44 protein-coding genes (2 of these 44 cut by a window edge) are annotated in these 57671 nt (G+C 41.3%); 11 read left to right on the forward strand and 33 right to left on the reverse strand.

What is annotated here, in order from left to right:
• A protein-coding gene (locus JKG61_RS10470; protein WP_202102931.1) for a lipoate--protein ligase crosses the window boundary here: on the forward strand, window positions 1–976 show its 3' portion. 11 nt of this gene lie to the left of the window's left edge; 976 of the gene's 987 nt are visible here — the last part of the coding sequence; its start codon lies beyond the left edge, outside the window; its stop codon occupies window positions 974–976.
• Between the two features lie 130 nt (window positions 977–1106).
• On the opposite strand, the gene JKG61_RS10475 is transcribed toward JKG61_RS10470, so the two are convergent.
• From JKG61_RS10475 to JKG61_RS10580, 22 genes are all read right to left on the reverse strand, one after another.
• A complete protein-coding gene (locus tag JKG61_RS10475) occupies window positions 1107–3938 on the reverse strand; it encodes a M16 family metallopeptidase (protein ID WP_202102932.1) in 2832 nt (943 codons plus the stop codon).
• Window positions 3939–3950: 12 nt separating this feature from the next.
• Complete coding sequence (locus tag JKG61_RS10480) at window positions 3951–5291, reverse strand: MutS-related protein (RefSeq protein WP_202102933.1); 1341 nt, start codon at window positions 5289–5291, stop codon at window positions 3951–3953.
• Complete coding sequence (locus tag JKG61_RS10485; RefSeq protein ID WP_202102934.1) at window positions 5279–6634, reverse strand: MutS-related protein; 1356 nt, start codon at window positions 6632–6634, stop codon at window positions 5279–5281. The genes JKG61_RS10480 and JKG61_RS10485 overlap by 13 nt, the downstream gene beginning before the upstream one ends.
• 15 nt (window positions 6635–6649) lie before the next feature.
• Window positions 6650–8941, reverse strand: a complete 2292-nt coding sequence (locus tag JKG61_RS10490) for a Gldg family protein (protein WP_202102935.1) — start codon at window positions 8939–8941, stop codon at window positions 6650–6652.
• 25 nt (window positions 8942–8966) lie between these two features.
• Window positions 8967–9896: an ABC transporter ATP-binding protein gene (locus JKG61_RS10495; protein ID WP_202102936.1), complete on the reverse strand. Its 930-nt coding sequence runs from the start codon at window positions 9894–9896 to the stop codon at window positions 8967–8969.
• A gap of 86 nt (window positions 9897–9982) precedes the next feature.
• Window positions 9983–11515, reverse strand: a complete 1533-nt coding sequence (locus JKG61_RS10500) for a PKD-like family lipoprotein (RefSeq protein WP_202102937.1) — start codon at window positions 11513–11515, stop codon at window positions 9983–9985.
• Between the two features lie 19 nt (window positions 11516–11534).
• Window positions 11535–12236, reverse strand: coding sequence for a DUF4843 domain-containing protein (locus JKG61_RS10505; RefSeq protein ID WP_202102938.1), 702 nt, complete (start codon window positions 12234–12236; stop codon window positions 11535–11537).
• A 19-nt stretch (window positions 12237–12255) separates the two neighbouring features.
• Window positions 12256–13734, reverse strand: coding sequence for a RagB/SusD family nutrient uptake outer membrane protein (locus JKG61_RS10510; protein WP_202102939.1), 1479 nt, complete (start codon window positions 13732–13734; stop codon window positions 12256–12258).
• Window positions 13735–13755: 21 nt separating this feature from the next.
• Window positions 13756–17139, reverse strand: a complete 3384-nt coding sequence (locus tag JKG61_RS10515; RefSeq protein WP_202102940.1) for a SusC/RagA family TonB-linked outer membrane protein — start codon at window positions 17137–17139, stop codon at window positions 13756–13758.
• A 149-nt stretch (window positions 17140–17288) separates the two neighbouring features.
• Complete coding sequence (locus JKG61_RS10520) at window positions 17289–18473, reverse strand: FecR family protein (protein ID WP_202102941.1); 1185 nt, start codon at window positions 18471–18473, stop codon at window positions 17289–17291.
• A 136-nt stretch (window positions 18474–18609) separates the two neighbouring features.
• On the reverse strand, window positions 18610–19209 hold the full coding sequence (locus tag JKG61_RS10525; RefSeq protein WP_202102942.1) for an RNA polymerase sigma factor: 600 nt from the start codon (window positions 19207–19209) through the stop codon (window positions 18610–18612).
• A 169-nt stretch (window positions 19210–19378) separates the two neighbouring features.
• The gene (locus JKG61_RS10530) at window positions 19379–20548 is read right to left on the reverse strand and encodes an AGE family epimerase/isomerase (protein WP_202102943.1); all 1170 of its coding nucleotides are present in this window, start codon (window positions 20546–20548) and stop codon (window positions 19379–19381) included.
• Window positions 20545–21957: an MFS transporter gene (locus tag JKG61_RS10535; RefSeq protein ID WP_202102944.1), complete on the reverse strand. Its 1413-nt coding sequence runs from the start codon at window positions 21955–21957 to the stop codon at window positions 20545–20547. The genes JKG61_RS10530 and JKG61_RS10535 overlap by 4 nt, the downstream gene beginning before the upstream one ends.
• Before the next feature lie 17 nt (window positions 21958–21974).
• Window positions 21975–23162, reverse strand: coding sequence for a glycoside hydrolase family 130 protein (locus JKG61_RS10540; RefSeq protein WP_202102945.1), 1188 nt, complete (start codon window positions 23160–23162; stop codon window positions 21975–21977).
• A gap of 12 nt (window positions 23163–23174) precedes the next feature.
• Window positions 23175–24293: a glycoside hydrolase family 26 protein gene (locus JKG61_RS10545; protein WP_202102946.1), complete on the reverse strand. Its 1119-nt coding sequence runs from the start codon at window positions 24291–24293 to the stop codon at window positions 23175–23177.
• Window positions 24294–24336: 43 nt separating this feature from the next.
• A complete protein-coding gene (locus tag JKG61_RS10550) occupies window positions 24337–25383 on the reverse strand; it encodes a hypothetical protein (RefSeq protein ID WP_202102947.1) in 1047 nt (348 codons plus the stop codon).
• A 30-nt stretch (window positions 25384–25413) separates the two neighbouring features.
• Window positions 25414–27027 carry a RagB/SusD family nutrient uptake outer membrane protein gene (locus JKG61_RS10555; RefSeq protein WP_202102948.1) on the reverse strand — a complete coding sequence of 538 codons (1614 nt, stop codon included), beginning with the start codon at window positions 27025–27027 and terminating at the stop codon, window positions 25414–25416.
• 275 nt (window positions 27028–27302) lie between these two features.
• Window positions 27303–30500, reverse strand: a complete 3198-nt coding sequence (locus tag JKG61_RS10560) for a SusC/RagA family TonB-linked outer membrane protein (RefSeq protein ID WP_237249444.1) — start codon at window positions 30498–30500, stop codon at window positions 27303–27305.
• A 362-nt stretch (window positions 30501–30862) separates the two neighbouring features.
• Complete coding sequence (locus JKG61_RS10565; RefSeq protein WP_202102949.1) at window positions 30863–31744, reverse strand: helix-turn-helix domain-containing protein; 882 nt, start codon at window positions 31742–31744, stop codon at window positions 30863–30865.
• A gap of 207 nt (window positions 31745–31951) precedes the next feature.
• The gene (gene mnmE, locus JKG61_RS10570) at window positions 31952–33331 is read right to left on the reverse strand and encodes a tRNA uridine-5-carboxymethylaminomethyl(34) synthesis GTPase MnmE (RefSeq protein WP_202102950.1); all 1380 of its coding nucleotides are present in this window, start codon (window positions 33329–33331) and stop codon (window positions 31952–31954) included.
• Between the two features lie 81 nt (window positions 33332–33412).
• The gene (locus JKG61_RS10575; protein ID WP_202102951.1) at window positions 33413–34276 is read right to left on the reverse strand and encodes an aminotransferase class IV; all 864 of its coding nucleotides are present in this window, start codon (window positions 34274–34276) and stop codon (window positions 33413–33415) included.
• Between the two features lie 35 nt (window positions 34277–34311).
• A complete protein-coding gene (locus JKG61_RS10580) occupies window positions 34312–35349 on the reverse strand; it encodes an RluA family pseudouridine synthase (RefSeq protein WP_202102952.1) in 1038 nt (345 codons plus the stop codon).
• A 91-nt stretch (window positions 35350–35440) separates the two neighbouring features.
• Between JKG61_RS10580 and JKG61_RS10585 the strand changes: the two genes are divergently transcribed.
• On the forward strand, window positions 35441–36319 hold the full coding sequence (locus JKG61_RS10585) for a 1-aminocyclopropane-1-carboxylate deaminase/D-cysteine desulfhydrase (RefSeq protein WP_202102953.1): 879 nt from the start codon (window positions 35441–35443) through the stop codon (window positions 36317–36319).
• A gap of 53 nt (window positions 36320–36372) precedes the next feature.
• On the opposite strand, the gene JKG61_RS10590 is transcribed toward JKG61_RS10585, so the two are convergent.
• Window positions 36373–36654 (reverse strand): GNAT family N-acetyltransferase, encoded by a 282-nt coding sequence (locus JKG61_RS10590; protein ID WP_202102954.1) that lies wholly within the window; start codon window positions 36652–36654, stop codon window positions 36373–36375.
• Window positions 36655–36826: 172 nt separating this feature from the next.
• Here JKG61_RS10590 and JKG61_RS10595 point away from each other — a divergent pair, with 172 nt between their 5' ends.
• Window positions 36827–38122, forward strand: coding sequence for a BamA/TamA family outer membrane protein (locus JKG61_RS10595; RefSeq protein ID WP_202102955.1), 1296 nt, complete (start codon window positions 36827–36829; stop codon window positions 38120–38122).
• Window positions 38123–38149: 27 nt separating this feature from the next.
• Window positions 38150–40225 (forward strand): TonB-dependent receptor, encoded by a 2076-nt coding sequence (locus JKG61_RS10600; RefSeq protein WP_202102956.1) that lies wholly within the window; start codon window positions 38150–38152, stop codon window positions 40223–40225.
• Window positions 40226–40256: 31 nt separating this feature from the next.
• On the opposite strand, the gene JKG61_RS10605 is transcribed toward JKG61_RS10600, so the two are convergent.
• Complete coding sequence (locus tag JKG61_RS10605; RefSeq protein ID WP_202102957.1) at window positions 40257–40565, reverse strand: hypothetical protein; 309 nt, start codon at window positions 40563–40565, stop codon at window positions 40257–40259.
• Between the two features lie 277 nt (window positions 40566–40842).
• On the opposite strand from JKG61_RS10605, the gene JKG61_RS10610 reads away from it, so the two are divergent.
• From JKG61_RS10610 to JKG61_RS10625, 4 genes are read left to right on the forward strand one after another with little or no spacing between them, the layout of a single operon-like run.
• The gene (locus JKG61_RS10610) at window positions 40843–41625 is read left to right on the forward strand and encodes an N-formylglutamate amidohydrolase (protein WP_202102958.1); all 783 of its coding nucleotides are present in this window, start codon (window positions 40843–40845) and stop codon (window positions 41623–41625) included.
• Window positions 41615–43447 carry a flavohemoglobin expression-modulating QEGLA motif protein gene (locus JKG61_RS10615; RefSeq protein ID WP_237249446.1) on the forward strand — a complete coding sequence of 611 codons (1833 nt, stop codon included), beginning with the start codon at window positions 41615–41617 and terminating at the stop codon, window positions 43445–43447. The genes JKG61_RS10610 and JKG61_RS10615 overlap by 11 nt, the downstream gene beginning before the upstream one ends.
• Window positions 43448–43457: 10 nt before the next feature.
• Window positions 43458–44462, forward strand: a complete 1005-nt coding sequence (locus tag JKG61_RS10620; protein ID WP_202102959.1) for an ATP-grasp domain-containing protein — start codon at window positions 43458–43460, stop codon at window positions 44460–44462.
• A gap of 51 nt (window positions 44463–44513) precedes the next feature.
• Window positions 44514–45347, forward strand: coding sequence for an MBL fold metallo-hydrolase (locus JKG61_RS10625; RefSeq protein ID WP_202102960.1), 834 nt, complete (start codon window positions 44514–44516; stop codon window positions 45345–45347).
• Window positions 45348–45351: 4 nt separating this feature from the next.
• Here the strand turns inward: JKG61_RS10625 and JKG61_RS10630 are convergent, their stop codons facing one another.
• Genes JKG61_RS10630 through JKG61_RS10645 form a run of 4 tightly spaced genes read right to left on the reverse strand, consistent with a single transcriptional unit; the run spans window position 45352 to window position 48660 of the window.
• Window positions 45352–46455 (reverse strand): serine hydrolase domain-containing protein, encoded by a 1104-nt coding sequence (locus JKG61_RS10630; RefSeq protein ID WP_202102961.1) that lies wholly within the window; start codon window positions 46453–46455, stop codon window positions 45352–45354.
• Between the two features lie 3 nt (window positions 46456–46458).
• Window positions 46459–46893 (reverse strand): FKBP-type peptidyl-prolyl cis-trans isomerase, encoded by a 435-nt coding sequence (locus JKG61_RS10635; RefSeq protein WP_202102962.1) that lies wholly within the window; start codon window positions 46891–46893, stop codon window positions 46459–46461.
• Window positions 46894–46896: 3 nt separating this feature from the next.
• A complete protein-coding gene (locus JKG61_RS10640) occupies window positions 46897–47895 on the reverse strand; it encodes a tetratricopeptide repeat protein (RefSeq protein ID WP_202102963.1) in 999 nt (332 codons plus the stop codon).
• Window positions 47896–47913: 18 nt separating this feature from the next.
• Window positions 47914–48660: a C40 family peptidase gene (locus tag JKG61_RS10645; protein WP_202102964.1), complete on the reverse strand. Its 747-nt coding sequence runs from the start codon at window positions 48658–48660 to the stop codon at window positions 47914–47916.
• 80 nt (window positions 48661–48740) lie between these two features.
• Between JKG61_RS10645 and JKG61_RS10650 the strand changes: the two genes are divergently transcribed.
• Window positions 48741–49208, forward strand: coding sequence for a universal stress protein (locus JKG61_RS10650; protein WP_237249447.1), 468 nt, complete (start codon window positions 48741–48743; stop codon window positions 49206–49208).
• 11 nt (window positions 49209–49219) lie between these two features.
• Here the strand turns inward: JKG61_RS10650 and JKG61_RS10655 are convergent, their stop codons facing one another.
• From JKG61_RS10655 to guaA, 3 genes are read right to left on the reverse strand one after another with little or no spacing between them, the layout of a single operon-like run.
• Window positions 49220–50401: an RsmB/NOP family class I SAM-dependent RNA methyltransferase gene (locus JKG61_RS10655; protein ID WP_202102965.1), complete on the reverse strand. Its 1182-nt coding sequence runs from the start codon at window positions 50399–50401 to the stop codon at window positions 49220–49222.
• Window positions 50402–50411: 10 nt separating this feature from the next.
• Window positions 50412–51749 (reverse strand): ABC transporter substrate-binding protein, encoded by a 1338-nt coding sequence (locus JKG61_RS10660; RefSeq protein WP_237249448.1) that lies wholly within the window; start codon window positions 51747–51749, stop codon window positions 50412–50414.
• A complete protein-coding gene (gene guaA / locus JKG61_RS10665; protein ID WP_202102966.1) occupies window positions 51679–53229 on the reverse strand; it encodes a glutamine-hydrolyzing GMP synthase in 1551 nt (516 codons plus the stop codon). Before guaA ends, JKG61_RS10660 begins: the two co-directional genes overlap by 71 nt.
• A gap of 167 nt (window positions 53230–53396) precedes the next feature.
• Here guaA and JKG61_RS10670 point away from each other — a divergent pair, with 167 nt between their 5' ends.
• On the forward strand, window positions 53397–55889 hold the full coding sequence (locus JKG61_RS10670) for a DUF5686 and carboxypeptidase regulatory-like domain-containing protein (RefSeq protein WP_202102967.1): 2493 nt from the start codon (window positions 53397–53399) through the stop codon (window positions 55887–55889).
• A gap of 9 nt (window positions 55890–55898) precedes the next feature.
• Here JKG61_RS10670 and JKG61_RS10675 read toward each other — a convergent pair whose 3' ends face one another.
• Window positions 55899–56705, reverse strand: a complete 807-nt coding sequence (locus tag JKG61_RS10675) for a S1/P1 nuclease (RefSeq protein ID WP_202102968.1) — start codon at window positions 56703–56705, stop codon at window positions 55899–55901.
• Between the two features lie 10 nt (window positions 56706–56715).
• Entirely contained in the window at window positions 56716–57177 is a 462-nt protein-coding gene (locus tag JKG61_RS10680) for a DUF4268 domain-containing protein (RefSeq protein ID WP_202102969.1), read from the reverse strand.
• A gap of 68 nt (window positions 57178–57245) precedes the next feature.
• On the opposite strand from JKG61_RS10680, the gene JKG61_RS10685 reads away from it, so the two are divergent.
• A protein-coding gene (locus tag JKG61_RS10685) for a lipocalin family protein (RefSeq protein WP_202102970.1) crosses the window boundary here: on the forward strand, window positions 57246–57671 show its 5' portion. Its footprint extends 132 nt past the window's final position; 426 of the gene's 558 nt are visible here — the first part of the coding sequence; it begins with the start codon at window positions 57246–57248; the stop codon falls past the right edge of the window.

Raw genomic sequence — 57671 nt, forward strand, 5'->3', positions numbered from 1 at the left:
CGATTCTACTTCTAATAATGCTTATTTTAATATTGCTTTAGAGGAATATTTATTATTCAGATACCCTACTGAAGTTATTTTTTTATTATATATTAATGCTCCTTCTATAATCGTTGGAAAGTTTCAGAACACGTTGGCAGAAGTTAATCTGGAGTATGTTAAGGAGAAAGCCATAAAAGTTGTCCGCCGGATGTCTGGTGGAGGTGCTGTATATCATGATTTGGGAAATTTGAATTTTTCTTTTCATACCAAATGGAATGAGAAGGAGTTTATGGATTTCACTAAGTTTACTGAGCCTGTACTCCAAGTGCTGCATCAATTTGGTATTCCCGGCCGATTGGAAGGACGAAACGATCTATTAGTGGATGGCAGAAAATTTAGTGGTAATGCAAAGCTTGCTAAAGCTGGGAAAATGATCCAACATGGAACTATACTGTTTGATTCGGATATGAGTGTATTGTCTGATGCTCTAAAAATAAATCCGTTGAAGTACCGTGATAAGGCAGTAAAGTCTAACCGGTCACGGGTAATAAATCTTAGAGAATATGTCTCCGCTGCTGTGACCATTGATCATTTGAAACAAGCATTGATTGATCAGATGATAGTTAATAACACAGAGGCCACTATCTATGAGCTTACTGAGAAGGATCGGAATAGTGTGGAAAGACTTATTAGTGAAAAGTATGGTACATGGGACTGGAACTTTGGTTTCTCTCCAAATTACAGCTTTAAAAATGCAATCAAAGTTCCTGCTGGCTATATAGAACTCCATTTAGATGTATTACAAGGGGGGATCATTGACGCGGTAAAGATCTTCGGCGACTTTTTTGCATCAAAGCCTATCGAAGATCTGGAAGAGATGTTTATTGGAATGAATCACAATGTGGACGATATCCGCTTTTTGTTAGCGTCAATTGATCTTGCTTCTTACTTTGGACCAGTGACTATAGATGAAATTATAGCATTATTTAAGTAAGCAGAGTTGTTGATGGCAACAAAGGTAGGTGTGAAGATATGAAGTGACTTATATAGTATAGAAAGAGTAAAGGGCGATATCATTTTTAATGATATCGCCCTTTATTAAACACCCCACTTGATTTTATAACCTATAACTCTGGTAATAGAATAAAGCTTTTCATTTTTGATGTGTTAAGATATTCTTTGGCATACTTTTTAAAACTTTCTGCATTAACAGCATTTATTTCATCTGTTATTTGCAGAATATTGGCTAAAGGTTTGTCTTGTTGTAGATGATATTGAATCTGGGACAACCAATAGTCATTTCGTTTGAGCCGTACCTCATGTCCTCTTGCAAACTCTGTTTTAAACTTAACTAGTTCATCGGGTTTGGCTCCATGGATAGCAAGTTTTTGAAACTCGTCGTTGACAGCCTCAATGAGAAAGTTCACTTGACTTGGTGAACAAACGAAACCGACTCTTAGATCGTAGCGTTTATGTTGACTGTTAAGATTCAAGCTAACCCAAGGAGAGTATACTTGATTTTCTTTTCCCCTTAATCGTTCCGTCATGCGGAATTTAAGAACGTCACGAAGTGCCGTCATGTTTCCGATCAATTCATCCGTGGCGGTATAGTTGCCGTCGAAAACAAGTGTTACCGTTGCTTTGTCAGTTTTTCCTTTTCGTATTGTTTTCGAAAAGGGACCCACCGCATACTGATAGTCGATGTAGTTGGTCTCTTCATTAGAATTTGTTGTAGGCAAACTCGCTAAATACTGCTCAACCAAAGGTTTGATCTTTTCCAATTCAATACTTCCTACGATTACAAATGTAAAGTTAGATGCATCGGCAAACCGCTCTTTATATATTTCCAACGAGCGTTTTGGCACGATCGAACTAACGCGACTGTCACTTGATCGGGATTTTCTAAAATGATTACCGTATTGAATACTTCGTATAGAATCTGCATATACGTTGGCAGGTCGGCTATGACGTTTTTTTGCTCTGCTTTCAGCTTCCTTGAGAACAGCAGGCATTACATCCATGTCCAGCCGCGGTTGGGTAAACTGAAGATGAATAAGCTGCATACAGGCCTCTAAGTCTTTTTTGCTGCTACTAGCACTAATACCCTCCTCGTTCTCTCCGATGTAAGGATTTACTTTCATGATCTTTCCAGTCAGCACACGTGATAGGGTTTTATGATCCATATCTGCAATCCCAGAGTGGGACAGCACACCTACGGCATCAATGGTAGACTGATAGTCTTCGTCTGAATAGAGTGAACTGCCCCCTGGGCTATAAGCCGATATCAGTAATTGATCGTTGCGGTACGTAGTAGGTTTTAAAACGACGGTTACGCCATTGCTAAGTTTCCAAATGGTAATGCCTATTGTATCATTTTGTGTCTGAGAAATGACTTGTCCTGCTTTAGGAAGGGTCTCCATGAGTTTTCTAGATATTTTTTTCTCCTTCTCAAGGGTAAGTACTTCGCCATTAACTTCCGCTTCCCAGTTTTCGATGTCAGAAATGGTTGGTAATGATTCTTCTTCTAATGTAGGCGCAAGTACGAAAATGTCTTTATTATCAGTTGTGTAAAACCTATCAATTGATTCTTTGAAGTCATCCAACGTAAGCGAAGTTACGTGTTGCGTGTAAAAATTATGGTAGAAAGATGCACTGGGATAAGGTATTTCTTTTAAAAATGCATTAACATATACATTAATATAGCTTTGTGAGCTTACTTTATCACGCTCGCCATACTGATACTCCTGTCGTTCTATAAATGATGCCTTAGCCCTATCCAGTTCCACTTCGTTGAATCCCAACTCTTTCACCTTACGGATTTCTCGAAATAAGCTTTTGTAGCCTTTCTCATATTCTCCAGGATTGAAAGTTACCGTTAGACTTGCGGATCCTAGTCCGGTAAATATCGATTCTATTGCAGCCCCCGCAGAAAGAAACGGTAGTTCGCTTCCGCTTCTAAGATCATTGATCCTATTGGCAAGCATAGTATTAAAAAGGCTATTTACCATTGATCGGTGCAGATCACCTTCCGTATGTATTCCTTTTTTTGTGTTGAACTTCCGCAATATCTGAATGGTAGTATTGGGTATCTCATCGTCTAAAATCATTTGATAGTGTTCTTCTTCTCTTTTAGGGATAGAGATTTCCTTAAGTTCTGGTGCATTACTTGGATTCTTCAGATCTGCAAATCGCTTTTTGATCTCTTGTTCCATCATTTTAGGATCAAGATCACCTACTACAATGATAGCTTGAAGATTGGGTCTATACCATGTGTCGTAAAACTGTTGTAAATCTGAAGCTTTAACTTGTTTAATGACCGATTCTATTCCTATTGGTGATCTTTCTGAATATGGTGCACCGTTCAGCATAGTAGGTAGAGATTGTTGGCGTATCCGTTGATCTAAACCCTGACGCTGTCTCATTTCGGCGAGGATCACTCCCCTTTCGGAGTTTACAGCCTGTTCGGTGATCAATACGCCCTGAGCCCAGTCCTTAAGAATCATTAAACCAGAGTCCAATAGTCCTTTATTATAAGAAGGTATGGGTAATTGGTAAACGGTTTCATTATAACTGGTATAGGCATTTAGGTCTGCACCAAACTTGACTCCGGATAATTCTAAAAAATTAATAAGCTTATCTTCCGGAAAGTTTTTTGTGCCTCTAAAAGCCATATGTTCTACGAAATGAGCGATTCCTCTTTGATTTTCAGATTCTTGTACAGACCCGATCTTATTGACAAGATATAGCATGGCGCGTTGTTCTGGCATCTTGTTATGACGTATTATATAAGTCAGACCATTGTCCAATACTCCACTGATCACTGCGCTGTCCGATACAATTGTCTTTTGATCCAAGTCTGCTTGATTGACTTTCTTGCCATTGCACGACACAATACAGAGCAATGCTAGAGCTATAATGCTCAGTTGTGGTAAATATTTATAGAGTGATTTATTCATAGTAGATAGTTTTCAAATTGTATTCTTATTTTCAAATAGTTCTAGGATTCCTTCCTCTCTAATGATCATCATACCATGGCGGTCGTCAGAGATTCCATCCTTGCTCTTGTAGGTATAGGTCGCACTACTTCCCGCCATAATGGTAGGCATATAGCGATATTGGATCTTACTGCTTTTCTCTTTTAATGCCATGCCAACTTCCACGATGTGGGTAGATATGACAAATAGACAATTAGCATATTCAGTCAGGTGTTCTGTAATTTGTAATGTCGCATCATATGCATCTTTTACATTAGTTCCTTTGAATAGCTCGTCAAAGATGACCAGCAACCTCTTACCAGAAGCGATCTCTTCTGCAATAGATTTGACACGCATTACCTCTGCATAAAAGTGGCTGTACCCTTTTTGAATATCGTCAGGGAGATTGATAGAGGTGAATATTCCGTCAAATATGCAGAATTTCATTTCGGAAGCCGGAACAGGAAAGCCCAGTTGTCCAAGGTATAAACATATGCCTATCGTTTTCATCCAAGTTGATTTGCCCGCCATATTGGCTCCTGTCAAAAACAATAGGTTTTCTTGACTATGCAGGGATAATGTATTTCCTATGGCATTTGGTATCGTGGGATGGAATGCCTCTATGAGCTCTAGGGATACTTTGTTCTCGTCGCTTAATGTGGGAAAAGTAAAATTTTTCTCATAAGCTACTTCCGCTACAGCAATATAAAGGTCCAACTCGTGACATACATCTATCAGTTGTAGAATATTGGCATGTTGATCGGTACGTAAAAAACGTTCGTGATTAAATTGTGACTTTAAAGTAGACGTTATCGGAGAATGTTGCATCAATGGTACGATCTCCCAAAAATTGGAAAATAGCTTACACATCTCTTCAATATAGGGTGATTCTATGTTTTCTAACGTACTTTTAAACCACGTTTTAAGCAATAAAAGTGTTTTTATACTATTCTCTACTTGCTGCTTAATATATGTAGACTCTTCCTGTGCTCCAATCCAAGCCTGCGTTTGTCTTTTGGCAAACTGCGCGAATAGAGACATAGGACTGGTTGAAGGGTAGCTTTTAATAAACAGCTCAAATTCTTTAAAATCGGATGAATCTACTGGAAAAACAAGTGCTTTGCCCACAAGAGACTGTATACGTTCTTGTCTTTTTTTGATGGCGAATCTTTCCTTCAATGGATGGATAAGATAAGACTCTAAGAGCAATTCTCCTCCTTTTGTCTTGGTACGACGAAACAATGTGTATAGTGATCCGGTAGAATATTTACCTAATATCTGTAGGTCGTCAGTTGTTTGTTTGTCCGTTGCAAAATTACTAATTATTTGATCCATGTCTCTCCTCCTTTTTTACCGTTCGCTAAGATGTCTAAGATATTTTCGTTCTGAATGATCAGCATCCCATGCCTATCAGCTGTTACACCTTCTTCCAATAGGTAAGGATAGGTAGGTGTATTGTCTTCCATTACAGTAGGCATATAGGCATAGAAGATGTTGGAAGCTGTTTTTTTTAGCTGGTCGGAGGCTTCTATTATATGTGTGGATACAACAAAAAAGCTATTCTTGAGGGTAGCATAAAGGCTTGTAATAGCTACTGTAGCCTCATATGCATCTTTAACATTAGTACCACGAAATAATTCGTCAAAGATTACAAACAGTCGCTTTCCAGCTGCCACTTCCTTAGATACCTGTTTTACGCGTAGTACCTCCGCATAAAAATGGCTATGACCTAGCTGTAGATTGTCGGCTAGGTTGATGGTACTAAATATTCCATCAAAAAGAGTAAATTCCATCGATTTAGCAGGTATTGGCAGACCGATGTGAGCTAAGAATATATTAATACCAAGGGATTTCATAAAAGTGGACTTACCGGCCATGTTGGCTCCCGTAAGAAACAGTACTCTTTTTGAATCATCCATTTTTAGGTCATTTCCAATAGCAGCCGGTATCAAAGGGTGGTAAAACCCTTTGATATCGACGAGCATGTCATTTTGATGAATGAGTTTAGCAAAAGAGAAGTTGTGGTCCAAGGCTACTCTCGCTAATGCGATATATGTATCTAGATGATATACATATGTTAATATCTCGTTTATAGCATTAATATTTGTAAAACGTATATAGCGATCGAGATATACGAGCTGATCAAAGTTGTACTTACCCTTAGCCATAAGTGTTAAGGCTTCTTTAAAGGTAGGTTCCGTAAGAATTTTCTCTATTTTATTTTGCTGATCACGAAAGAGACCGTCAGGGAAATTAGGAGCTAGTTTGGGAATAAATTCCAGGAGACTAGCTAAGGTTTTCCCTAACATATGCAATGATTTTTGTTTGCTTTTTATGACTGTATCTGCCCCTAATAATTGGTTGACCTTACGTTCTAAACTTATTGTGCTATTATCCAACAGAGTTCGGTGATCTCTGTCTTCCAAGTAAGGTGTAAAAGCGTCAAAAGCTGCACTATCCATCGGAAACTCGGCACCTAGTTCATAAAAGAACTTAATAATATTAGTACGCTGTTCTATTTCCAAGGCACCAGTCTTCGGGTATTCAAACATTTGTGCCAGTAAGGAAGCTCCTCCCTGAGTATATGTACGATTGAACAGTGCATAAATGGATTGCATACCACTTTTTCCGAAGATCTGCAGATCATTTAGCGTCTGTTTATCAGTGTTTAATATCATATTTACAGTTTTTATTTACCTTCCTTTTCTGCGTATCCAGATCATAACTCCCACCAATGCCAGAAGTAACGGGAACCCGATTTTTAGCGTATTCTTCAATACACCCCAGGTGTTGCTATGTTTTATTTTAACATCTATTGCTGGGGCAATTCGCATATCTATGGGCACCTCTCCGTCAGAAAGCCATTGGAAAGCTGAGACTATAAGAAAATAATTGGCCGCTCGTACTTTGGGTCTTCTTATTCCGAGTTCTCCATTACTAAGCCAATCCGCATCACCAGTTACCAGTATTTTTTGCTGCTTATCGTTAATAGTTCTTGTAAGTGCCATTACGGTTGAATACTCATCTTCATTTTCGCCATGCTCAATATCCATCGTGGGGAGATTGTCTTTATTGTCAAATTTGTTCATCTCTTGCCAAACTCCGGTGGGCTCTGTTCGAAATAAAGTTGTAGCCTCAAAGCCCTTACTTGGATCAAATTGAAGTGCAGCTGCTGATGGCATGGTGAGTACATACTTCGATTTTTTCATTTCGTCCAGATGGTAGGAAAATTTAGCTGCTTCCTCGGTAGGTTTGAGTAATATGAGATCATTTTGTATTTCTTCATCAGCATGTGCTAAAGTTCCAGGCAAGAAGGTAACTCCGATATCTTCAGTGATTGCATTCATCTGTTGGATAACATCTGGCTCACCGGCAATAACCATGTTGCCTCCTCTATCGATATACCTTTTTAGGTTTTGAAGTTCGGTTGGCGAGTAAGGGCGACGAGGCTCTGCAACGACCAATATGCGTATATCATTGGGGACTTCCCGCGCTAGAGATACACTGTCAAATTCAAAACCTTGATTGATTAAAGAGTGTCTAAAGGTTTTTTCTTCGATAATCATATTGTAACCTACATCTTGATTGGATGCACTCTCCCTTTCGCCATGTCCCCTCACAAAACCAACTTTAGGCAGATCCATCACTAGCCTTTTAAACGCTGCCGTAATTTCTGCTTCGCTGGGATGTACTTGCATATCATTAAAAATGCGTAAGAAAGTACGTTCCCCGTTCTCTCTTTCCAGTAAGTGGACGAATCTGAAGTTTTCGCCGCTTAAATCAACTTCATCTGCGATTTCATCATACCTTTTGATGGGAAAATCCCAGTTATTAAGCAAACGGAGAGAATCTAGACGTTCGTCATCATTAAGTTCGGGAAATCGGGTTTCTAAATAAGGATAGTCACCACGATGATAATAATAGTGGTGTTTTACTTGTATATCAGGTTTAAAACGCAAGTATTTTTCAAAGCGCTCGACTTCCCGCTTGTAAAATTTGGGTAATGCATATGAATAGTTTTTTTCCAGCATATTGACATAGGTATGTATCGTAAGGGGGCCAGTCATCTTCTCTACTACTTTTTGACTTCCTTCGCGTAGTGTATTTATCTTAGCATAGGTAGCATCATAATAAGTTTTAAATTTTGGCATAGAGCTGAAATACCCCAAAATGCAGACTACTACTATCGTCGCTCCATATTTTAGCATAGTAGATACTAAAGGAGATTTTTTCCTTTCTAGCTGAATTTTGATAATACTAAAGGTTAAAAAAAGAGCGATCACAATCAGAAAATAAAGTACGTCTTCTGAAGTGATCAAACCAGATATAAAAGTATTGCTCCGGCCGCCGATAGCTATCCAATAAGTGATATCCCGAAGTAAAGGTATTTCTTGCCACCAACCTTTCATCAGGTTGAGCAACGCTAATATTCCTAGGGTACCGATAGCTGCAACCACCGTATAGGAAGTTACTGAAGACATAAATAGGCCTATAGCAGCGTATGCGCAAATCAATAAAAACAAACCCAGAAGGCCGGTAAGCACAGTTGCATAATCAAAGTTTTCTATGGAAATAGCACCATGAAGACAGAATATTCCCAAAATACCGATCAGGGTTAATGCGAATACAATAAGTGCCAGGTACTTGCCAAATACTATTTGATAACTATTTATTGGTGAGGAGTATAATAGCTTGATTGATCCGCTGTTGTACTCACGGCTTACCACGCCCATAGTTAATAAGGGAATGTAAAGGTAAAGATAGGTTTGGATACTTATTAAGAAGCCTCGAGGCGAGCTATTAAACACAGCGTAGGTAACATTGTTTAAGTCTTGTCCCAGTATTTGCCTTCTAGCGAAAAGATCAAAAAAGCCAGTGTAGACAATTGCTGTCTGTAATGCGAAAATTACCAGTATCAGCCAAGCAACCGGGGAATAGAAAAGCACTTGTAACTCTGCTTTTGCAATTTTAAGTGTAGTTTTCATGTAAGTTCGTATTATTTAGTTTGAGTTAAGCTCTTTTCTTAGATAACTCCGCGAAAATATTTTCTAGTGAATTTTTTTGTTCTGTAATCTGTAATAGCTGCCATCCCTTTTCTACAGAGAGCTGCACGATCGTGCTAATTACTTGTTTAGGGTCACCGGCATATTGAAGTACATAATCTATTCCTCCCAGGTGTTGTACATCCACTATAGCTGAGATGATAGAAAGCTCTTCTTTTGAAGGAAGCTGTCCAAAGCTTACAATTATACACTGAGGCGTTATATAGGAATCGAATTCTTGAATCGGACCAGAGAAGATCATCTGCCCATCGTTAATCATCCAAATATAATCGCAAAGGGCTTGTACTTCCTGTAAAATGTGCGTTGAGAGGATGACAGTTCGTTCTTTGGCGATATCTTTAATGAGCTTCCGGACCTCTAGTATCTGATTGGGGTCCAGACCATTGGTGGGCTCATCAAATATCACAAATTCTGGTTTATGGATTATGGCTTGCGCTATTCCTACGCGTTGCTTATACCCACCCGATAAATTTTTTATTAGTCTTTTCTTGAAGTGCGTTAAAGAACAACGTTCCATAACCTCTTCCACAGCGCCAGGAATAACATCTTTGGGCATAAGTCTTAGTTCTGCGGCATAGGTCAAAAACTCCTCTACTGTCAATTCCGCTTGTACAGGAGGGATCTGTGGTAAGAAACCTATCTTCTTTTTCGCATTTACGGCATCTTGTTGTAGGTTTATTCCTTTGATAAAAACCTCCCCCTCTGTTTGTTTGAGCACACCACACATGATGTTCATAATCGTAGACTTGCCTGCTCCATTGGCGCCAAGAAGACCATAGATACCTTTACGTGTTACATCAATGTTAATATCTCGAATTGCCCACTGGACGGAATAACGATGTGACAATTTCTCAATTCTTACAATAGATTTATTCATAGTGTTTTGTTAAAATTTGAAAATAAGAGATCAATAACCAGATCTTAGAAGATCTGGCTACATTACTGTTTATATGGTTTTGTGGATTACCGCATGAAACCGCCTTTGGTAATTATATCGGCTATCTTACCTAAGCCTGTCATCCTAAATAGCTCCTTGTCGGCGTTGCCAGTCAGTGCATTGTCTGAGATTGAGAATAGTATTACCGTTCCATCTTCTAAGCCGACACTCATTTGTAAGGAGTCATCGGATTCTGCTAGAGCCGTAATACGACTATCAAACTTTTCAAAGAGCTTGACGGCATTACCAGTAATAATATCGTAGTAATACAGCGCTTTGTTGTCGGCGCCAGCGGTAAAGAAAATGAAATCCTTGTTTTTTACAGCGAGGTACTTAGTGTTTTCATTGACCAAATGTGATCCGGTAAACAATTTACGTTGTTTTGGAGTAAAACTTATGACGCGGTTGACCGATCGCATACCGAATGACTGTAAAAAAATATCGGATTCTCCTGGTTTGCGCATGAGCACTATGCCGTCTACGGTAATTCCATTGCCGTAATTAGGAAGTTCGTTGAAGCCGCCGCCCCATACATATTCCCAGTCCTTCATATTATTTAAGTTGACATGATCAGGTGGGTAGGGAGCTGAGGCTTGTGGACTGGGGATCGTGTCTATATCAATGTATCCTCCGGTCGAATTAGGGGTGCTCAGGTTTATATAAAGGAGACGGTTATTTAGCTTATCGTACATAAAACTCATATAGGTTCGCATCGCATGTGCGTCCCAAAGATCAGTGATGTGCATCCCTTTTTCAATTTGCATGGGTATATTTAGCCAAGGCATAGAAAACGGTATAGGGTTGCTGGAAAATAAGCGCGGAAAAACCTGTCCTTCGGTATTGACCAAGATATGGGCATTGGGATAGCAACCTATGTTTATAGCTTCTAGATTGTTTGGAGAACCACCAGCAAAGGCTTCCCGTGTGACGAGTGCCTTCTGCATACTATAAGAATCAAGTTCTATCGGCCCTTGCCCGCCTTGCTGTACAACAACCAAGCTCCAAACACCGGCATTAGGGTAATTCTTAAGTTTAATAGGTTTGCTTCCTAAAGACTCTCCATTGTGTTTAGTACTGTAGATATCTCTGTAAGTAATATAGGTCTTATTAATGTTGTCGTAGCGTATGTGGCCCAGCTCAGACTGTCCGTTTTCCTCGTACAATATGGCCCATCCATTTTGGTAAGGAGAAGCCAGTCTAAGTGTGGTATTGGCCGCAAACACCCTCACACCTGTGGACTTATCGATCATAGTGTAGGTCAATAAGTGGGTTCCTGGAAGCTTTCCTGTATATACGAGATTAGAGTCCCTGCTCACCAAATCACCACTTACGTACCATTCGTGATCATAGTCATCGGCACTACCTCCATTTTGTCCATAGGTCCGGAGTGGGGTAATCTCAGTAACTTCATCTACAATTCCATCAAAAATAGTAGATTCAAACTTGATGCTGACAGGCTTGGCTTGTATATAGTCATAGTTTCCAGTATCTTTAAGACAGGCTGTCTGTAGTAAAAGAATACCAAGGACAATGGCTTTGTATTTCAAAATATATTTCATAACACTTTATTTATAAAATTTATCCAACCAATGGTACGGTGGCTAACATATCAGTACCATCTTCCATTAACAAAGGGGTTCCCTTATCTTTTAACTCTATTAAATGATATTTGAATTGCAGCATAATAATGCGTTGTTGTCCCTCTTCGTATATAGATAGATCTCCTACACCCGTAGCGTCCATAAAAGCTCTAAATTTCTTTTCGCTGTAAACTCCTAAATAGAACCTGTCCATATTGGCGTCCCACCATGTTGGTTTTGTCACTTTGTCCGAGATTTTGAAAGCATATCTCTTATAATTGGATTGACCAGGTTTAACGTCTGCGGTCTCTTTGATTTCTATAGTAAGCTTATAGGTGTTGTCTCGAAGTTTGGCGTGATTTTTAAATATAATATGCGCTGTGTCCTGTGCTATCCCTCTTCTGAACAGCAGATTATCATGCAGTGCATATATATCTGTCGGAGCGTCTGTATCCGTATCCACAACAACTATAGAATAGGAAAGGTCTTTCTCAGGCATTTTGCCTACCAGCTTTACAGGAAGAGCTACCTTTACTTCCGATTGACCTGGATAAAAGAAAAAAGAGAAATCTAGCGTATCTATTATATTTCGCGTAAACTGTACATAATGGCTATCATTATATGTCTGTATTTCAGCTTTTTCACAACTGCCGAGTATTCCCAAAGCTATTATCAAGGTGGTAATTTTAATCTGTTTCATACGATTGTACTTATGGGTATTAAAAAATTAGTTCACCATCTGGAATAGCCAATGTAAATCTACTGTCTATTGGTATGGTTTGCGAGCCGAGTTGTATAGGTCGATTTAGACGCTTGTGTGCAAAAATAGTCTGTCCTTCCGTTAAAAACTCTCGTCTATATTCGTTTATTAATTCGGTATAGAATGCTCCCTCATCCGTCTCGGAGTATGTGGTCATTCTACCTCTAGCGAGGCGAATCTGGTTGAGAATAGCCAGCGCCTCGTTCACTTTTCCATTTTTAAAAAGAGCCTCGCTATAGATGTAGTAAACCTCACTGAGACGTAATATGGGGACCATAGTGTTTTGTTGAGGGCGAAATTGGCCTGTAGAACTCGATGCAGTCCATTTTTCAGATATAAAATCGGTAGATACCACGGCGTCTTGTTTCAAAAGATTACTTCTATAATCTCTTTCATTTGCAGGAAACCAAGAAGAGACCTCTTTATTTATTCTGTAGCGTATGGTAGACTCTTTGTCTTTGTACTCCTGAATATTTCTGACCAAATCTGTATTGTAGCTCGCAAAGAGTACATCGTCAGCAAATTTGATATATTTGTTTACTCCCGTAGCATTTGTCGAGGTCGTGAATTCAAACCACCTCTTAGTACCATGAGGACCAAACTCTTTGTACACATATCCTGCTTCTTGTTCTGCTTCTTCTAGCTTTCCACTATACAAATAAACCCGGGATAAATACCCTGATATAGCTACGTGGTTCAGGCGCATCATTCGAAATGAGAAAAAACGCCTCTCATCTTCATTATTACCCGATAGACGGGAAGACAATTTACCACTTAAGCTTGATCTATTCAATATCGTATCATTTGTAGCAACTAGTTCCTTAGCCTGTTTAAGATCTTTTTCTATTAGCCTGAATACTTCCTCCATAGGTTTGGGGGCCGTGAAATAGGCAGGATAAGTATCTACATAAGGTATCGCATTGTTTGTTGAGTTCGTGCTTGGTGAAGTCGCAAACAGCCTTAATATCTCAAAATGTAATACGCCACGTAAAGCTAATGCTTCTCCCAAGATAAGGTCACGTTCCGTTTTACCAAATCTGAAAATACTAGTGTCTTTCTTTTCTATTTCTTTAATAAGTTTGTTGCTATTAGCAATTGCACGATAAGCATTTCCCCAAATGTTAGTACCTATATTGATAACAGCTTGCTCGTTATGATTAAATGTGGTCGCCGCTAATCGATATTCTGAAGATATGTCTGTACCGATATAGTCTTGTGCCAGCGCAGAATTGAGCCCCCAAGACAGATTTCGGCCATAGAGGTCTCCCTCAGAGATATATTGATAAATACCATTAAGTGCGTTCCGAAACCCAGTTCCCTCCGAAAAAAGGGCCGCATCAGTCAGTTGATCAGAGGGCTTCACATCGAGCCACTTGCTGCAATTGGAAAACAGTGCGATGCATAAAATTATGCTATAAAGATTAATTTTATTTTTCATGATGATCCTTTTATTATGCTTCTAAAAGACAACTTTCACTGATAGGTCATAGTTACGGGCAAATGGATAGGTAGTTCCCCGCTCTTGACGAATTGTAGACCAAGTCCCTAAACTGTTCGAAGACAATTGTAATCTTAACCGGGTTAACTTATACTTTTGAAGTACTTGAATAGGTAAATCGTAACCAATACTTAGCGAATTGAATTTTACAAAATCATTGTTTTGTACGAATCGAGATGTGGGTCTGGTGGTATATGCTCGATCTCGGATATCTTTCAATGAAGTTATGTCTCCTATCTGATTCCATCGGTCGAGCAGAACTCTCCGATCTGCATTTTTATTGTATATGTCTACATTTTCCACTTTTGTAACAAGTGTTCTATTATACTCCTGTGCTCCATACTGATATAAAAACGATGCAAAAACCGTAAATCCCTTGTAGGCTAAATTGAATCCAAATGCGCCTTGTCCTTTAGGTGAGGTATCCCCAACAATAACTTGATCTGAAGCATCCCAATCGTATGTAATAGTGCCATCGGGTCGCACGAAGATCTCCTTTCCGTCCATAGGGTTTATTCCTAATGATTGCATAGCAAAAATGGAAGTAAGTGATCCTCCCTCTATATACTTGGTATGCGGTGTAGAATATCGATCTAGGTAATGAGGACTATTGGCGCGATTGAATCCATATTCATCATACTGCGCATTTACCAAGTCATTATATTTCTTCAGAGAACTTGATATTTGTAGAAGCTCATTTTTATTGCTGGCGAAGTTACCGTATACCGAGAAATTGAAGTCTTTTCTAGTGATTATATTCCCCCTGAGGAAAATCTCGTACCCACTGTTTCTCACTTTCCCTATATTGTCTTTATAGGAACTAAAACCCGAAGATAATGGTAAGTCCACATCATTTACCAGGTTGTTTGTTAGTTTGTTATACCAGTTGAAATTGACGTTAAGTTTATCATTCCACAATCCTAAATCCATAATTATATCGTGGGTTTTTGTTTTTTCCCAAGTTAATGTTGGCGATTCCATCCCTACTAGAAGTGCTCCGTTGCCTGTAGCGTACCAGTTTTGCTGAAATACATACATTCCCCTTGCGGCGTATGGTGGAAAATTCGTTTTTCCTAATTCACCAGTCGTGGTAGTGAGGCGAAGGCGGTTGATGACAGAGTTGCTTTTTAGCCAACTGTACTTGTGCAGGTTGATTCCAGCTCCTAATGACCAGAATGGCGCTACCCTGTTTTCAGATCCAAACTCTGAAGATCCGTCCAGTCTTCCCGATAGGTCGAGCAAATAGATATCTTTTAACGAATAATTGAGAGCTATAAACGAACCGATTAATCGAGTATGATTGTCGTTGTAGTTTGGCTTACGTACTATCTTGTTGGCAAAATTGGGTGAATTCTGTTCGCCAGAAGGAAAACCGGAGTATAATTCTACTGAGCTCTTCGTTTTATTTTCACGCGCATTGAATCCGCCGGAGAAATTGAAGTTGTGACTACCGATTTTGTTGTCATAACGGACAAAGAGATTGGTATTGTAGCCAATAGTCTCAATTTTCTTTAGATTTAGTTCCCCTATGTTCTCGAAATTTGTACTTGCAGAAATGAAGTACTTACCTGAAGATGGATCTGTAAACTGATCCGACCAACTGTCTTGCTTAGTCAGTGCTAAGTCCGCTTTCAACTGAAAATTTGGAAGGAAGTTCCATATGATGGCGGTGTTGTTATTCACATTATTATAGCCATTCTTGCTAAAGCTATGAGTATTAAAAACCTCGTAAATGGGGTTATATATATTCATAGTAAGAAGGTCACCGCTATGCCATATGGGCGTGTTTTTTACAGGAAAGCCATCCGCACCAAAGATCTCATCGTAAGGCAGTTTAGTCGTATAAGCTGAAAAACTTCCATAAGGGGAATCTTCGGCATCTACGATGTCGTAAGTGAAATCGTTACGTATCTGAAAATTATTTTGACGATAATCAATACCTAAGCCTCCTCCTTTTCGTTCACGTGATGAGCCTTTCATTACACCGTTCTGCTTATCGTATTTAAGGAGAAAATTGAATCTCAGATCTTGAGAACCACCGTCGATATTAAGAGTATGTTTATGGTTAAATTCGTTACGGACAGGCTGTGCTATCCAATCTGTATTCACTCCTTTAGTCAGTTGATTTTCCTTTAATAGAAGTTCACGTACAATAGATCCCCTTGTCGAAAATGACATATCTGGTGTTAAAGCGAAAACTCCCGCTAGTTTTTCGGCCTCAAGTTTCTCCTTGGCGTTCATTAGATTATAGTCCGAGAGATCGGCTAAAGCTAATGAACTGACCATGTTATAATCCAGACGTAGTTTTCCAGGTTCGGGGGCTATGGTTTCAATGACGACAACACCATTGGCTGACCTCGAGCCATATACAGCGGTAGCAGCAGCGTCTTTTAATATAGTAATGCTTTTAATACGTGTTAGGTCATAATCATATACGCGCTCCGCGCTCACTTCATAACCGTCCATTATAAATATGGGTAGGTTGGGGTTGTTAGTTAAAGCTGCTTCTGATATATCGACTTGATCGAGGGACTTAACCCCAATTCCTGATCGGCCTCTAATATAGAATTCAGGTAACGTATTAGGATCAGAACCCATAATATTGTTAACTTCTAAGCGAAAAGAGGGATCAAAAACCTGCAGAACGTCAACTACATTCCGATTGCCGACTTTTAATAGCTCCTCTTGACTCACTCTAATGGAATTTCCGGTAAAGCTTTCTTTCTTTATGACATTATAACCCGTTACGACCACATCATCGACTTCTTTGGACACGGGTTTCATTTTGATCAATATCTCCGAACGGGTTGCCGTCGCCTTTGTCGTGGCGTATCCAAGAAAGTTGATTTCTAAAAGAGTGCCCTCGGCTATACCATTCAGCGCGAAATGACCGTTTCGGTCCGTATTCGTGTGTTTTTTTGTTCTTTTACCTTCGGCATCCAACACCACTACGCTCGCACCAATTAAAGGGTGGCCGGAATCGTCAACAACTTTTCCTTGAATTTGAAGCTGCATTTGATGGGCTGTTCCCTGATCTGTTTGTGCCACGTTTTTTTTCTTGGATAACAAAATTGTTTTACCTTGAATCTGGGCTCTAATAGGTTGATCATAAAATACTTCATCTAAGAACCGGATGATGGGCATGTTCTCGACGTCGATAGTGATCGGATGAGCATCCTTCAATATACTCCCCGCACCGAAGACTGTGTAATCGGTTTGTTTCCGGATTTCACTCAATACATGTTGTAATGAACTGTTTTTAAAACGTCCGGTAATAGTTTGCGCATTCCCAGTTGCATAAGTATGCAGTATACCTGTGACTAAAAAAAATACAATTAAGCGCATTATTCTCCATAAATAAGTAAAATTCATTAATTTTGAATTAGTTTGGATAGTTAATATTCTTACAATTGACCCAAGCTATTTAAGGGGGGTGTAGCAGCACCCTTCTTTTTTTTTAGACGCTAGCCTAACGTCTCGCAATGACATACTTTTTATTTATGACCTCCTTTTTTACCGCGTATAATGAGGGTTCGATTAGCTTCCATCTCATATTCTATATTGGAGCTCTGTAACGCCTCTAGAACTATTCCTAAATTATTATTCCTATAAGCATCTCCAAAAAAGCTTTCTTTAGGGATCTCTCCCTCATATATTACCTTGATATCATACCAGCGTGCCAAGTCATTCATTACTTCTTTAAAGGATTTATTGTCAAATACAAATTTGCCACTGCGCCAGGCTATCGCATCTGCCGAATTTACGATGTCTAAATGCATTCTATTATCTGCTATCATGACCTGTTCACCTGGTTTCATCCGAATGCTCTTGTTATTTTTCTCGTGGTAAAGTATTATTTCTCCCGTAAGTAAAGTAGTTGTGATAAAGCTGTTTTCTTGATAACTGTTAATATTGAAAGAGGTACCCAAAACCTGAACTTGTTGTTCCCTGCTGTGTACTACAAAAGGTCTGTCTGCTTTTGCAACATCGAAGAAGGCTTCGCCATCCAAACTGACAACCCTCTTATCACCGCTGAACTTATGTGGATATGTTAGCGTGGAGGCCGCGTTTAACCAGACGGTTGTACCGTCCGAGAGTGTTAGTTTGTATGTTGTTCCTTTTGGTACACGTAATTTGATTTCAGATAGATCATTGGCTATGACCACATCACTTATCGAAGAACCATCCGAATATTGTAATCCTTTAGTACCCACGATGACTCCTTCTTCGCTTGGTTTGAGTGTTATCTTTTTCCCGCTTGGAAGAATGACAAAAGGCTGATCATTGCTGGCAAAGATATCTTTCGCTGATATTTCTGTATTAGTATCTGCCACAGGATCAAAATTTAGGTACATGTAATAACTAAAACCCGCAACGAGTAGTAATGCGGCTGCGTACCCAACTTTAATGAGGTTTTTTAGAGAATATGTTCTAGTTTTATGTTTGATATCCGCATTGACAAGCACGAATCTGGTAATATCACTAGAACGATCCGGAATATAGGAGAATGTGGTTAAATCTTTTTTTAATTTCTGTTCGTCACTTAATTGATCAAGAAGAGCTTGGTTTTCGGTGCTATTTTTAGCCCAAATATCAAGTTCCTTCAACTCCTCTTCATTAAGCTGATCTTTGAGGTACCTGAGCAACAATAATTGAATATGCTGACTGTTTAAATCCATTTATAATTTGACTAGTAATCGACCGCAATTAGTAATAGCATGTCTTCATATTACCAAACGATAAGGCAGGTCAAAATCTTTGGATAAAAATGAAAAAAATGAGATAATAATCGTAACTACTTTATTTATAGATTGTTTAATTTTGTAAGAAAAGAATAATAAATAATGTTAGAATGTCTTTTTTGCCCTTGAAAAGAGAACGTATGGTTTTCGTAGCTTCGTGTTTATGAATAAATACAGCGTTGGTAGATATCTTTAATTTTTCAGAGATCTCTTTTGTATTCAGCCCTTCGAAATAGGACAAAGTAAAAACGAGACGTTGCTTAGGAGGTAACTTATTTACTTCTTTGTATATGTGCGAAAGTAATTCCGCATAAATCATATTGTTTTCTATTCGATCGGCGCTGGGAATCTGAATTGTTAGTTCATCTATGCGTTCAAATTGTCTTCTTTTGGGAGATCGCAAAAAATCCAGACAGGCATTTTTTACCATTACAAATAAATATGATTTTAGGTTGACATCAATTGGAAGATCTTTTCTCCGATTCCAAAGTTTCAGAAAACAATCGTCTATAATTTCCTCGGAATACTCTAGATTGCCAATTATAGTTTGCGCAAAATAGGTCATTTCACGTTGATGACGTTTTATAAAACGTTCTAACGCTTGTGACTTGCCATTACGGAAATCATAAAGAATATCTTTATCGTTGTTTAATTCGGTTAGTTTATTTTCCATAATCAGGAATACTAGACCTAATTAAAGAATTTTATATGGTATTGTCAAACATTATAGTCGAAATATGATATCATTGTTTAAGCCTGTACGATCTGAGTCTTTTCGCAGTTACTGTATAGCTGAGAGGTTGTTCTTAATCGGCATGAGATTATTATCACCTATTTTTGGTTTATTCATACTCCATCAGATTTTCTAACATCTCCATACACATTCGGCCATTATGGTACGGACACTTCCAAAAGCCGCCCTTATTTTCACTCTCATTTATGCTTCCGTTGGGCAATCTACTCCAGTACCATTCGCCTTTTTTCCAATCTATAAGATGTTGCTTTATATAGTTCCAGTTATTATAGGCATACTCGATATACGCCTGTTTCTTGGTAATTTTTCCCGCATACATATATCCCACTACAGTTTCAGCTTGTACCCACCAGTGCTTTTCTGTATCTATTTCTCCCTCTTTGACTTCATATATCATACTACCGTCGGCCTGTAGTCCAGCGACGCTAGAGGTAGCAATATCGTCCAAAATAGACTTTAGACGTTCAATATTTAAGTATCCAACTTGATTAGCAGCTAGCCAGAGCAACCATACCGCTTCGATATTATGCCCAAAAGATATGGTTTCGTTGCTGACATTCCAGTCATCATCAAAAAAGAGACCTAAATGGCCTGTGCTAGGATTGTATATTTTATCAACAAACAGGGTTATAAGTTCTTTTTGAGCCTCCATAAGTCTCTCGTTGGTCCATACTTTTAGGAGATTGGTATAGGGTTCTAACACATGTAAATGTGTATTCATAGTCTTGGCCATATTCTCATCTTTCTCGCTGAGCCGCATGTCATCGATTATTTTCCAATCCCTGGTAAAGGCTTCCCGGTATCCACCCTTTAGAGAATCTCTAGTCTTTTCTATACACTCAAACAAGGCAATTGCCTGGTCTAATATAAATGGTTCACCGGTGACTTTATAGAATTCGGAGAAAGCATACAGCATAAAGCCCTGAGCATACGTCTGCTTTTTGTTTTGTATTACAACGCCTTTATAATCTACTGACCAGTAAACACCACCATATTGACGATCAACAAAGTATTCGTCGATATAATTATAAGCACGCCATGCCATTTTTAGATATAAGGGATTTCCCAGTATCCGGTAAGCTGCTGCAAATGTCCATAGTATGCGAGCGTTAAGTACTGCTCCTTTTTCTGCATAAGTGTTCACATTATTAGCGGTATCAATAGCCCCATAGAAACCTCCATTCTGATCATCAATCATATGTGACATCCAGAATCCCAGGATGTTTTCTTCTAATACTTCTTGAAATTCTCTTATCATTGCAATCTACTTTCTCTCATTTTTTCTAAAAGCAATGTGATTTTTGCTATTTTCTGTTCTCCAAGTGGGTAGCCTATGATGATCAGAACAGAAAGTGCTGCTCCCCCAGCGGGCAATAAACTCAAGAACATCTTTATCCCTGTTAAAGCTTCCGTACTTTGCGTTTGATTGGCCTGAAAACCGTAGTACGCAAGTAACCATCCTGTTATCGCCGTTCCTAATGCCCAGCCTAACTTTTGACTCATAGAGGATGAGCTAAAAATTAATCCAGTAGCCCGGTTGCCGGTTCTATATTCAGAATAATCGGCACAATCTGCATACATCGACCATAAAAGAGGAAAAACCGCCCCTGCACAAATGCTGATCAACGCTTGGAATATAAATATCCAGATCAATTGATAACTCTGCAGTGTAAAGAAGAGAAGCGATATAACAGCAGCTAATGACATGCTAAGTATATAAGTGTTTTTTTTTCCTATTCTGTTACTGATAGGTCCGGCGATTACAACACCCACTATATTAGCTATTTGCCCAAGAGCCAAATACAAGCCACTCCAAACAAATGGAATGTTAAAAAGCGTAATAGTATGCATTTTTTCCTCCTGTACATAATATTTGAAGTAATATAGAGCGGCGCCATCCCTGATAGAGTTAAATAACAGTGCAGCCACACCAGCTCCTAATAATATCCACCAAGGTTTATTTCTTAGGAGGTCTCGGATATCCTGTTTTAGCGTAGATCTAGCGGTGGAGGGCAGAGGTATAACCCGCTCGCGCGTCCAGGCAAAGCATAGGAGGAACAATATCGTTGAAAACAGCGCAATGACCGTTGCTGCCATAAACCAACCGTGTTCTAGACCTCTGGCGTCAGAGGGATTCTTACTAAAGTAGTTTATCAATGGATTGAATAACAAGAGGGTAAAAAAGCTCCCGATGTAAGCAAAAGCCATCCTATAGGTTGCTAAAATATTCCTTTGTTTAGGTAGTGGACTTATTACACCTAACAGCGATGCATAGGGTACATTGATTGCTGAATACACCATCATCATTAAGGAATAAGTAAGATATGCATAGGTAATCTTGCCCCAATCTGAGAAGGCGGGCGTATAGAATGTAAACATACCCAATACACCGAACGGTAGGGCTACATATAACAGATAGGGTCTGAACCGACCCCACTTTGAATAGGTTCTGTCCGCTATAACACCGACTATCGGATCGAACAAGGAGTCCCAGACCCTAGTGATGAGAAACATAGTTCCTACAACTTTTGCCTCCAGACCAAATACATCAGTATAGAAGAACATCAGGTACATGCCAAATAGTTTCCAGAACATAGAGCTTGCAGCATCTCCAAGACCGTAGCCTATTTTCTCTTTAAGTGTTAGATTTTCATTTTTTAAGTCCATTCTATATCCATCGTTATTTATCCGAGGTTTTTAGTGATTATCTTGTTCAGCGTCTGTACCGATTTAAACGTACGTAAGTCGTCTTTGGCTGTAGAAAAACAATAATCTAATAGTCTCTCTACAGATGATACTGCAACGTGCATCCGGGTATCACTAGATGCATAGTATATATATACTGTACCGTCTTCATCTTTGATCCATCCATTGCAAAATAGGACATTGGACACATCCCCTACTCGTTCCGACCCTTTTGGAGCCATGATATGTCCAGCGGGTTCTGCCAGAACCTGATCAGGATGTTCGAGATCGGTTACAAACATGTACAAGACGTAACGTAATCCGGCAGCACAGCCACGTACACCATGCGCCAAGTGTAACCAGCCTCTATCGGTCTTTATTGGAGCTGGTCCTTGTCCATTTTTTTGTTCCTTTATCGTGTGATAGTATCTATGATTGATAATTTTTTCTTCAGTAATTTCGGCACGCTCCATACTATCCACCAAAGCCCAACCGATGCCTCCCCCCTTACCTGCATCAATAAAACCGTCTTGAGGTCGCGTATATAGTGCATATTTACCATCTACAAACTCCGGATGCAATACAACATTTCTCTGTTGGTTGTTGGAGATGAGATCAGGAAGTCGCTCCCATTGGATGAGGTCTTTAGTTCTTACGATTCCAGCACGTGCAATAGCAGCAGTGAGGTCCCCGCTAGGCGCGTCAGGATCTTTTCTCTCAGTACAAAATAAACCATATATCCAACCATCCTCATGCAACGTCAAACGCATATCGTATATATTGGTATCTAGGTCATCGAGTTCTGGTATATTCATTGGATAATCCCAGAATTCAAAGTTATCAACTCCATTAGGGCTTTCTGCAATAGCGAAAAACGACTTCCTATCATTGCCTTCCACCCTTACTACTAGCAGGTATTTCCCCCGCCATTTAATCGCCCCAGCATTGAAAGTACCATTGATACCGAATCTTTCCATCAAAAATGGATTGCTTGCTATATCAAAATCATAACGCCAATGAAGCGGCGTATGCTCAGCCGTTATGATTGGGGCATGATAACGTTCATATATCCCATTGCCCAAGACTTCAGGTATATTGACTTTCGTAATTAACTGCGTGTGATTTTCTATCAACTGTTTTTTTCGCTTTTCAAAGTCGATTTCAATTTGTGTGTCTCCACTTCTCATATACTAAAAAATTTATTTATCCTGATGTTCTTTACGATTGTAAATTTTCTTAGACTCTATTCCCTTTTGAAATAATGTTCTTGGATCATTATAAAACTTAACAAAGTCCTGCTCAGAACTGTGTCCTTCAAAAGGTACGTAATAATGCATCTTGTTCTCCTTTGCCATAAAACCGTGATTTCTCCAAAATAAAACCCAAGCTACATCAAATCCTTCTAGACTTGGGAGTATCGCTTTTGTCCACCACTCTGGGTCAGGTATACATTCATAGCCGGTCTCACCTATCGCCAATATTTTCCCTTTATCTTGTGCTATAGGTTGTAGTATGGATAAAAAACTTCTCAATTTTGTGACAAATTGCTGTCTAGTTTCGTGGGAACCTTGCTGATAGGTATCTATACTTATCACATCGACAACATCATCTCCTGGATATCTCTCATAAAATTCTGTTGAGGAATATATTTCGGCGACGTTGTATACCATTAAAATATGGGTAAGTTGTTTTGTGTTTCGTAAATAATCGACTGTAAACCGCCACAATTCAATATATTCTTGGGAGGTACAGACATTTTTACACCACCAGAACCAATTGCCTGTCAGCTCATGATACGGCCTAAATAATATGGGAATCAGTTCTCCGTTTTCTGTTTTGAGCTCCAATAAGAAATCAGAAAGACAGTCAAGCCAAGTTTTAAATTTTGCGTGATTGGAAGCGCCAGGGAGTATACTGCTCACAGTATATGAAGTCGTATCCCAAGAGCTCCCACCTGTAAGCGGATTGTTTGCATGCCAACTAAGGCTGATGACGGTTCCCATTTCGTACGCTTTTATGATATAATCTCGCATTAGTTCAAAAGGTACGCCGTCAAGATTACTATTTTTACCCGTCTCGATATGACCCAGATCCCATCCGAAAAATGCCGGATATTCTCCAACCACATCTTTAATGTCACTATTGCCTTCAATGTATTGCCAGTGAACACCGTATGCGAGGTCATCTTGATGTCCTATCAGCGTATTATTTTTACTCAATATCTTAAGATTTTCAAACAAGGCTTTAGCCCGATTATCAGATCGAGATGAATCAGTTGTAAGTTGACCAAAGACAACAGAAGATGATAAAAATGCCAAACAAAGTATGACAATTAGATATTTAAAACCGTCCATAAGCAAATTAATAGAACCCGATATCATCTATGTAAAAATTAGAGGGATTACCGCTAAACTCCTGCAGTGTGACAGTATTGATCGTATTTGGACTGCCGAGATTATATAGTGGGATTTCAAAATCCTGCCATGTGCCTTCTTTCAAAAAAACCTCGTAGCCTTTGCCGGATACCCCATTTAAGTAAACTTTGACTTTTTTGCCTGATGTCCCTTCTAGTCCAAATAGGGAGAATTTAATACCCGTAAATCCTGCGGCATCCACATCTGGAGCATTTTTTCCATACTTAGCTCCTCCCCATGTACCCGCGGCCGTAAATTTGATAGCTAGGGAACCGGTTCTCGCTTCTTCATTGACCACTGCGGTTGTGCCTCCCCAAGGTCCAGACCACCATCCGGAGGCTATAGCTTCCGCAAACAGTAAATATTTAAATCCAAATGTTTTCTCCGAAACTACTACGCCACTTGGGGTTACTATCTTGATCTTATCTACAGGAGCTCCCTGAGGAACTTTAACAACAATTTTATTTTTGTCTTTTTCAACAATTTCGGCCTGCAATGCGCCAAAAAAGACCCCCTCAACACCAACGAAATAGTCTCCTAAAAGTGTAATGGCATCCCCACTCCCTCCCCAGACCGGCATAAAAGTATCAAAAAGTGGTGCCGGCTGAAGGATTTTAAACTGATGTGTAACAGTTCCGAAAGGTGTTGAAACAGTGATTGGATTATTTACTGGATCAGGTAGATCGGTAGGGATTTTAACTGTTATTGTGTTTTTGTCTGCATAGATCAATGAGTCAGCAGCTTTTACCCCATTAAAATCGACAGTTCCAACCGGAGCTAGATTATCTCCTTTTATCAATATCCATTCCCCATAATTTGCGGATTGTAAATCAATTTGTCTGTCCTGTAAGTAACTAATACTTGTGATTTTAGGAGGTATTTGATCGGTTGCTTTGCTTTCCTTTTTGCATGCATTGCACATACATGCAATTACAGCTGTTACTAATGGTAGGTAAAGCCAATTGTATTTCTTTTTATTTTCTGCCCTTTTCATATTTATTCTGTTTAAGCATTTTCAATATAGTTACCAACCAGGGTTATTTTCTTTGATCATTGTATTAGAATTGATTTCATCTAACGGGATTGGCATCAATAGATTTTTTTGCGTACGTATTTTTGAAATATTGTTCTGACCTAAAGAAATTTTATTCATAACATCGAGGTAGATACCCCACCGCAATAGATCGAATTTCCGGACTCCCTCAAGTGCAAATTCACGAGCCCTTTCTGCCAGAACAAAGCTTCTAAACTCCTGTTGGTTCATGCCTGCAGGTGCGGCGGTAGCTTTGGCTCTCTCGACTACTTTGTTGAGTTTCCTATAAGCTTCCACAGTCGGGCCATGGTGAACTTCATTAGCCGCTTCTGCATATATAAGATAGATTTCTGCATAACGTAAAAGTGGTAAGTACGCATCGCTATTCGCCAAATCTGGATTTGTTACGGATGCGTACTTTATCGTATAAGCCTTATCACTGGTAGTCCCATTGTTATTGTAAGTTATACCATTAAGATTTTTATACTTTGAAGCTTCCCAGCTTGGGTAGAATACGTACACACCATTAAGGGCTTGGTAGTTATGAGTTATTCCCTTTAGGACTCGATGGTCATTCTCTTCATAGTCTTTATAGTGATTATTAGATAGCCATACTGCACCGGTACCGAATGTTGATCTAGCATTAAAATAGTTGTGAAGGTTGTTTACAAAAGCTGATCCCGCCAAAGACTGCAATTGCCACATATTTTCTTTCGTGTTTCGGGAAGCCATCGACCATATATTCTCCCAATTATCAAATAGCTCATACTCTTCGTCATTGATTAGCTCTAAAGCCTTATCAGCCGCTAATTGGAAGTATTTATTACTATCTACACCCTCGAATCCTGCAACGACCTTTTTAGGATAGGTATAGTACCCGTTATCCTGTCCGCCACGTACGGTTACTGAACCGTTGGCTAAACCCGCTGATGCTATGGTAAGGTACACTTTGGCTAAAAATCCCTTAGCCACCCCTCTATTAACCCTTCCTGGCTCTCCGGCTTTAGCGTGTCCTACCGGAAACAGCATCTGTTCTGCTTTCTTCAGGTCCTCTACAATAAGTTCATAATTGTCTACAATTTTTGCTCTTGGTACATTCTGATTCGAATTGGCCGATAGAGACTCTGTTCGAATGGGTACACCTCCATACATCTGCACGAGCTGGAAATAAGCCCACGCTCTTAGAAAATAAGCTTCTCCTAATATTCTACCCTTCACTTCGTGATCTATATCTGTGTTGATCAATGTCACATTCTCTAATACAGTATTGGCTCTGGAGATTATTTTAAAACACCCATTCCAAGGGCCGTCAACTCCCCAATATCCCATGGGATTACCAGCACCGGATGTACCTAAAAACCAATCCGCGCCTGAAACATGGTCATCGTCCAGAATATTTAGGTTCCAAAAAGGCTGCATATACATATCCCAACTGTACAATTCAGCATACACGCCATTAATAGCGGTACGTGCATCACTTTCATTGAGATAAAAATTGTTAGGAGTCAAGAAAGAGAATGGTTTTTCTGTCAATTGCTTTTCACAGGAAGCTAAGATAGCACACGATGATAGGAACACAATTGCTTTTATATATTTAAGTTTCATATGTGTATAATTTGATTTTCAGTTGTCATATGGAATACTCATGGGTGTTTGTGCTTTGCTAACCATGAGTATTTCATATGTATATAATTATTTATGAGTGTCTATTTTCATTTGTATAAATGAGCTCGTTTCACTCGTTTGTTTTTTAATGACCATATGGAATATCCAAACTATATTATGAACAATTAGTTGCAATTAGTGTGCATGCTGCTTCGCGGTCAATCGTGATTGTGCAGTCTGCACTACATGGATATTTCATACCTTCGAATTTTTATTTAGAATTTACATTGGATGTTGAAATTGATGGTTCGCGAATTGGGGTATCCACCCAGATCAACGCCAAACAACGCTGGATTGTCACCATAGCTATTCACTTCCGGATCAAATCCGCTATATTTGGTAAAGGTGTATAGGTTATTTATACCTGCAGATATACGTATACTATTAACCATCTTGGATATCGAGTCAAATGTGTAGCCTACAGTAATGTTTTTGATCCTTACAAAACTTGCCTTCTCTACGAACCTTCTAGAGAAAAGTAAATTTCTCCAGTATTGACGCATAATTTTTGGACCGGTAGCATCGGTATTGTCTGCACCTTCTTGCCAAGCCCCTTCATACATTTGTTCGGTGATATTTTTAGTGGATCCTAGATTAGAATTAAAACGGGTATTCATATTGATCACATCATTCCCTTGTACTCCATTAACAAATACGCTGAAATCTAATTTTTTGAAGCGTACATTATTCACAAAGCCAAAAGTATAGTTTGGGTTGACATCACCGATTACAACTTTATCGCTATTGGTTATCGAAGTTGGGTCCGAGTCAAAATTTTTGTACTTAACTTCACCTATCATCCGCAAGATAATATCTGCCGCTTCGTTGGTATATTGTGGATCATTCCTGACCTCTGCTTCATTATCATAATATCCATCTTCAACATAACCGTATAAGGCTCCTATAGGCAGTCCCGCACGTTGAATAAATGGAGCATCTCCTGTGGATATGTTATTTGCATATTGTTCTGATACGTCCGAGCCTAAACTTAAGATCTTGTTTCTATTAAGAGAGAGATTGAAAGTACTGGTCCATTCTATGTTTTTCTTGCGAACTGGTACACCGCCCAAAGAGATCTCCAACCCTTTGTTTTCTACCGATCCAGAGTTTCTCAATTGCCTGGTAAAACCAGAGGAAGCGGGAGTAGTCACATATTGTAACAGATTTTCTGTTTTCTTTTGATAAGCCTCCAAGGTTAGAGTCAGTCGCCTATCCAATAGTTCAGCATCTATTCCAGCATTGTATGTTGTTGTTGTTTCCCATTTCAATCTATCGTTTGCAGGCCCCGCCCACGCATCATCAGCTAGGCCTGTCTGTATAGCTCCATTAAACGGATAGTTGTATACTGCCAGTTTGGAGAGCGAAGAGTACGCCCCTATACCTTGATTACCAGTCTGTCCCATGCTGATACGTAACTTGAGATCATCTATAAGTTTAACATCACGTAGGAAACGCTCATTACTGATTTTCCACGCTAAAGCAGCAGAAGCAAAACCAGCCCATTTGTTGGCCTTTCCAAATTTGCTTGATCCATCTTGCCTATAGGATGCTGTTACTAAATATCTATCATCAAATGAGTAGTTTATTCTACCTAAGAAAGATAGGAGTGTAGATTGGGACCGGCTCCCTTTAAGAGGCATTACTTCCTCAGCCGCCTCCATATTTTCATTGTTTAAAAGATCATTAGGAAAGACTCGTGCTTCGGCCCGGTTCCAGTTTGAATTCGTTCGCTCGAAAGTCGATGCCCCTACTATATTTACCTGATGAGCATTTATTTTTTTGTCAAAAGTTGCCATTGTTTCGGAAACCATGTTTTGCCAGACATTATCGGCTTTCAAGCCTCTACCCTTCGCGCTAAAGCCTTCGTAAACACTCCGAGGGTAATATTGATCCCGTTTTCCGGACGAATAGTGAAAGCCAATGTTTTGACGTAGTTTTAGATTGTTATACACCTCAGCTTCTAAAAAACTAGAAGAAAATATGTTTAGACTTTTAACGGTATTCAATACGTCTTTAGCGTATATGACGGGATTGGTAATAAAACTTTCATCTCCTCCCTCACTATACGGTAATATATCTGTCCTTGTGGTTGGAAAGGTGATAACAGACCTTATTACCCCCGCACTAGCCGCATCCGATTTATCGGTTCCCGTCTTTACGCCGTCCGTATTTGAAAGGGTTATGGAATTATTGGTGCCCAGTTTTATTTTTTTACTTAGATTTCTCTGTAGGTTGAGATTGAGATTGTATCTATCATAAGCGGAGTTTATAATAGTCCCCTGCTGATCTAAATAATTAAAGGAAAGATAATGGTTTCCAGAAGGATTCCCTCCGGATAAACTCATTGAATAGTTTTGATATAAACCTGTTCTGAATATTTTATCCTGCCAGTCTATACCTTCACCTATATAGTCTTCCGGACCTTTCGCGTAGTATGTTTCTCCGGGTTTTTGAGGATTAGGTTTATCTTTTCCGGGATATGGAAGTTCATAATCACTACCACCATAACGATTGGCATTGCTATAAGCCAAATTCTGGTAAGTGGCATAATCGAATGCATGTAGTGGACGTAGCTTCTTACCCACTGAAGCAAATCCAGAATTTAAATTCAGTTCTATCCTATCTTTACCCGCAGTTCCTCTTTTCGTCGTTATAATTACCACTCCGTTAGCACCTCTAGAACCATAAATAGCTGTCGCAGATGCGTCTTTAAGTACAGTTACCGATTCGATATCATTCGGGTTTAAAAATGAAAGTGCGTTCAATGTCTGCATTTCATCCTCACCTATAGATTGTGGTGTGGCATCCGTGTTGGAATTGCTCAATGCAACGCCATCTACAACATATAAAGGTTCTGTCCCTCCTAAAAAAGAATTAGATCCTCGTATTCTGATACTTATTCCTGCTCCAGGTGCTCCATCATTCTGCGTCACGTTGACCCCTGCCAATCTCCCTTGCATTCCTTCGAGTATATTCGTAGGAATAGTCTTATTGAGTTCTGTCGATGATAAGGTTTGAATAGCTCCCGTCAGATCTCTCTTTTTAACAGTTCCATAACCCACCACCACAACGTCTTCTAGGTCTACTAGATCGGTTCTTAAAACAACATCTACAGTGTTTTTTTTATCCACATTAACAAGCAAAGATAAATATCCAATAGAAGAGAATGAAAGTTGCTTAACACCGTTGGGCAGAAAAATCCTGTATAAACCTTCTGGAGTAGTGGAGGTTGTGGTAGTACCGGCTTTAACGGTTACTCCTGACAAGGGCTCTCCTTTCTCATTGTAAACATGCCCCGTAATCGATGTGTTCTGGGCTGCTGCACCCTGTAGTAAGATAAAAGTAATGGAAAGTGTACAGAAAATCTCTAACACCATCCTGCGCTTAAATCGGCTTAAATTTAGATTACTCATATTTCATAATTTATTAGCTTATAATATCGTGGAGCAGATACAATATGTAGATTGCTCCGGTACACATAGAGGGCTAGCTCCGCTCTATTTATGTGTTTATCAAAGTTAAAAAGAGAGGAAGCTATTGGCTAATACATTTTTATCCAATCACAGTACTATTTAAACACAATTACATCATGTTGCTAATTTAGCACGTACTATTTTAACTGATTGCAAAGAGGCGCATATCATATAATGACTTCGCGAGCTCGTTAATTTCCATGCTGGTTAATCGGAAAAAGTTAATGACAGATGAAAGACAAACCGATCCACAAGATTGTGGATCATGAAATAATTTAAATACCTATTAATATTAAGATATGCTAAAAATAGAATTTGGAGCCTATATACTGATCTCTGAATTCGGTAGGCGTCTGTCCCCTTTTCTTTTTGAAAGTCCGATTGAAGTTTGATAAGTTATTGAAACCACATAACCACGCTATTTCGGATACGGAGTGTGATGTATCAATCAACATACGGCTAGCTTGACCAAGCCGTATGGCATTCAATGTGTCGACAAAACTGTTGCCGGTTCTTTTTTTGATGAATCTGCAAAATGAAACATCCGACATTCCTACATGTTGACTTACATCTTTGAGTTTGACATCTTCTGCATAATTTTCATTTAGGTATTTTATCGCCTTGTTTATGCGCCTACTCGTATGAGTTTCTTTGTCTGAACCAAATGACCTGCTGGATAGCACTCTCATATTAGTGTCTAAGGATAGCTGATATAGGAGTTTGAATAATTTTATCACCGAATTAAAACCGTCCCTTGCCTGAGTTAGTTCATAGATCGTATTTCTTACTTCCTGAATTTTGTCCTTTGTAAACGCTATACCGTAATACCCTCGTTCCAACATCTGTTGTATGGATCTAAATTGATCTTTACGTAAAATCTGCTCGTTAAAAAGATCAGCATGAAACTGAATGGTTATTTCCTTTATGTTTTCAGACTGACATTTATGGGTAAACCACCCATGAGCCAGATGTGGATTAGCGATCAAAGCGAGTTCTAGCGTTCCGATCTCTTCTATACTATCGCCAACGATACGCTGTGCATATTCCGCATTCTCAATAAAATTAATTTCAAACTCTGTATGTACATGAAGTGGGAAATCAAAGAGTTTCTTCTCTCGAGAAAAAACCATAAAACAATCTTTTTCTGATAAGGGGGTTGTTTCATAAAATACAGAAGGGTTCATAGGAAATTGGTTACAATTAATAAATTTTCTACATGAAGTTAGGTAATTTGTATTAGAAATCAAGGATTCCCTTTTGGATCTAAACACCTCAGGCCGTGAAATACAGCATAGTTGTAATTCACGGCCTGAGGTGTAATAGCGTAAAACTAATTAAATGTCGTTTTAAGACTGCTTTTAATACATGTTATAATCTTTAACTTCGGAATCCTACTTTCCGATGCAGAATTTGGAGAAAATGTTTTCCAGCAAATCATCAGTAGTTACCGTACCTGTGATCTCTCCCAAATGGTGTAGCGATTGGCGGATATCCATCGCCAAAAAGTCGGATGTTACGGGATTGTCAATACCATATAGTACGCGTTCTAGCGCAGCCTGTGTAAGTTGTAGCGCCTCTACGTGTCTGATATTCGTGACCATGACATCATCTGTGTTGATATTCGAAAGGTTGACCTGGTTTAGCAATTCTTCCTTCAGTTCATCTATTCCCACTTGCTTTTTTGCAGAGATATACAAGGGGTTCAGTACACTATATTCCGCTCTATCGCCCTCTGCCAGCAAATCACTCTTATTGATTATCGTTACAAAAGGAATATTCAGATCTTTCACTTCACTTATCTGCTGCTGTACCACCGCGATATTATCTTGGGTGGGGTCAAACAAGTAGATAATCAATCGTGCCTGTTTCATTTTCTCCCGTGTACGCTCCACCCCTTTTGCTTCGATGACATCTTCTGTATCCCGTAAGCCCGCGGTGTCAATAAATCGAAAGGTCACCCCATGGATATTGATTTCATCCTCGATAGTATCCCGTGTCGTACCTGCTATATCCGATACAATAGCACGTTCTTCATTTAGTAGGGCGTTCAATAATGTTGATTTACCGACATTAGGTTTACCGGCGATAACCACCGGAACCCCATTTTTGAGTACATTTCCTTGTTCAAAGGATTGGATAAGCTTGCCGATTACCGTATATATCTGTTGTATAAGCGACCTCAGCTGATCTCGGTTTGCAAATTCCACATCCTCCTCTCCGAAGTCTAGCTCCAGTTCTATCAAAGAAGCAAAATGCACCAAATCTTCCCGCAATTGTTTCAGCTGATTCGAAAAACCACCCCGCATCTGTTGCATGGCCACTTGGTGTGAAGCGGCGGAATTGGATGCGATTAGATCCGCTACAGCTTCCGCTTGCGAAAGATCCAACCCTCCATTGAGAAATGCCCGCAGGGTAAATTCACCGGCACGTGCGGCTCTCGCCCCTTTCTTTATCAGCAGGCTGATAATCTGTTCGATGATATATTTTGAGTTATGCGTCGATATTTCTACGGAGTTTTCCTTCGTATACGAGTTTGGCGCCACAAATAGCGAGACCAATACTTCGTCTAGGATTTCTTCCCCTTCACGTATAGTCCCAAAATGTATGGTATGTGAGTTCTGGGCAGTCAGATCCTTGCCTTTGAACACCCCATTGACGATGTTTATCGCTTCGTTTCCTGATACACGTATTACAGCGATAGCACCTTGTGCGCCAGGAGATGTAGCCAACGCTACGATAGTATCTTGAGATATTAATCCGTTTGTAGACATGGGACAAACCTACATAAATTCGCCTTTACAATCAATATAATTACGTCGAAATATAAAAGCGGATTTGTAGCTCTCCTCATCCTATAGACCGCCCTCTTTGTCATAAGTCCAGGTTGCCAGTCTATCCTGCAGTATCCGGGATATTTTGTTAAAGTAACGCTTCTGCTTGTATCCCATAACCCACTGTATTCCTTGTATAGCATTGGTGCAGAATATCTCGTCCGCTTTTTTCATGATTTCGGGACTGATCTGTGCTTCGATGACCGGTATACCCTCTGCTTTCGCGATATCCATCACAACGCGACGCATCACCCCGGCGATACAACCTTGATTCAACGCAGGGGTATATAGCGCTTTCTCAAAGTACACAAAGATATTCGATGTCAACGCTTCACAGAGAAAGCCTTCTTGGTTGAGAATGAGTACATCATCGTAATCAAACTTCTTCTTATACAGCCCAGCGAGCACATATATCAACGCATTGTTTGATTTCAGGTCTGAGAGATCGCCAAAGGGTTTTTTATTCTCGGTATATAGGTCGATAATAAGACCGTTTTTCTTGTCTCTTTGTGGTTCTTCCAAACGTTGCACCTGAAAGATATAGCTCGGGCGGTTGCTATCGGGTGTATAGAGCCCATCGCCTTCCCTGAATACCGCAAGGCGTACACGCACACGCTGTCCGAGCATGTTGTTCTTACGGATTAATTCATCCGTAGCTCCTTTAAAGAAATACGTATCGAACTTGCCTGGAGATTCCAACTGTAGCCGTTGCATGCTTTGTTGTAACCGCTCGATGTGAAAATCCAGAAAGCGGATTTCACCGTCTTTATAGAGCATCGTCTCAAAAATGCCATCGCCGTAGCGGAATGCCCGGTTATTGGCCGAAAATATAGTATGGTCTTCCGGTAGCAAAGTACCGTTGTAGTTCATGTAATGTGTAGGCATAAAAATGCATTAAAGCGTAATTGTTTGTCGGCCCCCTATTGCTGTGTTTTTTCAACAGCATAACCTCTCCACTTTTCTAATACTAAACGAAAATCCTCGGGCAATGGTACTTCAAAATTCATTTCTTTTTTTGTTTTCGGGTGTTTAAAACCGAGTGATCTGGCGTGAAGTGCCTGTCTAGGTATTATCTGAAAACAATTGTCCACAAACTGTTTGTATTTTGAAAATGCCGTCCCTTTTAGTATTCGGTTACCCCCATAACTCACATCATTGAAAATAGGATGGCCTATAGATTTCATATGTGTGCGTATTTGGTGCGTACGTCCTGTTTCCAACTGGCATTCAATCAATGTGACTAAGCCTAAGCGCTCTATTACCTTATAGTGTGTAACCGACCATTTTCCCTTTTCGGGATCATCGTACATATTCATTATCCGACGGTCTTTCATATCGCGGCCGATATAGCCAGAGATGGTACCATCCTCTGGGAGATCTCCCCACACGAGGGCCACATAGCGACGTTCTATGCTGTGTTCAAAGAATTGTTTGGCCAGATAGGTCATGGCCCATTCATTCTTAGCGATGACCAATAGTCCAGAGGTATCTTTATCTATACGGTGTACCAGCCCTGGTCGACCTGTATTACCCGGTAGTGTAGGTAGCTGATTGAGGTGAAATGTCAGCGCATTCACCAGCGTACCTGTATAGTTGTTGAACCCAGGGTGTACTACCATGCCAGGCTCTTTATTGACCATAAGAAGGTCATCATCCTCATAAGTAATAATAAGCGGGATATCCTCGGGATAGACCTCAGTATCGCGTGGAGGGTCGGGTAAGACCATGGTAATGACATCGAGTGGCTTTACTTTATAGCTGGCTTTGATGACTTTATCATTGACAAAGACAGAACCTGCATCAATCGCATTTTGTATGCGGTTGCGTGAAGTGTTTTCTACTCTATTCATTAAAAACTTGTCAATACGAAGCAAGGCTTGCCCTTTATCGGCAACTATCCGTATATGTTCATACAATTCCTGCTCGTCTTGTTCCTGTATATCTAAGTCTTCGTTCATAGCACAAAAGTAAGTGAAATACACCAAAAAGTACTAACTTTGACGCACTCTTACTTCAATATACTGAATATTAACAACGTCTTTTTTATCTATGCTCCTCTTTAGCCCTGAACAATTACTTTCGCACCCTTTGTATCAGCAGAAATCAGTTCAAGTCTATATAAAACGTGATGATATGATTCACCCGTTCATATCGGGCAATAAATGGCGTAAGCTGAAATATAATCTATTAAAAGCAAAGGAATTAGGCAAAGATACATTAATTACTTTTGGAGGCGCTTGGTCCAACCATATCCTCGCTGTGGCCTGTGTCGCTGCATCAGCTGGTTTTTGTGCTAAGGCTTTCATACGGGGCGAGGAGATTTCGAATCCCGTGCTGGATATGTGCCGCCTGTTTGGTATGGAGCTTCTATTCGTGTCCCGGGAGGATTACAAAGACAAGGAAAAACTCTTTAATGGAATCGAAGAAGCCGATAGAAGCTTTATGATTGATGAGGGCGGCTCGGGAACAGAAGGTGCACGTGGCTGTTCGGAACTAGTCGGTGAGCTCGAGCAGCAGTATGATCATATCTTTGTGGCTGCCGGCACCGGTACTACAGCGGCAGGTATCGCAATGGGAATAGCGCAAGAAGATAAAAAAAGCTTGTTGCATGTGATACCCGTATTGAAAGGGGGAGGTTTTATAGCCGATGAGATGCTGCAGCTGGGTGCCAACCTACAGCAGAGTAGACTCCATCCGGACTACCATTTTGGTGGTTATGCAAAGGTCAAACCCCAACTGATACAGTTTGTACAGAGTTTTGTACGCCAGACGGGCATCATGATAGAACCGACCTATACCGGTAAAGCTCTGTTTGCACTACATGATTTATTGGAAAAGGACACGTTCGAAAAAGGCAGCCGGATATTGTTTATTCATACCGGAGGGCTTACCGGCTTGCTGGGACAGCTAAAGCATTTTCAAGATTAGCGTGCCTGCTCCCCTAGCCCGAGAGACCTTAAGGAGCAATAGCAAGCGATGATTTAAGCGAGCACGTCCCTTATGTCGATGTTCTTTTCAAACATGGCTTTCGCAAAAGGACATAACGGAATTATCTTCAGATTATTATCCCTAGCGTGCTCGACTACCTTTTGCAATAGAATTTTGCCAATACTCTTTCCTTTTTGTTCGGGATCGACTTCAGTATGGTCCACAATGATCTTGTCCGTACCGGCTATCGAATAACTCATTTCCCCTATTTTCTTATTTTCCTCGTAGGCAACAAAGGCTCCTTTGCTTCCTGTCTCTTCTTGTTTAATTAACATAATATTTTTTATTTAAGATGTTTTGATACAAATTATAATAATCCTTACTCGGTAATATACGTAGAAAAAGAGAACAAATGAATTTGAAAAACGTTTTTTGTGATCGTCAAAAGGCCTGAAAGCCAAAACTTATCTTTATTTTCGTGCTTACTAATATGGAAAGAAAACCTCTATGAGAAACCTGTACATCCTTTTGTTTTTACCCTTGTTGGCGTTAAATACCTATGCACAGGACTTGGAGCAGCAAGCAGACAGTTTAATCCTGAAAAGGATTAAAAGCGAACCATTGCCTCCAGACAGTCTCTACGATGTAGTCAATCTTTTTCAGGATATCAACCCCTTTAAGAAGAGAAAGAAAGACGGTACTCCCGAGAAGCGGTCAGGTATCTCCTATCTACCCAATTTCAATTACAATCCAAGTATCGGTTTTCAGGTTGGTGTCAAGGCCGTGGGCGGATTGCATTTTGGCGAGAAAAAGAATACCAGTATGTCAGTGTTTGCTACTGCTTTGAACTATACGACCAGGGGGATTGTATTTGGTTATCTTTTTCATGATGTATATACACGAGAAAACAAATGGAACCTAAAAGGGAGTATCCATATCGCTAAAATGGTGGGACTTGATTATGGTATGGGGATCGGACACCCATTATCCAATCCTACAGGAGAAGAGTCTATCATCAGTAATCCGGACCGCGACCGTTTTGTCAATAAATATACCGTCTACGGATTCAACGAACGTATTTATAAAAAGTTGAGCCCTGGACTATTTGTTGGTGCGGGTGCCTATTTCGAGTTAAAGCGCAATGTCAGTACACTGACGGAGGTCTCCCCTTCGCCCAATGAGATTTACAGCAAGTGGAACGGCTTCGATCCTGTCCGCAACAATAATAACGGGTTGATGTTCAATCTACAGTATATGACCCGGGACAATCCCAATAGCGCCTATAAAGGCATCTATTCCGATGTGGTCTTGCGGACGAACCAGACTTGGATGGGAAGTTCGCAGAATGCCATACAACTCCTTACCGATTTTCGTAAGTATTTTCAGCTTTTCCCAGAGCGTGGCCGTCCTAACCACGTATTGGCCTTATGGTATTACGGATCATACAATCTCAGTGGCAAGCTACCCTATCTTGATTTGCCGGGGACGGGCAAAGATCCCTATGCAAAAAGCGGTAGAGGTTATACCAACGGATATTTCAAAGGACGCTCTTATGCATATGGTGAGGTCGAGTACCGCTTTCCAATACTGCGTAATCAGTTTTTGAGCGGTGTGGTCTTTGGAAATATTCAGACTGTAGACGACCAGATGGGCACCAAGCTGTTTAAGTACTGGCAACCTTCAGGCGGTGGAGGTTTGCGGGTGCTTTTCAATAAAATGACCCGTACCAATCTGTGTATAGATTACGCCATTGGTAAATTTGGACAGAAAGGCCTGTTTTTGGGATTGAATGAAGCATTCTAAGGGAAAAAGCCCTATCTTTAACAGCAGATGAGATATTTGACCACCAACCTAACCCTCCTCCTGGCCTTGTTGGGAGTGACTGCCTCTGCACAAGTTTCTAAAGACAGTACCAATATTGCTTTGCAGCCTATAGATGTGAAGGTGTACTTTGCCAAACAGTCTTCTTTGGGCGTTACATCAGCTACTCAGAGTCTATCAGCAGAGGTTATCTCCCGACAGAGCCCTACTTCTTTGCTGGCCGCAGTTAATACTGTTCCGGGGATACGTATGGAAGAACGTTCGCCGGGTTCTTATCGCTTGGCCATGCGGGGAAGTTTAATCCGCTCACCGTTTGGAATTCGTAATACCAAAGTATATGTAGACGAGTTTCCGTTGACAGATGCCGGTGGCAATACCTATCTCAATCTACTTGCTCCGGTGGGTATACAGACGATACAGCTGGTCAAAGGACCCGATGGCTCGCTGTTCGGGGCTAATTCTGGTGGAGTCGTGCAGATCAGCCCTAAGGGGTTTGAAATGCTAGAGAACAGACGCGAAGTTGAACTTACGGCAGGTGCCTACGGTCTGTTCCAACAGTCACTATCCCTACAGCAGAAGGTGACTCCCAATTATCAGTTCTCTTTTGACCAGTCATTTTTACGTTCCGATGGTTATCGGGACAATGCAGGCTTGAACAAGAAAACTGTTCAGACAGCCCATCAATGGCAATACGCACCTATAGCGCAGCTACGTGCTTTTATATTATATACCGACTTGGGGTACGAAACGCCAGGCGGACTTACCCTAGCGCAGTATGAAGCGGATCCGAGAGCCTCACGCCCAGCAGGTGGCCCCAATCCGGGGGCGAAGGAGCAGCAGGCCGCTATCTATAACAAAACGGGATTCGGAGGAGTCTCACATCGTTTACAGCTCGGCAAGTATCTATCGCACCAAATTTCTTTGTTTGGTTCCTACACGGATTTCAAGAACCCTTTTATAACGAATTACGAAGAGCGCATCGAGAAAAACTGGGCACTGCGTACTTACCTGTCGCTGGACAATCCACAGGCGGCACTGCCTTGGCAGATGCAGTTGGGATTTGAAGGGATAAAAGGAAGCAGTGCTATCGACAATTACGACAATAACAAAGGAGTGGCAGCTGCTGTACAGGCACGGGATGGCATGACCAACAGTCAGTGGAACGTATTCTATAGGGCACAGATTGAGCTGATGAAAAACTGGAACCTGGAAGGTGCTCTCGGACTGAATGGTAATCACATCGACTACACCCGCAAATACCCAGTGGTAATGCCCACAGATGGCCGTATTTCCTTTGATAAGCAATGGATGCCCCGCATAGCGAGTTCGTATACGCTCCATGAGATAATGTCTTGGAGGGTTTCTGTAGCCAAAGGTTATTCTACGCCTACCCTTGCGGAGGTACGTTCTTCTGACAATAGTATAAATATAGACCTGCAAGCTGAATCAGGTACAAATTACGAGGTAGGATATAAAATACGGAATAAGAACAACAACCTAATTTTGGATATTGCTGCTTATACCTACCGTATGGAGAATGGTATCGTGCGTAGCCTGAATGAAGCTGGCGCAGAGTATTATCAGAATGCCGGAGAGATGAAACAGAAAGGAATTGAACTATCCGTGTGGGGTGCGATTCCCGTTTCGCCACAATCGACCCTGTTACGTGGAATGAGCGTACATACAGCTGTAAGTTATAATGACTATCATTTTGGTCAGTACCTGGTAGCTGATAAAGACTATTCGGGTAATAGAATGACGGCAGTGCCCCAATGGGTATGGACTAATAACGTTAAAATCAATTTTCCTTATCAGCTTGATTTAAACCTGTATCACAACTTTACTTCCTCCATGCCTTTGGATGATGCCAATAGTATATATGCGAAGAAGTTTCATTTGGTGCAAGCCAAGCTCAGTTATACGGCACCTCGCTTTTGTGGGGTATCTGTACAAGTATATGCGGGGGGTGACAATCTACTGAATCAGCGGTACAGTTTAGGTAATGATATCAACGCTTTTGGTGGCCGCTACTTTAATGCGGCAGCCACACGTAATTTTTATGGGGGACTTAAGTTGATTTTTTAGTGCCGGATTCCCGTGTCATCTTAAATAGTTTTCAGAGTTTGTCACTGAAGAGCACAATCAGGATAACGTAGATTAGCTGAGAGAAGAAAGAGATTTTGTCTAAGGAAGCTTGAGGCAAACCATAGGAATCGAGTGCTAAGCCTAGTCCATAGTTGAGTAGCATACCAAAGACGGTACCTATCAAGAAAAAAAGCAGTGCCATCTTCTTACTTTGATGCATTTGGACTTTTGTTTTTTCAAAATCGACAATCTGTTGCATCATACGGCTTTCGAAATCGTCAAAAGGCAATTCCAATTTACTGTTCTTGAGCAGGTCGTATAGTTTATCGTTATGTTCCATAGTATTCTTCTTTCATTAATCTACGGAGTGTCCCGTAGAGGTGTTTTCCCTGAGTTCGCGATACGGATTGCCCTGAATTTCATAATAAAGTAAATCGATAATGTAATAGCTGTAAATAGCCCTACAAACATTATGGATAGCATTTCTTCTTTTCCCATGTCTTTTTTTATTGTTCTTTCCCCATTAGTCGCCTCCGAAAAGAAAATGGTTACAGTTTTCTGAAAAAACTTTTTAGTTCCCCTACTGTTCTAATTCAAAAGAGCTAAATCTTACGCCTATGTCTCTACAGATAAATTACCATATACATACCATAGATAGCCCATTTTGGTCGTTTGCACTGCACGATGGCCATCTGATCGACGATAACCTGCTTCCCTATTTATTGCTGTCGGAAAAGCAACGTCTCCGCGAGGAAGACCCTTATACAGCTCTGATTGCCGAACTGCCTGTCAATCAGTTTGTGATAGGTACATCGCGCTTCCAGCTGGATATAAACCGCGCCGTTGAAGAATCCGTTTACCTCCGTCCCGAGCAGGCCTGGGGTCTAGAGGTATGGAAGACGAGTTTCCCACAGACCTTCCTCGAGCAGCTTTATAAAAAGCATCAATATATCTATCGGCTTATTGAGCAACATATACAGTCCTCTATTCAAAACTACGGCTTCTTTGTGGTACTGGATATACATAGTTACAATGCCAATCGCGAGTCCCCTACTGCTACGATAGATGAGGAGGCTAATCCACAAATTAATCTAGGCACGTATTATAACGACCTGAAGTGGCGGGAACTAACGGATAGCTTCATCCATACCATTACTTCTCAAACGCTGTATGGCTTACCTATTGATATACGGGAGAATGTCCGCTTTAAGGGTGGTTACCTGACGCAGTTTCTAAATAAGCGGTTTGGGGACAAAGGCTGTGTATTTTCTATCGAGTTTCGCAAGGATTTCATGAACGAGTGGACGGGCGAACCGGACGTAAAGCGTATAGCTGCATGCAAACAGCTACTTATTAACACTGTACAGGGTTTAAAAGAGTATTTTGCGTATGAGGGATGATAAGCGACTTAACTTTATTTTGGGTGCCATTAAGGCGAAAGAACCCTTTCATGTACAGGTGCCCAATGTGGGCAAATTGGTGTTCCGAAAGATTGTCCCCTTTATATTTATCTATAGGACTAACATAGCTGGAAAAGATAAAATGTTGTCTAATCTAGCAAAGTCCCAGCTGGCTAGCGTTATTATTCAGGAACATGATACGGAGGTGGAAGCACTACTTCGAAAGCTAGCCCTCTGTATCCAAGAGCAGTTTGGCTCCTGTCTCTTGGTGGAGGTGTGGAATGCAGCCAACGAGCAGGCGCCCGATGTAGAGATTCAACTCGGTCAGAAAGGCATCCTTCCGTTGGCCGAGTATATGCTCAAAAACCTAAAGACAGAAGCCTCAGATATCGTAACCGATATCAAAAAGCTAAAAGAGGTTCCTTGTAATCCATCTTTCGAACGGCTATTTACCTTAAAGGAGTCCATGGACAAGAGTATCTACACGTTAGGACTGTCGGTGCAGCCAAGCTATCGCTTGAGTAGCGGTGATTACCTGCCTATTCTGCTGCGGCATTATAGTGAGTCGTTGGGCAAAATTTTGCTACGTGTCTTTTTTGAGTATGTACGGCTTTTTACCGATCAGAATCCGACTAAATTCCGCCTCAATCTTAAGAAGGAAATAACCGAGAATGTGTTTGCTATCGATAAGGCGCTCACAGCCGAGAGCATGCGTTTTGATTTCTTACTCTTAGTCACCCCTATCAACGTCCCTGAGGCTTGGGAGAGCTTCAAGAAAGCGCGATTCCGTAAGACTCCGGTATTTCAGTATAGGCCGATGCCTATAGATCCCGATATCGTGAAGCGTAACCTCTACAATCTGCGGATCGAAGATATCTATGATCCGACAATTGCTTACCTATTTCGGGACAAGCGACGGGAGCTGGACGAGATGATGAGTATGCTTGCCGATCGTAATACAGAAGATTTTATGCATGGTAGCTTACAGGTTTTTGGTAATGTGAGCGACGAACTGCTACAAGTAGCTCAGTCTATCCTTACGGTGATAGCGCACAATTCAGCGACACAGACAGTAGCACCGGAGCGAAAACTCAATGCAAAGGAGTTTGCCCAACTCGCACGTGAGGAGATTGCTTATCTGAGTGAGCAGTCGGAAGATTTCAAGACGACTGTGCGTGTACGGTCGGATATATCGGGGGTAATGGTCAACCGTGGAGTACTCAATATTGGCGAAGATTACCAGATTTCTCCCGAACGGGCACGGGCTTTGGTACAACATGAGGTTGGTACCCACATCGTCACTTACTTTAACGGCAAAGCGCAGCCACTGCAGCTGTTCAGTCTTGGGGTTCCAGGTTATGAGCAATTGCAGGAAGGGCTGGCCGTATTTGCCGAATACCTGATCGGTGGCTTATCCAACCAACGCTTGCGCATATTGGCGGCACGTGTTATAGCCGTTCGTAATATGCTTATGGGACATAGCTTTATCGATACCTTCTTTTTATTAATGGAAGATTATCGTTTTGGCGAAGAGACCGCTTTCAATATCACGATGCGGGTATATCGTGGTGGCGGACTAACAAAGGACGCCTTATACCTACAGGGGCTAATGGAGCTTATCGATTATATCAAGCAAGGACAAAATCTCAGCCTATTGATGGTGGGTAAGATTCGGGAAGATTATATCCCTGTTATTCAGGATTTGATCCAACGGGGTTATATGTATGCACCATTGGTCAGACCCCGGTATCTGAGTGAGGCCTATCTGCCGAGATTGGATTCCGTAAGAAACGAAGGAAGTATTTTTAAAATGATACAATAGCAAGAACGATATGAATATAGCATTTTTGATTAATCAGACCCATAAAGAAGAAGATGGTTTTACAACGACACTGTTGGCCTATGAGGCTCTGCGGCGTGGACATACCATTATCTATATTGGCTTGGCGGATTTTGTCTATATCGATGACCGACATGTGGAGGCACATGCTCGTATTATTACAGCAGATACGGCAATTGGAAGTAAAGAAGAGCTGTTGGGCAGCTTAAGGCGTGTCGAAAAGCAGCGGTACAATATGGCAGATGTCGATGTGCTCTGGCTCCGCTTTGACCCTGTTATGGATATGTACAATAGGCCTTGGGCAGCGGCTATGGGATTACAGTTTGCACAGCTTATCAAGTATATGGGGCGTTTGGTTATCAATGATCCCGACTATCTGGTGCAGGCGAGCAATAAACTCTATTTGGAGAATTTCCCAAAGGCAGTACGGCCCAAAACGCTGGTCACTCGCTTTGTATCGGATATACAGGCTTTCATGGAGACACAGGGCGATAAGATAATATTAAAACCTGTGAAGGGTTCTGGGGGCAAGAATGTGTTTTTGATTTCGGCAGGCGCTCCGCAGAACCTCAAGCAGACCGTGGAAGTGATTGCGCGGGATGGTTATGTCATTGCACAGGAATACCTACCTGAGGCAACGAAAGGTGATCTTCGGTTTTTCCTGTTAGAAGGTGAGCCTATTGTTATCGATGGGGAGTATGCGGCTGTACAGCGTGTACAAAAAGAAGGGGAAATCCGTAGCAATATTCATCAAGGGGCGACAGCTGTAAAGGCACAGGTAGATGATCATGTATTGCGTCTGGTGGAACAGGTCAGTGGCAAGATAAAGGAGGATGGGATGTATCTTGTGGGCTTAGATATTGTAGGTGACAAAATTATGGAAATCAATGTGTATAGCCCCGGAGCATTGGGATTAGCGAGTCAACTGACAGGAGTCGATTTTGTGGGACATGTTATCCAACAGCTGGAGATGAAGGTAAAAGGATTTTATCGTTAGTGAATTCCCCTCATTTTATGTAGGTTTGTTTCTAACCAAAGAATCAAGAAAATGAAGCTTTACAGCATAGATACCGGATATTTTAAATTGGACGGAGGGGCCATGTTTGGTGTTGTCCCCAAGTCGATATGGCAACGTACGAATCCTGCTGATTCCAATAATCTCTGTACCTGGGGCAATCGTCTGCTCCTTATTGAAGATGGAAAAAGATTAACATTGGTAGATACGGCATTGGGTGATAAACAGGATGATAAGTTTTTTGGATATTACCACTTACATGGTGACGATACCTTGGACAAGTCACTTGCTAAACATGGATTTCACCGGGATGATATCACCGATGTTTTCTTGACACACTTACATTTTGACCATTGTGGAGGTGCTATTGCCCGCGAAGGTGATCAATTGGTGCCGGCCTTCAAGAATGCACATTTTTGGTCCAACGAAAAACACTGGAATTGGGCGGTAAACCCGAATCCACGGGAGAAAGCGTCCTTCTTAAAAGAGAATATACTGCCTATCCAAGAGAGTGGACAGTTGAAGTTTCTGAAAGAAGGTGAAGCTTATGATACCCATATCGATGTACGCTATGCTTTTGGACATACGGAAGCGATGATGCTGCCACAGATTACGTACAAAGGGAAAACCATTCTCTACATGGCCGACCTGTTGCCCTCTGTCGGACATATCCCACTCCCCTATGTGATGAGCTATGACGTGCGTCCACTGACAACGATGGACGAGCGTCAGTCTTACTGGCAGGAAATTGTAGAAAAAGAGTATATCCTATTCTTTGAACACGACCCAACTAATGAGTGCTGTACGCTGCAACACACCGAAAAAGGGATTCGGGTAAAGGATATTTTTAAATTTTCAGAAATCTAGGCATTTATCGCCACTCGTTTGCATATACCTTGCTTAGCCACTGGAATAGCGATTCCTCGGTATTCAATGGCTTGGCTTGGTAGATTTTTAATAGATCATCATAAGCCTCGTTGATAATAAGGTCGTCCCTATTGGTGAATAGACAGACAGTTCGCTGCTCTTGAGGTTGGAACAAGACCGCATTGTGAAAACCTGTGCTCTCTCCCGAATGGAATACCGCTTGAATTTTGTCTTTCTTATCCATTTTCACAAATAAGCCCATGCTGTAATAGATCCCGTCTCGTAAAGGTACTCTGTGGCGGATTACAGTTTCCCAAAATACCTTGTCCCATAGCGGATTATTAGTGTTCATCCAACCTATATATTCCTGTGCAGAAATATATACTCCTCCATCCCCTTTGGTGGCACTGGTATTACTTTGGTCCGCAAATAGGAAACCTGTTGCGGTAGGATGATAACCATATGCCCGATTAGGAATAATACATTCTGAAGTATAGATCTGTGCCTGCTTCAAGCCTGTAGGTTCAAAAATATGGGTGGAGACAAACGTAGCGTAATCCGTTTTGGAAACACGCTCTACGATGACCGCTAATAGACAGTATCCGGTATTGCTATAGCGAAATGTGCTTCCTGCCGGAAAGTATACCGAATCTATAGGTGCCACAAGTTGTAGTACATCGGTATCGCTCAGTTGGTGTTGCAATCCCTCAGGAATCACTGCCTCATAATCCCAGATACCGGAGGTATGTTGTAGCAGCTGGTCGATTGTGATGGATGCGGTGGCCTCTTGTAATTCGGGCAATATCTTGCGGATCGGGGTGTCAAAATGGAGCGCTCCTTTTTTAATTAATAAATAGGTCGCCATAGCGGTAAACTGCTTGCTGACCGAGGCCATTCGAAATGCGGTCCTCGCTTCTATGGCTGTTTTTTTTTCTAGCTCGGCCCGACCGAAAGGTGAAAACTCGACTTGACCCTGGCACGCTGTAAAAGCAATACCACCCGGTTCGTCGGTATTTGGGTAATGGGCTGCGATGACTGATTGGAGCTGTTGTGCTGAACTGCTGTACATACCGACAAGAAAACTAATTAAAAAGAAACCGTATCGCATAACTTATAGGATTGAAATCAATTCAATATCAAATATCAATGTACAATTTCCGCCACTTTCTTTGGTTAAGGGTTCAAAACCATAAGCTAAGCTCGGGTGTATATAAAGCCGCCATGTACTGCCTACGGGCATCTGAACTAAAGCCTGTTGCCAGCCACGGATTAGCTCGGGTATATGGAGAGATTCGGGACGTTTTCTTTTGTAGGAACTATCGAATACGTCTCCATTTAGTAACTGACCTTTATAATGACAGAGCACTTTGGCTTTAGGGCCAGGTTTGACCCCCTCACCTTGCTTTAAGACTTCGTATTGCAACGTGTCACTTAGACTGATGATGCCCGCTTTCTCTTTATTTTCCTTTAAAAAGAGCTCCCCTTCTTTGAGATTTTTAGCTGCTGCATCCTTGATGCGTTTGAGATAAGCATTAGGGTTTGCCATATGTTATTCGTCTTCTAATTCCTCGTATTTTTCAAAATCGATAGTGGCACCTGCCTTGTCCCCTAGTTTTTCCTTGAGCTCGCCCCGGTACTGATAGAGATCCGAATAGTGCGGATTCAAACGGATGGCTTCGTCGTAGTCGGCAATTGCTTCCTGCCAGGCTCCAGTATGCTCGAAAGCGTCGGCACGCATCACGTAGCAGTAAAAATCCGTAGGATTGTGCGCTATAACCTCTGTATAGTCAGCGATAGCTGACGGCCAGTCCTCGATGCGCTCATAGTATGCGGCGCGTTCTTCCAATACCTCAGTGCTGTCCAGTGTGAGTTTTAGGGCGCTCTCGAAGTCCTGCAACGCGGCATTATTCTCGTGTATCGCCACATGGAGTTTAGCGCGGTACAGGTAAGCATTGTGCAGCTGCACATTACGGCTCAATGCTAGCTGTAGTTGCTCTAAAGCACTATCATAACGCAACATGCGCAGGTATACAGCGGCCATAGAAACGTGTATTTCCGGATTATCATCTAGCGCTAAGGCGCTTTGGTAGTCCGCAATAGCAAGCTCGTAATCAAAATGTTGAACCCATAACATTGCACGATTGATATAAGGCTGTGCTTGGTTGCTGCTTTGTTGTAGCTCCCGATTCAGCTCTTCGAGTTCGGGGGCGAGCAGCATGCTACCTTTATTCTCTTGCCATTCTAGGAATATGTGGTAGTTGAAGTCCGATTTTTTGGCAACCTGATAGTCGTAAAAGGCGCCTTCTTCATCTCCTAGAGCTTGATTCAATAGGCTTCTACAGGCATAGAAGAAGGGATATTGGGGGTACTGCTCGATCGCAGAGCTGTAAATTTCTAACGCTTGCGTGTTGTCTCCGACATCGATTAAAGCACGAGCCTCTGTGGCTATTTGTAGAAGATAATTATCTTCTACTGTTGTTTTTTGAACAGTGCTATATGGAAAAAGCTGTGAGCTGGGAAGATAAAGATAGGGATTTTTCTCTTTCAAAATATGGGATTCGGGGATTTAAAAATAGCGCTTTACAATGCGTAGCTTGTGGGTGTATTTATTCTGCTGGGCGTTGAATATGCCTTCGGTGTCCATTTTATCAATACGTACCCGGCCTGCAGCATGTATAATCGTCTCATTGTCAATCATGACGCCTACATGGGTGATGCGTCCAGCTTCATTGTCAAAAAAAGCCAGATCCCCAGCCTTGATTTCGGGAAGAAAATTAACGGTGTCGCCAGATTCAGCCTGTTGCCACGCATCTCTTCTCAGCGCTATCCCAAAATGACGGTATACAACCTGACTAAAGCCTGAGCAGTCTATGCCATACGGCGAACGGCCTCCCCATAGATAAGGGCTATTGTTATAGTGTTGGATTAATTTTGGAAATTCGATATCAAAATCATCTAGGGTACCTTCACGTACTGTACCTTCTATGGTATAAAGTTCACTTCCGATTTGGAGGCTGTTGCTGGGCACAGGTGTGCCGTGAAGAAGCTGTACCGTATGTGTTGTTGAATGAGCCTTGCCACCTGCTAGGTCGATAATGTGTTTGGTAGGCTGCAGTGTAGCGAGTTGCCCCGACTGATGCCTTTGAATCCAGCCCTCATAAGAGGTGTCCAAAAGACGGATACGGTCGAAGTCTACGCCTTCTTCTAGAATTTCGAAAGCCTCCCCAAATAAAACCTGGGTGACCATTTCGCTACGGTGCGATGCCTCGGCCCGAAGAGGAAGTATACTAAGATTGCAAGCTGATAAAACCATTTCGCTTTTATTTTTTAAAACAATAATTATATATTCTTGTTCTTAAACTAACGAAGATACTTCTAAAAAACTAAATTATTATGGGATATTCCAAATTTCAGAGGATACTATTGGCATTAGATGATAGTCCCTGTTCAGATAAAGTAATGGAGTATGCGCACAGCATACTGGAAGGGCAAGAAGCCACCTTGGCGCTGGTAACAGTAATCCCTCCCACCTCTCCGGCCTCTTACGGTGCAGACCCCTTGTTAGGGCAACAGCCTATAGTCGTGGCAGAGGTCGCGGAGATACAGCAGCAGGCCGCACAGGAATACTTGGATAGATTGGCGGCCGACTTTACCTCGGTCAAAGAGATATTTACATTCACCCGCGTGGGCAATATCCGCGAGGAGATATTGACTGTGGCTCACGAGTGGGCTGCAGACTTGTTGATACTAGGGACCAATGGAAAAACTGGATTCGAACATTTTATTTCGGGCAGCGTTTCGGAATCGGTTATCCGCAAGGCACAATGCCCTGTTTTGGTAATCCCTAGTAAGTGTGATTAAGCTTGTATTGATTACACTTTGAGGAGGCGGGCTGCAAACATACTGTCCGCCTTACTCTCGTATCCCTTGATAACCTCCATCTTTTCCACATGCATGCCAAAGGTATTGACTATATAGTTGATTACCGCTTCATTTTCAGCTTCATATACTGAGCAGGTAATATAAATAAGAGGCTTGCCAGTCTTGAGAAAAGGAATCGTCTGAGCTACAATCTGCTTTTGTAAATCGGTAAAATACTGTAGTCTGTCGGCATCGAATGATTGCATCATTTCGGGGGTACGGCCCCAGGTACCTGAGCCAGAACAAGGAGCATCGACAATGATACCATCAAAACGCTCATCCTGTAAAGCCCTTTTTACATTATCTGCGTCGGTGAGATCTACGACTTTCTTGCGGTAGGTCTGTGTGATATTTGCTTGTATAAAGCGTTCGTCTAGATTGCGTAGGATGGAAAGACGAATGTCTGATACCAGTAGCTTGGTGGTGGGGTATCTGTCTAGGAACAATAAAGACTTGCCTCCCGAAGCAGCACAGGCGTCCCACCAGCTTTCGTTAGCGCCGGATTTCATAAAATTTAGGGTGTACTGTGATGAGCGGTCCTGCACTTCATATAATCCGTTCAATCCTCTTATATGCTGTAGTTTACTGCCGTTAGGAAGGGCGATAGTCTGTTCCGAAACGGAGTTTATAACAGCGCCTTCCCGCTGTAGGATTTGCTGTACTTTTTCCTCCTGCCCCCTTTTTATCCGAATGAATAAGTCGGGCTGTATAAAATGACTTTGCAGAAATAGGATTCTATCTATGGCAGTGGAAAGTCCATCATCCAAAGGAAAAAGCTTCTCTATATCAAAGTCCGTCAGTTGGCTTGCTATTTCTACTTTTTCGGATAGGGATTGTTGTATGGATCGAGCCAACTCCGGATGTTGTAGGCTGACCAGATCCGAATGCTGTTCGCATAAGTATTCAGCAACTACAAGTCGCATTATAGGATTTTCCTGTGGATAGGCATTGCCTAAGCGGAAATAGTTATAACAAAAACGAGAGGTCATCTTTCTATCAGATGACCCCATTTGTTTGTTTTCTTTGAAAAAGCGAGTCAGGTATCTCGCTAAGGGCTCCTTTTTATCATATCCAGTAAGGGCACGTTCAAAATTCCTCAGCTGCTGTGAGACTCGTCTTTCATTAACTTCCATTATTGTTTTTTTATTGCAGCTGAAATGAGCCTCCGCGGTATGAGCGGTAGGCTACGGATTCATTTGCATATCCCCAAGCTTCGTTGTATCTGAATTTATAAGAACTGAACAAGCCATTGTAGGATTCTTTTGTTAATTTTTCTTTTAGTCTGTCTGCTCCGTACTTGTTAATCAGTCCACCGAAGTAAAGTGCCGAGTCATAACCTTTGTACGATTGGTCAGATGGCTGTATACCATAGGTGTCTGCATAAGTGTCTTTAAATACTTTTACAGCAGCAGACCATGTTTTTAGATTACTCTCTGTGGTGATGGTCGGATTTAAATCTGCAAATCCCGCATACATACTAAAATCATAACGTTCCCATAGCGGATGACCAAAGAGGCTGAAGTTGTACGTGTTTTCGCCGTATTTCTTGATCAGATTAGTCAACAGATTTTTCAGCTGGTTCTTATCTGTTGTGCCTGTGACAATGATATTAGTACCTGTCAATGAGAGATTCTCATCAAGCTGGCTTATCGAGGATACAGAAAGAATTCGGGCATTGTTTTTGGCCTGCTTGATAGCCGTAGACATACCGTTTAAAAACTGCTTGCCATCGGAGTCGGTTGTGTTGAAAATAATAATAACATCACCAGCGCTATACTCGCGAGCGGCGCGGGCTGCAATCGCATTACTGTGAGCCTTGATAGGAGGAGTCAAAGAAACAAGATTTGGCAGATTAAACTCTGTTGGCATTGAAGCTGCTAACGGGTTAATCTGTAATTTTTCTTTGTCTTTCAGGTTAGTACCGAAAGCTTTTATTTCCTGTGGATATACCGGACCGATGACAATGGATGCTTCTTCAACAGTCGAAGAGAGTGCCAGGCTACCGCTGTAGCTAGCATTGTCACGAGAATCCAGAACATTCAGATTGAAGTCTGCTCCTTTTTTTGCCAACTCTTCCAACCCCAGTTGAAAGCCTTGATAATAATCCAGTGCTAAAGCAGCACGCTTGATGTCTTTCTCAGCGAGAGCGTTTTCAGAAATCTGGTCGAGCTGAAAAGGAAGTACCAAGGAAATGTTACGTCCTATAAAGCGTTTGGCCATGTTTTCTTTGGCCGATTCGCCGGTCTCGCTACTACCGTCAGGTATTTTGTTCGTCTCTCCTGGCTTGGAGCTGTTGTTGCCCACATTGCCCTTATAATCCGGGGCACGCAAAACACCCACTTTAGGAGTACACGAGGACACTCCTAAAGCTAATGCAACAGCTATCAATAAGCCTGAATTTTTCAATTTTTTACTCCCACTCAATGGTCGCCGGTGGTTTTGAACTGATGTCGTAAACAACTCTGTTGATTCCTTTAACATGATTGATTATTTCATTCGATATCTTAGCTAGTAATTCATAAGGCAAATGAATCCAATCTGCAGTCATTCCATCGAGTGAACCTACAGCGCGTAATGCGACAACGTGCTCATATGTGCGTTCGTCTCCCATCACACCGACGGATTGAACAGGTAAGAAAATTGTTCCAGCCTGCCATACCTTATCATACCAACCCGATTCTTTTAAGTTACGTATATAGATGTCATCTGCTTCCTGCAAAATCCGTACCTTTTCTTCATTTATATCACCTAAAATTCGAATTCCTAGTCCAGGACCAGGGAAAGGGTGTCTATTCAGGATGTTAGGATCTACGTCTAGCGTTTTTCCTACACGACGTACTTCGTCTTTGAATAATGTCTTTAAAGGCTCTACAACTTTTAATTTCATATAGTCAGGCAGTCCACCTACGTTGTGGTGTGACTTAATCGTTGCCGATGGGCCTTTTACAGAGATAGACTCGATGATGTCCGGGTATATCGTTCCTTGACCTAACCATTTTGCTTCACTTCCTTCAGGAAGTTCTTTTTGTATGTCTTTGGACGCTTGGTCGAATACATCGATAAATGCTCCTCCGATGACTTTACGCTTTTGCTCCGGCTCAGTTACGCCAGCTAGCTTGGTATAAAACAGTTCTTTGGCATTAACACCTTTGATGTTAAGTCCCATGTTTTTGTAGGAATCCAATACTTGCTCGAACTCCCCTTTACGTAACAAACCGTGGTCTACAAAGAAACAGTGTAAACGGTCGCCGATAGCACGCTGTAATAATACAGCCGCTACAGTAGAGTCTACTCCACCGGATAACGCCATAATAACGTGATCGTTGCCCAAGTCGGCTTTTAGTTCTGCTACTGTGCTCTCCACGAAAGATTCAGAAGTCCAATCCTGTGCACATCCACAGATGTCGATAACGAAGTTTTTGACTAACATCTGTCCGTCTGTACTATGTGTTACCTCCGGGTGGAACTGTATGCCATAGGTATTGGTGCCTGCTACCTGATAAGCCGCTACACGTACCTTATCTGTACTCGCTATAATATTAAAGCCTGCTGGAACCTCTTTGATGGTGTCTCCGTGAGACATCCATACCTGCGACTGTGCAGGGATTCCTTTTAATAAAGCATTGTCATTGTCTACAAATTGTAGGTTGGCTCTGCCGTACTCGCGTATCTCTGAAGGTAAGACCTCACCACCATATTGTTGTGCCAGATACTGCGCACCATAACAAACACCTAATAGCGGGAATCGTTCTTGGATACTTTTGTAGTCGATCTGTGGAGCGTCTTCTTGGCGGACGGAATAAGGACTGCCTGAAAAGATAACCCCTTTCACGGTATCATCTAAGTCAGGAACTTTATTAAAAGGATGGATCTCACAATATACACTCAGTTCGCGAACCCGACGCGCGATTAATTGGGTGTATTGAGAACCAAAATCAAGGATTATTATTTTTTCAGACATAGCGCAAAGGTACGATTAACGGATGAAAACATACAAAAAAAATATTACAGTTTATACCTGCAGTCCTTAGGTAAAAGCTAAGCTTCCATTTAACATATCAATAACATCTGAAGAAATCGAATTTATTACCTTTAACTGTTTTTGTCAATTCACTACAAATAAGCAATATGTATCGCTTTATCAGGTTTTTACTACTTTTTCTTTTGACTCTATTGTATAGTTTAGGTTGGACTCAGGTACGTGGTCGGATTACGGATAGCCATGGTGATGCATTGGGAGCAGTGACAGTCAGTATACAGGGTACTTATATCGCTACCTCGACAAATGCCGAGGGCTTTTACGAAATTAAGAAGCTTCCCTCCTCTTCTGTTAGTATGGTTGTTCAGCGTCTTGGTTTCGAGACGAAAAAGATTTTGCTGGTGGATATACAGCAGCCACACAGGTTGGATGTCGTACTACAGGAGGAAGCTTATGATATTGAGGAGGTAGTGGTCCGCTCAACAGTAAACCCAGCCGACAATCTGATTAAAAAAGCGATTGCGACTAGAAATAAAAATGCGGAGTCAAGGGATAAGTTCGAAGCTGATTTCTATTCGAAAGGTTCATTGACGGCGATTAATCTGCCTAAAAAGATCCTTGGCGCCAAGTTGCAGGATGATAATCAGTTGCTCGATAGTACAGGTTCTGGAATGCTATATCTATCGGAGACGGTGTCTCATATCGTAGTGGATAAGCCGAACAAGATGAAGGAAACGATTGTGGCGTCCAAGATCAGCGGCGAAAATCAAGGCTTTAGTTTCAACCGCGCCGAAGGTACAGCCTTTGACTTATATAATAATTATATCAGCCTAGGTACAACGAAGATAATTAGTCCTATCGCCGATCAGGCTTTTTCTTATTACAGGTACAAACTGCTGGCTTCGTGGAAAGAGGAAGGCCAGTTTATTTATAAAATACAGGTCGAGGCCAAACGTAAATCGGAGCCGGTGGTGGAGGGAGTTGTATATATCGTAGAAGATAGCTGGGAGGTATACGGTCTGGATTTTGTCCTACTGGGAACGAGTATCAATCAGCCTGTGCTGGATACGCTGTTTTTGCGTCAGCAATATACGTATAACAATAGTGACAGGCTGTGGTCTAAACAGTTGCAGACATTGGATTTTACGGCAGGGATCATGGGACTACGTTTTAAGGGGCATTTTACACATAGCTTTACCAATTATAAGTATGTGGATCAATTTGATAAAGGAACCTTTGGCCGGGTAAGTAGTGAATTTAATGCGGACGCGAACCAGAAAGATACCGATTATTGGGAGCAGATGCGGAAGGTGCCACTGATTGCGGATGAAGTGAAGGATTACTATCGTAGGGATAGCCTGCTGTTGGTAACGAGTTCGCCAGCTTATATCGATTCGATAGATTGCCTGCGTAGCCGCTTTCGTATACAGGATGTGTTGCTTGGCTACCGTTATCAAAGTACACCAAACAAGTTGATGATACGTTATAGTTCTCCCCTGTCGTTATCGCGGACTTTATTTAATACGGTGCAGGGATGGAACTTTAAAGCGGGGCTATCGGCAACAAAGGGAGATAGCGACATAGGACGTTATTACCAGGCGGGTGTACTCTTTAACTATGGACTGGCGGACAAGAAGCTCTATACGACGGGAAATGTGCTACTGCGTTTCAATACGACTACGTATGCCACGTTGGGGCTGATGGGAGGAAGTGCACTGAAGCAGTTTAATCCAGACAATCCGATACCAGCAGAATTTAATACCGTATACAGCTTGTTTTGGGGAGATAACTTTATGAAGCTGTACCGCGATGACTTTGTGAAAGCCACTTATAAACAGTATGTACACCCCAGTCTGGAACTGGCTACTTCTTTGGGGTATTTTAAACGTAGCAATGTATTTAATGGAACGGATTATACGTTCTTCTCTTCGAATAGACCGTATACGCCCAATAACCCGTTGGATATTGGCAATACGGGAGTGCCCGCATTCGTGAACCATGACCTGTGGAAGGCGGACCTGAAGGCGATTATATATTTTAATACACAGATTGATAAGAAACCTAATCGCATCGATTATAATCACGATACGCGTTTTCCTGTGCTACAGCTTGGTTACAGCAGTGCATTTGGTACTTCTTATAAAGGCTATAGTTTTCAAGAGGTTACCTTGGGACTGAAGCAGGATGTGGTTTTCGGCAATAAAGGGGTATTGGGCTATGCGCTATCTGCAGGTACCTTCTTAAATGCGGATGGTATTGCCTTTACAGATTTCAAGCATTTTAACGGCAACCGCACGCATATCGGTACGTCGAGCCGTTACCTTAGCAATTTTTTGTTACTGCCCTATTATACCCACAGTACGAACAAGGCTTATCTTGAGCTACATAGTGAACACAATTTTAAGGGCTATCTGCTCAACAAGATACCAGGGGTCAATAGATTACAGCTACAGACGATTGTCGGGTATCACCTGCTGAGTACGGATAAAAGAAAACCCTACCAAGAATTCTCGGTAGGGCTTGATAATATCGGTTGGGGTAAGTACCGCCTATTTCGTGTGGATTATGTCCGCTCGCTGCACGGGACAGGTTCTCCAGATGCCGTCGTCGTGGGTGTAAAGCTTCTTAATCGGCAACGCTAAGAGCGGTAACTAACCGTAAATCTCGTTCAACTCGTACGCTAGACGGATGCCTGCTTTAAGTAAGCATTCTTCCATGATGTACTTGTAGTCGTAGATGTATTTGTAGCTTAGATTGGCGTTGTACTCGACATCCTTATATATCCTGTTGGCCAGTTCGTGCGATTCATAAAGTGCCTGCTCGAAAGAACATTGATACTGATGGTAGTGCTTGCTGTCGAAGATATCGAGTACCCGTGCATATTCGGTATAGCTGTATTTTTCGTTGTCTACCAAATCCGAATCCCAAACGCGGTGGATATTGGTCTTGCGACCGAAGAAAGAAACTTCTATTCTATTGCCACCGAGGTCTTCGGCTCTACTGACGTGCATCGGTTGGTGTGCATCACCAAAGAGATGTACAAGGTAGTAGAGGTTCTGCTGCTGCTGTAAGGGAGTAAGGTTTTTATTGCCCTTTGTTTCGTTTTTGATACGAAGGTAAGCTTTGTAAAGGTTGTCTTCTGGCGATGCTTTCAATGCAGCGGTGAAAGCCTCGAAACTCAGGTTGCCCTGGGTATTTACAAAGTGCCATGAGCCTGTTTTATTGAGGGCTGGATCTGGGTCTGACTTGATGAAATCGGCCCAGTTGGACCAGTAAGCAACGGTCTGCTTGCCAATAATCTTTGCGATGTTTTTCTTGGCTTTCTTGCTGAGATGTTGCTCGGCAATTTCGGAAATGACACGGTGACCTGTCATGCCCCAGGCAAATACGTGTTGCTGTTGTCCAACAGATAATAACACCAATAGTAAAGCGACTAAGCGTAGTGTTCTTGTTTTCATCTATCTATAGTTATTTAAAAATATCAAATGCATATTTGGCGGTGGACCAAAACTCGTCCAACGCGATGATTCGTGGTTTGAGGAATGAAATAAGCTTGGGCCAGTCTTCTTTTTTGAAGACACTCACCTTGTCAAGTGTGCAGACTATACGTGCAGTTTCCTTTCCATAGTCATCGTAATACTCGGGATACCATCCCCACTCCTCGCCTAATGTATCCTGCAGGATAGGGCGCAACTCTTCAAACTGGGCGTATAGCAATGCGCGGATACCTTGGTCGGGATGTGTCATTTCTATCATGATTATAGCGGACTTGTTGGACGCATCCATCCGAAAATACAGCTGCTTGATTCCGGTCTTGTAGTTGACCCAGTTGATTTTTTCACTATCAGAAGAGGCTATTCCCACCATATACTGACCGAAGGTGGTCCAGAATTCCTCTTTCAGTTTTTTTACTTCTTCTCTAGAATACAAATCTTTTATTTTTACAAAACTAAAAAATAGATTAAACTTTTATAGAGTACGTCTGTTATTAAATTGATATGGATAAAAAGAAGTCACTTTTATTGTTGGCCGGAGCGGCTGCCGGTGCAGTAGTTTACAATATATGGAAACCTGTGAAAAGCAAGCTTCCGGTTATACAGGATTTTGAACTGGATCGCTACCTTGGTGTCTGGTACGAGATAGCGCGGATGGATTTCTATTGGGAGAAGAACCTAAAGGATGTAAAGGCGGAATATAGTAGGAATGAAGATGGAAGTATACGTGTAGTGAATAGCGGTATTCATATGCGCACGCAGAAGTTAAAACAATCTGTTGGCAAAGCTAAGCTGTCGGGAGCACCGAACGATGGAAATTTGCGTGTTTCTTTTTTTGGACCTTTCTACTCGGGTTATCATATCATGCATATCGATGGTAATTATGAGTACGCTTTGGTATTTGGCGATAATCTGGACTATATGTGGATC

The organism is Sphingobacterium faecale (assembly GCF_016746095.1).
Classification (GTDB): Bacteria; Bacteroidota; Bacteroidia; order Sphingobacteriales; family Sphingobacteriaceae; genus Sphingobacterium; species Sphingobacterium faecale.

Bases quoted from the DNA above. Each gene is read 5' to 3' on its own strand.
- JKG61_RS10500 (WP_202102937.1), bottom strand. From the start codon at position 11,515: ATGAAATATATTTTGAAATACAAAGCCATTGTCCTTGGTATTCTTTTA.
- JKG61_RS10540 (WP_202102945.1), bottom strand. From the start codon at position 23,162: ATGAGAAGTGGAGACACACAAATTGAAATCGACTTTGAAAAGCGAAAA.
- JKG61_RS10550 (WP_202102947.1), bottom strand. From the start codon at position 25,383: ATGAAAAGGGCAGAAAATAAAAAGAAATACAATTGGCTTTACCTACCA.
- JKG61_RS10630 (WP_202102961.1), bottom strand. From the start codon at position 46,455: ATGCGATACGGTTTCTTTTTAATTAGTTTTCTTGTCGGTATGTACAGC.
- JKG61_RS10555 (WP_202102948.1), bottom strand. From the start codon at position 27,027: ATGAAACTTAAATATATAAAAGCAATTGTGTTCCTATCATCGTGTGCT.
- JKG61_RS10530 (WP_202102943.1), bottom strand. From the start codon at position 20,548: ATGATAAGAGAATTTCAAGAAGTATTAGAAGAAAACATCCTGGGATTC.
- JKG61_RS10575 (WP_202102951.1), bottom strand. From the start codon at position 34,276: ATGCCTACACATTACATGAACTACAACGGTACTTTGCTACCGGAAGAC.
- guaA (WP_202102966.1), bottom strand. From the start codon at position 53,229: ATGTCTGAAAAAATAATAATCCTTGATTTTGGTTCTCAATACACCCAA.
- JKG61_RS10580 (WP_202102952.1), bottom strand. From the start codon at position 35,349: ATGAACGAAGACTTAGATATACAGGAACAAGACGAGCAGGAATTGTAT.
- JKG61_RS10485 (WP_202102934.1), bottom strand. From the start codon at position 6,634: ATGATATTAAACACTGATAAACAGACGCTAAATGATCTGCAGATCTTC.
- JKG61_RS10475 (WP_202102932.1), bottom strand. From the start codon at position 3,938: ATGAATAAATCACTCTATAAATATTTACCACAACTGAGCATTATAGCT.
- JKG61_RS10670 (WP_202102967.1), top strand. From the start codon at position 53,397: ATGTATCGCTTTATCAGGTTTTTACTACTTTTTCTTTTGACTCTATTG.
- JKG61_RS10565 (WP_202102949.1), bottom strand. From the start codon at position 31,744: ATGAACCCTTCTGTATTTTATGAAACAACCCCCTTATCAGAAAAAGAT.
- JKG61_RS10615 (WP_237249446.1), top strand. From the start codon at position 41,615: ATGAGGGATGATAAGCGACTTAACTTTATTTTGGGTGCCATTAAGGCG.
- JKG61_RS10590 (WP_202102954.1), bottom strand. From the start codon at position 36,654: ATGTTAATTAAACAAGAAGAGACAGGAAGCAAAGGAGCCTTTGTTGCC.
- JKG61_RS10595 (WP_202102955.1), top strand. From the start codon at position 36,827: ATGAGAAACCTGTACATCCTTTTGTTTTTACCCTTGTTGGCGTTAAAT.
- JKG61_RS10675 (WP_202102968.1), bottom strand. From the start codon at position 56,705: ATGAAAACAAGAACACTACGCTTAGTCGCTTTACTATTGGTGTTATTA.
- mnmE (WP_202102950.1), bottom strand. From the start codon at position 33,331: ATGTCTACAAACGGATTAATATCTCAAGATACTATCGTAGCGTTGGCT.
- JKG61_RS10490 (WP_202102935.1), bottom strand. From the start codon at position 8,941: ATGAAAACTACACTTAAAATTGCAAAAGCAGAGTTACAAGTGCTTTTC.
- JKG61_RS10525 (WP_202102942.1), bottom strand. From the start codon at position 19,209: ATGGAAAATAAACTAACCGAATTAAACAACGATAAAGATATTCTTTAT.
- JKG61_RS10560 (WP_237249444.1), bottom strand. From the start codon at position 30,500: ATGAGTAATCTAAATTTAAGCCGATTTAAGCGCAGGATGGTGTTAGAG.
- JKG61_RS10585 (WP_202102953.1), top strand. From the start codon at position 35,441: ATGCTCCTCTTTAGCCCTGAACAATTACTTTCGCACCCTTTGTATCAG.
- JKG61_RS10480 (WP_202102933.1), bottom strand. From the start codon at position 5,291: ATGGATCAAATAATTAGTAATTTTGCAACGGACAAACAAACAACTGAC.
- JKG61_RS10505 (WP_202102938.1), bottom strand. From the start codon at position 12,236: ATGAAACAGATTAAAATTACCACCTTGATAATAGCTTTGGGAATACTC.
- JKG61_RS10600 (WP_202102956.1), top strand. From the start codon at position 38,150: ATGAGATATTTGACCACCAACCTAACCCTCCTCCTGGCCTTGTTGGGA.
- JKG61_RS10520 (WP_202102941.1), bottom strand. From the start codon at position 18,473: ATGGATTTAAACAGTCAGCATATTCAATTATTGTTGCTCAGGTACCTC.
- JKG61_RS10655 (WP_202102965.1), bottom strand. From the start codon at position 50,401: ATGGAAGTTAATGAAAGACGAGTCTCACAGCAGCTGAGGAATTTTGAA.
- JKG61_RS10495 (WP_202102936.1), bottom strand. From the start codon at position 9,896: ATGAATAAATCTATTGTAAGAATTGAGAAATTGTCACATCGTTATTCC.
- JKG61_RS10620 (WP_202102959.1), top strand. From the start codon at position 43,458: ATGAATATAGCATTTTTGATTAATCAGACCCATAAAGAAGAAGATGGT.
- JKG61_RS10510 (WP_202102939.1), bottom strand. From the start codon at position 13,734: ATGAAAAATAAAATTAATCTTTATAGCATAATTTTATGCATCGCACTG.
- JKG61_RS10535 (WP_202102944.1), bottom strand. From the start codon at position 21,957: ATGGACTTAAAAAATGAAAATCTAACACTTAAAGAGAAAATAGGCTAC.
- JKG61_RS10635 (WP_202102962.1), bottom strand. From the start codon at position 46,893: ATGGCAAACCCTAATGCTTATCTCAAACGCATCAAGGATGCAGCAGCT.
- JKG61_RS10515 (WP_202102940.1), bottom strand. From the start codon at position 17,139: ATGCGCTTAATTGTATTTTTTTTAGTCACAGGTATACTGCATACTTAT.
- JKG61_RS10660 (WP_237249448.1), bottom strand. From the start codon at position 51,749: ATGTTAAAGGAATCAACAGAGTTGTTTACGACATCAGTTCAAAACCAC.
- JKG61_RS10625 (WP_202102960.1), top strand. From the start codon at position 44,514: ATGAAGCTTTACAGCATAGATACCGGATATTTTAAATTGGACGGAGGG.
- JKG61_RS10605 (WP_202102957.1), bottom strand. From the start codon at position 40,565: ATGGAACATAACGATAAACTATACGACCTGCTCAAGAACAGTAAATTG.
- JKG61_RS10610 (WP_202102958.1), top strand. From the start codon at position 40,843: ATGTCTCTACAGATAAATTACCATATACATACCATAGATAGCCCATTT.
- JKG61_RS10645 (WP_202102964.1), bottom strand. From the start codon at position 48,660: ATGGTTTTATCAGCTTGCAATCTTAGTATACTTCCTCTTCGGGCCGAG.
- JKG61_RS10650 (WP_237249447.1), top strand. From the start codon at position 48,741: ATGGGATATTCCAAATTTCAGAGGATACTATTGGCATTAGATGATAGT.